Origin of the sequence: Sulfitobacter sp. 1A15106 (assembly GCF_043556995.1) — a bacterium.
Lineage (GTDB): Bacteria > Pseudomonadota > Alphaproteobacteria > Rhodobacterales > Rhodobacteraceae > Sulfitobacter > Sulfitobacter faviae.
In genome coordinates, this window is the sequence record NZ_JBIFFM010000002.1 from 336543 (window position 1) to 392038 (window position 55496).

Consider the following 55496-nt stretch of genomic DNA (forward strand, 5'->3'; position numbering starts at 1 on the left):
CGGTTCTTGGACAGGCCGCCGTAGCTGACGTTGATGGTGAATTCGCCGTCGGTCTTCTCAGAAACCAGTTCGGCAATCTTTTCCACATGTTCGGTGAAGGCGCGGCGCTTGCCCCAGACCGAGGCGTTCCATTCGGTCGCGGCAGCTTCGCTTACAAACGCGACAGTCAGCGCACAGGCGGCGGCACCGCTGAGCAGATTTTTCATGATGGCTCTCTCCCATAGTTGCCGCCCTTGGGTGGGCGGATTGGCGCACAGGCTACCCCGCGGGGGCTGGCCTGCCAACCCCGTCATGCCGCGCAAATACGACAGCCGCAAGACAGTAGCGCCAAGTTTGACTGGCAAGGCTTTGAAAAACCGCGCCAATCACCGGGCAAGAGCGAAAAATTTACAGGAATCGCCCCGATCGGGAAAAACCTTTACAGGCAAGCCCTTGTAATCCAGTTGCTTATTCCCTTCTTTTCACGGGCCGCTATGATCCGGCTGAGGAGGATGCCACGGCCACCGGGTTTGACCCGCGCCCCGTGGCGATGCGAACATCAAGGGAGGAACCACCATGTCCGACGCCACCGCCAAGACCTATCCGCCATCCACCGACATGGTCGCCCGGGCCCATGTGGACGCGCAGACCTATGACAAGATGTACCAAGCCTCGGTCACCGACACCGACGGGTTCTGGCGCGAACAGGCGCAGCGGATCGACTGGATCAAACCCTTCACCCAAGTGCGCGATGTGAACTTCGACCTCGGGTCGGTCAGCATCAATTGGTTCGCGGATGGCGAATTGAACGTCAGCGCCAATTGCATCGACCGCCATCTTGAGACGCGCGGCGATCAGACCGCGATCATCTGGGAGCCGGACAGCCCTGAGGATGAGGCCAAGCACATCAGCTACCGCGAACTTCACAGCGCCACCTGCCGCATGGCCAATGTGCTGCGTGATCTCGGCGTGGGCAAAGGCGACCGCGTGATCATCTATATGCCGATGATCCCCGAAGCCGCCTATGCCATGCTGGCCTGCGCGCGGATCGGGGCGATTCACTCAATTGTTTTCGCAGGCTTCTCGCCCGATGCTTTGGCCGCGCGGGTGAACGGCTGCGAGGCAAAGGTCGTGATCACCGCAGATGAAGCGCCGCGCGGCGGCAAGGCCACACCGCTTAAGGCCAATGCCGACAAGGCGCTGGCGCAATGCGATGCGTCCGTGCAATGCCTCGTGGTGCGCCGCACGGGCGGTGACGTGGCATGGGATGATGCCCGCGACCGCGATTATAACGCGCTGATCAAGGATGCCGCCGACACCTGCGAGCCCACTGCCGTAGGCGCCGAAGACCCGCTTTTCATCCTCTACACCTCAGGTTCCACCGGTCAGCCCAAGGGCGTGGTCCATACCACCGGCGGCTATATCACCTATGCGGCGCTGACACATGAGGTGACGTTCGATTACCACGACGGCGACATTTACTGGTGCACGGCGGATGTGGGCTGGGTCACCGGGCACAGCTATATCGTCTACGGCCCGCTGGCCAATGGCGCCACAACGCTGATGTTCGAAGGCGTGCCCACCTACCCGGATGCCAGCCGTTTCTGGCAGGTCTGCGAAAAGCACAAAGTCACGCAGTTCTACACCGCCCCCACCGCAATCCGCGCGCTGATGGGGCAAGGCAATGACTATGTGAGCAAAAGCGATCTGTCCTCACTGCGCATTCTTGGCACCGTGGGCGAGCCGATCAACCCCGAGGCGTGGAACTGGTATCACGAGGTCGTCGGCCAAAACCGCTGCCCCATTGTCGACACGTGGTGGCAGACCGAGACCGGCGGCCATCTGATGACCCCCCTGCCCGGCGCGCATGACATGAAACCGGGGGCCGCGATGAAACCCTTCTTCGGCGTCAAACCGGTGGTGCTGGACCCGACATCGGGTCAAGAGATCGACGGCAACCCTGCCGAGGGCGTGCTGTGCATCGCCGACAGCTGGCCGGGGCAGATGCGCACCGTCTGGGGCGATCACGAAAGGTTCGAAAAGACCTATTTCGCCGATTACCCGGGCTATTACTTCACCGGCGACGGCTGCAAACGCGATGCCGATGGCGACTATTGGATCACGGGCCGCGTTGACGATGTGATCAACGTCTCGGGCCACCGCATGGGCACCGCCGAAGTGGAAAGCGCCCTTGTCGCGCATGACAAAGTGGCCGAAGCCGCCGTGGTCGGCTACCCGCATGACGTCAAAGGCCAAGGCATCTATTGCTATGTCACCTTGATGAGCGGTGAGGAACCTTCCGAAGAGTTGCGGGCCGAGTTGCGCAATTGGGTCCGGCAAGAGATCGGCCCCATCGCCTCGCCCGATCTGATCCAATGGGCGCCGGGCCTGCCGAAAACACGTTCGGGCAAGATCATGCGCCGCATCCTGCGCAAGATCGCCGAGGATGATTACGGCGCGTTGGGCGACACCTCGACGCTGGCGGACCCCGGCGTGGTGGACGATCTGATCGGCAACCGCATGAACCGCTGACACGCTGCGCGGCGCGGGCGGCTACCTGCCCCCACGCCGCGTTGCATGAGAAAGAGAGACATGGACCAAACCGCCCCCCAAGTGCCACCCCCCGCCTCCGCTGCGGAATGCGACGCCGCCCTGCCGGATATCCTCGCCGCGCCCAAGGATGGCGCCGTGATCGAAGAACTTTGCTTTCGCCCCGATTACGGGGAGCGGGATTTCCGTGATGAACTGGACCTGACCGTGGCCCAAGGCATCCTTGGCGAATGTTGGACCGAGAAACCCTGGCTAACCCTGCCTGACGGCAGCCCCGATCCGCGGATACAGGTCTCCATCCTGCCCAAACGCGTGATGGACCTCTGCTGGCGCGACCGGGCAAACACGCCGCACCCCGGCGATACGATGATCGTGGACATGGACCTTGGCCATGAGAACCTGCCCGTCGGCACGCGCCTTCAAGCCGGGTCTGCGGTGCTGGAGGTGAGCGATAAGTTCAACACCGGCTGCATCAAATGGCGCGATCGCTATGGCCAAGACAGCCTGCGGTGGATCAACCGAAAGGAAAACCGCCCGCATCGATTGCGCGGCGTTCTGTGCAAAATCGTGCAGGACGGCACCGTTCGCCGTGGGGACCGGCTGACCAAGCTCTGACGCCTCTCACATAGAAATGGGCCGCCCCCAGGGGACGGCCCAGATCATCATTTCAAACGTTTTCGCGCGGGTTTAGCCTTCGACGCGCTGAAGGTTGATCTCACCCACGCCCACAGCAAAGTTCACGCCGGTCTGGGTATTCACGCTCAGCGGTTGAAGCGCCAATGTGTTCTCGGAACCGCCCGTCATCAGGTTGGCCCCCGCACCGACACCGACGGTCGCCTCGGCGGAAACGCCTTTGTAGCTGCCGTTCAACCCGCCTTCGGAATATTCCTGCTCGGTCGGGGCCAGCACTAGCCATGACATCTGGCCATTCTCGGTCTTGCCGATGTCGACGCCCCAGCGGTTGATCTCGCCCACATAGGTCTCATCTTCGAGACCTTCTTGAATGGGATTAAAGGTGCAGGTCAGTTCACGGGTGGAGCCGAAAACGAAGCCAGTGCCCTCGCCCACATCGCAAGACAGGGAGCCGATCTCGACGTGGTCGACGGTCTCATTGTCATCGGCCATCGCGGTGGAGCCGAAGGCGGTGGCACTCAGAAGGGCCGCGCCGAGGGTGAGTTTGCTTGCATACATCATCTTTGTCACTTTCCGGCGCGACGAGACGCGCCTTTTCTGCTGTGAACGGCATTCGGGTGCCTTGGACAGACGGCGCAGACCTCCTGCGCCGCCCCTTTCAGACAGCCAGCATCGACACCAATTGGGGCCGATGATGCCTCTCATCGCTGGCCCAACGCCGGGCCTTGGCGGCGGTTCCTCGGCCCAACCGCGGGGGCAAAAATCCGCGCAAGAGGGCCGATGCGCAACGCCCCGGCACCGCTGGACAAATCAGCCGCCACATGGCACCGCTTGTCGCTATGAGTGATGATCTGATCCCCTTCGCGCCCGACAGCGGCGATGCCCCGGCGCTGCGCCGTGCCTTCGGGCGTTTCGGCACCGGCGTGACCGTGGTGACCGTAAAAACCGCCCAAGGCCCCTTGGGGATGACTGCGAATTCCTTCGCCTCGGTCTCGCTCGACCCGCCTTTGGTGCTGTGGTCGCCTGCTATCTCATCCAAACGGCACGATAGTTTCACCTCGGCTGCATCCTTTTGCATTCACGTTTTGGGCGCGGATCAAGAGGGTTTGGCCCAGCGTTTCGCAAGCCAAGGCCATGACTTCTCTGGTTTCGATTGGACGGAGGACGCCGCCGGTGTGCCCACTTTCGCAGGCTGCCTCGCCCGGTTTCACTGCGCGACCTATGCCGTGCATCCGGCGGGCGATCATTCGCTGATCTTGGGCCATGTGCAACAGGTCGCTTTGCGCGAGGATGGGGCGGCGGGCTTGATGTTCGACCAAGGCCGTTACGGCCACTTCACCCCCCGCGACGACAGATAAGAAAAAGGGCGCCCCGTAAGGCGCCCCTATCAATCAATAGTCCCGCTCGAAGAAGATGCCGATGCTGCTGTCGCCGTCCGAGCCAAGTGTGCCCTTGGCCGTCAGGCTTTCGGTGATATCGAGGTTGAGCGACACCTCGCCCGTGCCATCCGAGGCCGCCGTCACATCGGTATAGATGTTGTCGGTCAGGTATTTCCCCAGCCGCAGCGCAGTCTCGCCATCCTCGGTGGTGGTCACATCCAGATCGTCGAGGCCGAAGCCCTCACGCAGGTTGCCGATCACCCCGTCGCCGCCGCGCCCTGCGAGGGTCGCTACCGCACTGGCCAATTGCAGCGCCTGAAAGGCCGAGATTTCCGAGATGTTGCGCCCAAAGAGCAGCTGCGACAGCACCTCGTCCTGCGGCGCGGCGGGGGTGGATTCGAAAGTGACCTCCGGCTCATTCGCCGGGCCGCTCACGATGACACGCACCTCCCCCGCTTCGGTATCGGTCGAAGTGACGAAGCGGATATAGGGGATGAAATCGCCCTGAAACTGGATCGACCCTTCGTCGAGCAAGAAGCGTTTGCCCAAGATATCGAGCCGCCCGCGGATCAACTCGAACCGCCCGGCCGAGATGATGCGATTGGTGGTGCCGCTGAGGTTCAGCGCGCCGCCCAGTTCCGCATCCAGCCCGCGGCCCCGGACGTAAATCCGGTTTGGCGCGTTGAGTTGCAGGTCCAGCCCGAACCCGGGGCCGGACGCCTCCGCCGCAGGGTCGTCCCCGGCCTCGCCCCCCTCCAACCCCGCCTTGCGGCGGGTGGCCAGCACATCGGCGGGGGCGTTGACATGGGTGATCTGCGGAATGTCCCCGATCGAGGTCAGACCCGTCGCGGGCACCTGAATATTCGTCTCGCCCGCGTTGATCACGCCTGTGATCTGCGCCCCCCCGCTCAACGGCCCGGCAAGCCGCAAATCACCGTTCAGCGTAGTGCTGTAAAGGCTCGGGTCCGCATAGACGAGGTTGCGCAGGGTCACGTTGATATCCGCAGGCAAGGCCGGTGTCAGGGTGATCGCCCCCGCCACGCGCAGCTCTCCGCCGTCGACGGCCTGACCGGTCACATTGAGCTGCGCCCGGTTACCCCCAAGCTGAACATCCGCGTCGATCCCCCGCAGCGCCACCCGCAGATTCGGCGCGGTGAAGGTCGCGCCGCTGGTGGTGATCTGACCGCTGACCGAGGACAGTGCCGCCGGGCCGTTGATCTGCAAATCAAAGCGCGCCTGCCCCTGCAAATTGCGCGGGGCAAGGAAGGGGCGCGACAGACCAAGCGGCGCATTGCCCGCGATATCGAGGTTCAGCGTCCCATCGGGGTTCACCAGCCCTGCCACAGTCGCCTGCGTGCCTGCGGGGCCATTGGCACTGGTGTCGATGCGCCAAGCCTCCCCCTCGCGCCGGGCCGAGCCTGCAACGCTGAGCGGGCCGTTCACCTGTTCCACCAAGGCGCCGATGTCGGGCATGTTCAACTGGAAATCAACCGCCGCATTGGGGCCGGTGACCAAGCCTTCGACCGTCGCCCGTGCGCCATAGGGGCCGCTGGCGCTGGCATCGAGGACCACGCCGTTTTCGGTCTGACGCGCCACGCCGTTGGCCGCGAAAGAGCCCGAGACACTGGGCACCAGCGGGTTCACGTTGGGCACCGAGACGTCGAACCGAAGAGAGACCTCTCCGGTCACCAGCCCTTCGACCATGGCGCTGCTGCCATAGGGGCCATCGGCGCTGACATCCACGGCGATTCCGTCATCGGTCTGACGGATGTCGCCCGTGGCCGAAAGCGGGCCGTTCACACCGGGTGCGAGGAGGCTGACGTCGGGCACTGAGAGGTCAAAGCTGAGCGCCATATTCGGACCGGTGGCCAGCCCTTCAACCACGGCGCTGCTGCCATAGGGGCCACGCGCGGCGACATCCACGGCAATGCCGCTCTCCTGCTGCCGCACCGTGCCTTGGGCCGCCAGCGGCCCGTTCACCCCGGGGGCGAGCGGGCTGACATCCGGCAAGGTCAGGTCAAAGCGCAGCGCCATGTCAGGCCCCGTCGCCAAGCCTTCGACCGCGAGGCGGCTGTCGTAGGGGCCATTGGCAATAGTATCGACGACAAACCCCTGTTCGGTCTGCTCTACCGTGCCGCTGGCCGCAACCCCGCCGTTGATCTGCGGGACGAGGGGTTGGATATCGGGCAGAGACAGGTCAAAGGCCACATCGACGCGCGGCGTGACCAGCCCTTCGACCGAGGCCTGCGCCTCCAGCGGGCCGCTGGCTTCGGTGTCGATTTCCCACCCTTGCGGCGTCTGGCGCAATGCGCCTTTGGCGGTGACCGGGCCGGTGATATCCGCCTCGGGCAGGAAATCCTCGATCCGGGGGATATCGGCGGTGAAGTCGATTTGCGCGTCCTCGCCCGTGGCCAAGCCCGAGACGGTCAACGCTGCGTCATAGGGGCCGTCGGTGACCGCGTCGACGACCCAGCCGCGGGTCTCTTGCACCGCTGTCGCTTTGACCGCGATGGGGCCTTCGTATTGCGGCAGCACCAGCCCGACATCGGCGAGTGTGAAGTCCAAGGCCGCGCGGCTGTCTTCGCTGCGCAATTCGACATCGCCGGTCAGGTCCAGCGCATCGTTCTTTAACTCAAGATCGCGCAGGAAAGTCCCCGTCTCGTTGCGTTTCGCCACCATGCTGAGGCTGGTCCGCCCCGCGAGAACCGCATCGGCCTGTTCGATCCCGATCTCAAGGTCATCGGTGCCCCCAGCAATCGCCAGATCGAACATGCCGCCCAAAGGCGTGACCGTGCCGTTCAGTGCCAGCGCCGTGGCGCCCGCGATATCGCGGCCCGCCAGCGCGGAAAAGCGACTGATATCTTGGGCTTCGAGCGTCATCTTCAACTGGGTGAGCAGCCCGGTGTCGACCCCGTCGATCGCGGCTTCGCCGGTCAGGCCATAGTCTTCGCCCGAGAGGGTCAGACCGTTGATCTCAATCGGTTCGCCTTCGACAAAGCGGATTTCGGCGCTGCCGGTGATCGCATCGCCAATCGCCTCGGCGCTGGCCGGATCGGTCAGCGTCAGCCCCTCGGTGGCAAAGGTCACGTCGCCGAGGAATTGCCCCAGACTGCCAAGGTTGCCTTCGAGAATACCGTCGAGCGCCAGTTGGGTCTGCGCGATTTGCAGCGCGCCCGTGTCCAGCCCGGTGATGTCGAAGGCACTGTCGAAACGGTCGCCATCGGCGGCATCGTAATCCACGCGCAGGGTCACGGCCTCGACCCGCGTGCCCTCACCCGAGACCGGCAGAAGGGTCGAGGTGCCATCGGGGTTTGCGATCCGACCTGAGATGTCGATCAGCGTCGGCCATTTCTCTTGGTTCAACGTGACCTGCCCCTGCAGATCGACGGAGTTCGCGGCAAGGGCAAAGCTGCTGACCTCAACCGCACCGTTGCTTTCCAGCAGCGCATCCAGCGCTAGCCGCACATCCTCGCCGAAAAAGTCACGGTAGCGCGGGGCGAGCAGCGCAGTGATGTCACCGCCGATATCGGCTTGAATGCGGCGGTCCGGTGTATCGCTGGCGCGACGCGGGGCCTGCGTGCCAAGGGTCACCTGCCCGGCCAAACGCTCTTGCCCATCGGTGGCGATGGTCACATCGGTCGCGAAATCATCCAGCGGCCCTGCGCCTTCGACGGTCATCTGCACCGAAGGCTGCCCCGGCAGGTTCAGCAGTTTCGACGCGATGCCTTCGGGGTCTTCGGTCAGGTTCAATAACAGGTCCAGCACATTTTCGGTGCGGTCAAAATCGGCTTGAATGTCGAACTCGCCCCGTTTGCCATCGGTGCGGCGGGCCTGAAAATCGACGATGCCGACCGTATCGGTCAGCCGTGCATTGGCGCTTACCGAAAGCTGCGCCGCCTCGCCCAAGATCGGCTCGCCCAAGTTGATCTCATCCACCGAGAAATCCGCGATTTCGATGGAAACGGGCAGATCGGGCAAGGCAAAGGGTTTGGCCTCGGCATCGGGCAGATCGACTTCATTGCTGACCGGCAGACGCTCGACATCGAGCCGCCCGGCGGTGAGTTGCTCGACCTCCAGCCGTCCGCGCAGCAGGGCCGAACGGTTCCAATCCAGGACCACGTCATCAAGCGTCAGCCAGATGCCATCGTCATCCGCAATCGTCATCCGGTCAAAGGAGGCCTCCGAACTCAGCGCACCTGCGAATCCGTCGATGCTGACGGTGCGGCCCGCGCCGCTCAGCGCGTCTTGAATGGTCCGGGTGAGAAAGCCCTTGTCGTCATCCTGTGCGGCAGCCGGTGTGAAGCAGGCCAGATAGACAAGGCTGGCGGTGAGGATCTGCAAAAACTGTCGCATTAAAACGCCTGTCCAATCCCGATATAGACTTGGAAATCTTCATCCACTTCCGGCCCCGATGTGGGCACGGCCACGTCCAGCCGGATCGGCCCGATGCCCGTGGCATAGCGCAGACCCAGACCCGCGCCCGAGTGCCAAGTGCCTGATCCATCGTAGAATTCTTCCGACCCGATATAGCCTGCATCGGCAAAGCCCACGACGCCGATCTTCTCGGTCAGGGCCACGCGCGCCTCTGCTGATAGCCCGACAAAGCTGCGCCCGCCCACGGTGTCGCCGCTCGGCAGTTCAACCCCAAGCGTTTGATAGGGTTGTCCGCGCACGCTGCCGCCCCCGCCGGAGTAAAAGAGGTAATCCGCCGGCGCTTCCGACAGGTCCGGCCCTGCAACCGATCCAAGCTGCCCCCGGAAGGCCAGCGTCACCGGGCGCTCCGTCCCGAAGCTGCGATAGTAGCGCGCATCAAGATAGCTGCGCAGCCCGCTTTCAGACCCCGACAGGGCGACAAAGGGCGTGAGGCTGGCGTCGATGTAATAGCCATCGGTCGCGTCCAACTCCTTGTCGCGGTAGTCGAACTCGGCCCCCAGCGGCAGGGTCAGCAGGGTATATTGGTTGGTGCCGAAGGCATCCTCGGTCTCAGCCACACGCAGGCCGAGACCCGCGGAATAGGTGCGATTCTGGTTGGCAATCCGCTCGATCCCCGCCTCCAGATCCAACTGGCGGGAAAAGTAATTCACCTCGTCCAACTGTTCCAACGTGGCCAGCGCGTAGAAATCGGTGTCTTCGTTAAAGGTCGCCGGACGTTCGAACCGGGCGGAGAGCGTATAGTCCTCGCCCCCCGAATTGCCGCCGATCCCTTCGATCTCAGCCGAGAGGCGCAGACGTTCGGCCCCGCCCAGCAGATTGCGGTGCAGCCAGAAAGTGCTCAGCGTCAGCCCTTCGAGCGAAGACAGTTCCGCACCAAAGCCAAAGCGCCGCTTGGGCGCTTCGGTCACCTGCGCGGTGATGGGCAGCGTGTCGTTGGGGCCAATCCGATCCGCTTCGATGAGCGCCACGGCGTCGAACGCGCCGGTGCGGCGCAGCCGTTCGGTGGCCAGTTCCAACTCTTCGGGCGAGAAGACCTCCCCCAGTGGCAGCCCTGCGATTTCGATCAGCCGCGCGGTGCGCACGTCTTCGTTGCCGGTCACAGTCAGCGCGCCAAAACGCAGCTTTGGCCCCGGAGCCAGCCGCAGGGCAGCGTCGATCTGGCGTTCGCGGTGTTTGGCCACAAGATCTTGATCTGCCAATGCCGCTTTCGCGTGGCCCACATCGCGCCAACCGCTGACGCCAGCCGAGACGGTTTCCTTCAGCACGCCAAGGCTCGCGGTCTCCCCCGCGGCAAATCCGTCCGGCAACTCGGTGCCCGGGGCTATGGGCGCGATGCGGGTCGCGCCAAAGCGGAACTTCGGCCCCGGGTCTACCGTGATCACGGCCCGGTCGATGCGGCGCGGCGGTTGCACGGGGGGAATCGCGGCGGCATCGACGCCATCCAAGGTGATCTTGAGCGTCGGCCCGAAATACCCGTTGTCGTAGAGCAGCGCCAAAAGCCGCCCATAATCGGCCTGCGCCGCTGCGACCAACTCCTGCGGCGTGGCAGGCTCGGCATCCTCATCGGTCTGCTCGGCCAGCAAGGACCCATCACGCAGGGTGGCATAGAGGTCCGAATCCGCCGCGATGCCGGTGATGGCCAGTTCCGCGGCCTGTGCCGCAGCCCCCCCGCCAAGAAGTAGTCCAAGAGCGAGACAAAGCGCCGCCCCTTGAGTCTGCCCTTGTTGCGCCACGCGCTACCCTCCTTGCGTTCGTCAGCCCGGTTTTCGCGCCGGTTCTCCTTTGCCCGCCCAAACGGGCCTTATTCTTAGCAACCGTTAAACGGCATTGCCGCCTTGGCTGCAAACACTCTGCCGGGGGAATCGCGCGATGAGAACGCTCTGCCCCGCCCCGCGCAGGTGTCACGCGCGGAATCGGCAAGATACCGCGCAGCAAGAGTGTAGGCTGACCACGGCCCGAGACGAGGACCAAAACGTTTTTTCTTTCAGGGGAGTCCGACCATCGCTTTGCATTGCAAAGCATGGTGGTGCGGTCGGAGAGACTCGAACTCTCACGGGTGTTACCCCACAGCGACCTCAACGCTGCGCGTCTACCATTCCGCCACGACCGCACGCCATGGTTGGTGGGCGGGGTTTAGCCAAAGACCAAGGGCTTGTGAAGAGGCAATCGGCAAAATTTTTCAATGCGTTTCAGAAAGCGGGTTCAGCCCCCGATTTTCCGCAGCCGCACCCCCGATCACAATTCCCTTACCGCCCTGCAATCTGACGGCTCAGCCGTTGAAAGCGCGCGTTCGGCGGGCCATCTGTGACGCAAGCAAGAAGGAACACGCCATGCCCGCAGATACCGCCACCCCCACAAATACCCCCACCGTGCAGATCGACATCGTATCGGATGTGATGTGCCCTTGGTGTATCGTGGGCTACAAGCAACTTGAGCAAGCGCTCGGCGCGGTTGGCGTCGGCGCCTACGTGCGTTGGCACCCCTTTGAGTTGAACCCGCAGATGCCAGCCGAAGGCCAGAACATGGCCGAACATCTGGCCGAAAAATACGGCTCCACCCCTGCTCAGTCGGTCGAGAATCGCAAACGGCTGACCCAGATGGGGCAAGACCTCGGCTTTACCTTTAACTTTTCCGACGACACGCGGATGCAAAACACCTTTGCCGCGCATCAACTGCTGACATGGGCGCAGGTCCAAGGGCTGCAACACCCGCTGAAGATGGCCCTTTTTGACGCGCATTTCACCCAAGGGCGCAATGTGAACGACACTGATGTGCTCGCCGATGTTGCCGCTTCCGTCGGATTGGACCGGGATGAGGCGCTTGAGGTGCTCCGCAGCGGCAGCTTTGCCGAACAGACCCGCGAAGCGCAGCAATTCTGGACCTCGCGCGGCATCTCCGGCGTGCCGTCGATGATCTTCGAGGGCAAATACCTCATCACCGGGGCGCAGGGGGCAGAAAACTATGCCCAAATCCTGCGCAAGGTCTTGGAGGAACGCGACGCCGCCGCCTGACACTGTGCCTCTGGCGGTGTGGCGCGGGTCTTGCTAAGGCATCCCCATGGTTGAATGGATCATCACTGACGGCTTGACCGACTACCGCAGCGCCGAGGCGTGGATGGAGGCGCGTGCCACCGCCATCGCCGCCGGCGAGGCCGAGGAATGCATCTGGCTGGTCGAACATCCCCCGCTCTATACCGCCGGAACCTCGGCGCGGGCCGAAGACCTGACAGAGCCCGACCGCTTTCCCGTCCACCCCACCCGGCGCGGCGGGCAGTATACCTATCACGGGCCGGGCCAGCGTGTGGCCTATGTGATGCTCAACGTCGCCGCCCGGGGGCGCGATGTGCGCTGTTTCGTGCGCCAGCTCGAAAACTGGGTCATCGCCACGTTGGATCAATTCAACCTGCGCGGTGAAATCCGCCCCGGTCGCGTCGGCGTTTGGGTGCAACGGCCCGAGAAACCCGCCCAGCCCGATGGCAGCCCCGCCGAAGACAAGATCGCCGCCATTGGAATCAGGCTGCGCAAATGGGTCAGCTTCCACGGCATCAGCATCAATGTGGAGCCGGACCTCAGCCATTTTGGCGGCATCGTCCCCTGCGGCATCACGAACCACGGCGTGACCTCGCTGGTCGATCTGGGCCTGCCCGTCACGATGGACGATGTCGATCTCGCCCTGCGCGCCACCTTTGATGAGGTCTTTGCCAGCGACCCCACAGGCAGTTGCGACATCACCCCCTAACAGCAGCAAAGCACGCGCCAAGCGCCCCAAAGGCCGGATTTTACGGCGACAGCCACAGCGCAAAAAATACCCACCCTGCGACCATCGCGCCCATTGCCCCCGCGAGACGGTCGCTCTAAAACGGGCGCGACACCGCATGTTCCGCCTATGGCGCCATGTGTCCAATTCATTTGCAGGAGGCACCGCATGGCAGACGCAGCCATTCACGGCCAAGATCATCACGACGACCGGGGGTTCTTTACCCGGTGGTTCATGTCCACCAACCACAAAGATATCGGTATTCTGTACCTTATCGTCTCGGCCTTGGTCGGTCTTATTTCGGTGGCATTCACCGTCTACATGCGCCTTGAGCTCATGGATCCGGGCGTTCAATACATGTGTATGGAAGGCGCGCGTTTCATCGCGGATAGCTCTGCCGCCTGTACGCCAAACGGCCATTTGTGGAACGTGCTGATCACCGGCCACGGCATCCTGATGATGTTCTTCGTCGTGATTCCCGCGCTCTTCGGCGGTTTCGGCAACTACTTCATGCCGCTGCAAATCGGCGCGCCGGACATGGCTTTCCCGCGGATGAACAACCTCAGCTTCTGGCTCTATGTCGCAGGCACCACCCTCGCAGTCTGCTCGCTGCTGACACCCGGCGGCAACGGTCAGCTTGGCTCCGGCGTGGGCTGGGTGCTCTACCCGCCGCTTTCGGTACGCGAAGCGGGCATGTCGATGGACTTCGCGATCTTCGCGGTGCACGTCTCCGGTGCCTCCTCGATCCTCGGCGCGATCAACATGATCACCACCTTCCTGAACATGCGCGCCCCCGGCATGACCTTGTTCAAAGTGCCGCTCTTCGCCTGGTCGATCTTCGTCACAAGCTGGCTGATCCTCCTGTCCCTGCCGGTTCTGGCGGGCGCGATCACCATGCTCTTGATGGACCGCAACTTCGGCTTCGCCTTCTTCGACCCCGCAGGCGGCGGTGACCCGATCCTCTACCAGCACATTCTGTGGTTCTTCGGCCACCCCGAAGTCTACATCATCATCCTGCCGGGCTTCGGCATCATCTCCCACGTCATCGCGACCTTCTCGCGCAAACCGGTCTTCGGCTACCTGCCGATGGTCTGGGCGATCATCGCGATCGGTGCTCTGGGCTTCGTCGTCTGGGCGCACCACATGTACACCGTGGGCATGACCCTGAACCAGCAGGCCTACTTCATGCTGGCCACCATGGTCATCGCGGTGCCAACGGGGGTAAAGGTCTTCAGCTGGATCGCCACCATGTGGGGCGGCTCGATCGAGTTCAAAACACCGATGCTCTGGGCCTTTGGCTTCCTGTTCCTCTTCACCGTCGGTGGCGTCACCGGCATCGTACTGAGCCAGGCCGCCGTGGACCGTGCCTACCATGACACCTACTACGTCGTGGCGCACTTCCACTACGTGATGTCGCTCGGCGCCGTCTTCGCCATCTTCGCGGGCATCTACTTCTACCTGCCCAAGATGACGGGCCGCATGTACCCCGAATGGGCCGGCAAACTGCACTTCTGGGCGATGTTCATCGGTGCAAACCTGACCTTCTTCCCGCAGCACTTCCTGGGCCGTCAGGGCATGCCGCGCCGCTACATCGACTATCCTGAGGCATTCGCCTACTGGAACCAGTGGTCCTCGATCGGCGCCTTCCTCAGCTTTGCCTCCTTCCTCTTCTTCTTCGGGGTGATGGCCTACACGCTGACCCGCGGCGCACGCTCCACAGCAAACAACCCGTGGAACGAATTCGCGGATACGCTGGAATGGACCCTGCCCAGCCCGCCGCCCGAACACACCTTCGAGCAGCTTCCGAAACAGGAAGACTGGGACAAGCAGCACAGCCACTAAGCTGACCCAAACCACAAAGGCCCCGCTCCCCGCGGGGCCTTTTCTTTTGCCCCCACTCCTCTGACAGCCGCCCCTCCCCTCCAACTTCATCCTTTCTCAAATACCCTCGGGGGTCCGGGGGCAGAGCCCCCGCCTTACGCAAATTTTTCCACCAAAAACCACATTTCCCTCTTGAAGCCCCCCGCCCCAATAGGTATCTCGCCCTCACCAGACGGTAAGCGGGCGTAGCTCAGGGGTAGAGCATAACCTTGCCAAGGTTAGGGTCGGGCGTTCGAATCGCCTCGCCCGCTCCATCTGGACTTCACAGGGTCGCATCTTCGGATGCGGCCCTTTGTGCTTTTCTACCCCCAAAACCTTCCCGAAAAAAATTGCCGCGCGACGCTTAGATCGCTTCATTTCCCCCTTGCAGCCCCCTGCGGGAATGGGTATTCCCCCCTCACCAACCGGATGCGGGCGTAGCTCAGGGGTAGAGCATAACCTTGCCAAGGTTAGGGTCGGGCGTTCGAATCGCCTCGCCCGCTCCAGGTTGATCCTACCACCCCGTAGGAAACGCAAAGCCGCCCTTCGGGGCGGCTTTTGTGTATCTAGCCCTACATAAAAAAACGCCCCATGACGAACACGGGGCGTAAGGTACGGAACGAGGGACAGTAGATGGCCGGCAGGCGTTCCGGGCCTGCGGTCACCTTTAAATTTAGGAAGCCTTAGCCGTTTTCAAAGGGGCCGGGCCCAGCCGCCCTGCCCCCTGTTCGAATTTGAGCCAGTTCTTGCCGATTCTCAGCCGCCAACTCGGCTGGCATAAAGCGCGATAGCCGCCGCGTTAGAGACGTTGAGCGAGCCGAATCCGCCCGCCGCATCGATCCGCACCAGCGCGTCTACGGTCTCGCGGGTCTTCTCTCGCAGCCCCGGCCCCTCGGCCCCCAGAACAAGCGCCACGGGGCGGTCACGGCGACCCTCGACGGCCTCCTCGATGGTCTGCGTGGCCTCGCCATCAAGCCCCAGCACGACATAGCCCATCTCCTGCAAGGCCCGGATGGCATCGGCAAGGTTGCGGACCCTCAGATAGGGCTGCCGCTCCAGCGCGCCGCTGGCGGTTTTGGCCAGCGCCCCGGTCTCGGGCGCGGAATGGTGTTTGGTGCCGATGACCGCCGAGGCGCCAAGCACTTCGGCAGAGCGTAGAATCGCGCCGACGTTATGCGGATCGGTCACCCGGTCGAGCAGCAAAAGCCGCGGCGCGGAATCACCGATGGCCACATCTTCCAATCGGCCCCAGTTCAGCGGCTTCACCTCCAAAACGGCACCTTGGTGGACCGAGTTTGGATCGAGCGGCGGGCGGAACTTGCGTGGGTCCACGACCTGCGGCGTGATTCCCGCCTCGGCGATGGCCTCTTCCAGCTTCGCCTGCGCGTTCGGCGTGACCATCAACTGCAATTTTTCACGCCGCGGGTTCATCAGCGCATCGCGCACCGCATGCAGGCCGAACAGCCAGACCGTTTGCGCCGCTTCGGCCTTCTTGTCCTGCTCTTTTTGCACGACCCATTTGGGTTTCTTCATCTCTTTATCCTTTCGTGCGATTTCCCCAAGATTTCTCAGGAATTCGCCTTGACGCTTCTTTGGCTCGCTTGTAATCACGCCCCCACGTCAGGTGCAATGCACCGGGACAAAGTGGGCGACAGGCCGCAAGGTGTGGCAGGGGACTGTAACTCCCTCGCGGAGACGCACGCCTGGTTCGATTCCAGGGTCGCCCACCACTTTCTCCCCCCTCGCGATAGTTCGTATGCGCAGTTAAGGCGCGCTCGTGGCGACCAATCAATGTCGGGCCCGATGGCCATCACGGGATCAACACATCGCTCCGCAAAAACCCCTCAAGCGCCATTCCCAAATCGTCGTAAACCAGTTGAACCCGAATCCTCTCAACTGACCCGAGATCGAACGTCAGGTAAGGCTGCGGATCCCCCTCCAGAATCGCATTCGGCGTCGGCGATGAATCGTGACAGGGCGGCATCGGCAGATTCTGCATCGGCGCGTCGTACACCGCGATTGCCATGGCGGCCAGCCCGCAGCGCCAGCTCCACAGGTGGGTCACATAGAGGAAGTCTCGCCCATCATACTCCCGCACGGCGATCCAATTGCCGCGGGTGGCGTTCAGGATCGGACGCACCTCTGCGGCGGTGGTGAAACGGCCCGTGGGTGTCTGGTCTTCGGCGATCAATCCGGGGGGCACGGCATCCATGTAGAATGCAGGCGGCGGGGCCGCGGGCGCCGGGGGCGCCGCCGGGCTGGCGGGGGCTGCGGGGCGTGCCGGAGCCTGCACCGTCATCGGCGCATCCGGTCGGCCTACCCCGTCCGAAGGCGCAGAGGGGCCGCCAAGGCTGATCGCGATCACGGCAAAGACAAAATCGAACATTCGAACCCCTTTCGCAGGCCGCTCAAATTGCTGGCTTTTGCCGACAGAGCCCTGCCCCTATACTGGCCGAAAACCAAAGGCCGCAGTTAAGTATGACACGCAATTCGCGTACCCCGCAAATTTTCAACGTTGTCATCGTGGGCCAAGAGGGGCGGCTGGCCTATGAGGCGCTGCTTTTCGCCGCCTCCCTGCGCCATTCCTGCCCGGAGTTCCAAGGCCGCCTGCTGATCGCCGAGCCGCAGCCCGGCCCGCTTTGGGATCGTGATCCGCGCATCACCGACAGCGCGCTGCGCGAGGCGCTGAGCGCGTTTGGGGCGGAGTTCGTCCCCTTCGAAAACCAACATTTTGGCAGCACCTATCCCAATGGCAATAAGATCGAGATGCTCAGCGCCCTGCCTGCGGGCGAACCCTTTGTTTTCTTTGACACCGATACGCTGATCACCGGCGACTTGTCGGCGGTGCCGTTTGATTTCGACCGCCCCTCGGCCTCTCTCAAACGCGAAGGCACATGGCCCGAGCCGCAGCTATACGGGCCGGGCTATAGCGCATTGTGGAAGTCGCTTTACGACAAGTTCGGCCTCGACTTCGCCAGCAGCCTCGACCTGAGCCAACCGGATGAATATTGGCGGCGTTATCTCTATTTTAACGCAGGGTTCTTTTACTACCGCTGCCCGAAGGAATTCGGCGATCTCTTTCTGCGCTACGCGCTGGCGGTACGCGACGACCCTCCGGTCGAGCTTTGCGCGCAGAGCTTTGACCCTTGGCTCGACCAAATCGTGCTGCCGCTGGTGATCCACGCCCTTGGCGGCGGGCAGGACACCCTGCCCGCTGGCCTGTTGGATGGTACGGTCTCCTGCCACTATCGCTTTCTGCCCCTGCTCTACGCGCGAGAGAGCGATCATGCGATCGAGGTGCTAGAGGCCATCACCGCCCCCAACCGAATGAAAAAGCTGCTCAAGCAGCGCGATGCGATCAAGCGGATGGTCTATCAGGGCCGTGGGGCCAAGGTGCGCGCGCTTTTCGATCAAGACAACCTGCCGCGCCGGGAACAGGCGATCCGCAACCGGATCAAATCAAACGGTTTCTGGATGCGCTGAGCCTCGCCTGCCCCGTTGTCTGGAAGGATCTTTGCGCCTAGGCTGCGCGAGAACCATTTTCTGAGAGGACAGACCAATGGCCGACAGCCCCACCCCACATTTCGACACGCTGCAAATCCACGCAGGCGCCACCCCCGACCCGGCCACCGGCGCGCGGCAGACGCCGATCTATCAGACCACGGCCTATGTCTTTCGCGATGCCGATCACGCGGCGGCTTTGTTCAACCTTGAGGAAGTCGGCTATATCTATTCGCGCCTGACCAACCCCACCAACGCGGTCCTGCAAGAGCGTATCGCCACGCTCGAAGGCGGTGTCGGCGCGGTCTGCTGCTCATCGGGCCACGCGGCGCAGATCATGGCGCTGTTCCCGCTGATGGGGCCGGGCAAGAATATCGTTGCCTCCACCCGTCTTTATGGTGGCACGGTCACGCAGTTCAGCCATACGATCAAGCGGTTCGGCTGGTCCTGCAAATTCGTCGACTTCGACGATCCGCAGGCCGTGGCCGATGCGATCGACGACGACACCCGCGCGGTCTTTGGTGAGGCTATTGCAAACCCCGGCGGCTATATCATGGATGTGCGCGCCATTGCGGATGTGGCCGATGCGGCGGGCATTCCGCTGATCATCGACAATACCAGCGCCACGCCCTACCTCTGCCGCCCGATTGAGCATGGCGCGACGCTGGTGGTGCATTCCACCACCAAATACCTCACCGGCAATGGCACTGTCATGGGCGGCTGCGTGGTGGATTCAGGCAAGTTCGACTGGTCCGCGAATGACAAATTCCCCTCGCTCAGCCAGCCCGAGGAAGCCTATCACGGCATGAAGTTCCACGAGACCTTCGGCGCTATGGCCTTCACCTTCCACGGCATCGCCATCGGGCTGCGCGATCTGGGGATGACGATGAACCCACAGGCGGCGCATTACACGCTTATGGGGATCGAGACCTTGTCGCTGCGCATGGAGCGGCATGTGCAGAACGCGGTGAAGGTGGCCGAATGGCTGGAGCAGGACGACCGGGTCGAATACGTGACCTATGCCGGGCTGAAATCCTCACCCTATCACGAGCGGATGCAAAAGGTCTGCCCCAAGGGCGCGGGCGGGCTTTTCACCTTTGCGGTCAAGGGCGGCTATGACGCCTGTGTGAAACTGGTCAACAGCCTTGAGATCTTTAGCCACGTGGCGAACTTGGGCGATACGCGCTCGCTGATCATTCACTCGGCCTCCACCACGCACCGACAGCTGACGGCAGAGCAGCAAGAAGCGGCGGGGGCCGGTCCGGGCGTCGTGCGCATCTCCATCGGGACCGAGGACGCCGACGATCTGATCGCCGATCTCGATCAGGCGCTGACCAAGGCGACCAGCTAAACCACCTTCCCCCGCCGATCACCTCGGCGGGGGTTTTCCATCTGCGGCAACTTACTGCCCCGGGGCAATGGCAAAGGTCATCGAGACCTGCGCCCGCACCTCAACCTCACCTTCGGCCACGGCACTGTCCATCGCCATCCCCATACGGGCGGATTCGAACATTTTGGGCTGCGCGTTGGAGTTTTCGGTCATGCGGATCAGCGTGCCGAGCTTTACCCCTGCCGCCTCGGCCAACTGCCGCGCGCGTTCGGTGGCATCCGCAACGGCGGCTTTGCGCGCCTCGGCCAGCGCATCTTTCGGGTCTTGAAGACCGAAGTCCAACCCGTTGAAATCATTCGCACCCTCGTCGATCACCGCATCCATCATCGCGCCCAAGCGCTCCAGATCGCGCACTTTGACCGTTACGGAGTTGCCCGCCTGATAGCCGGTGATGCGCGGCGGCTGGCCGTTTTCGTTCGCGCGGCGGTCATGCACCGGACGCAGGTAGAAACGGCTGGTCTGACGGTCCTTCGCCGCGACGCCCTGCGCGTCGAGCTGGGTCAGGATCGCGCTCACGGCGGCATTCACCCCGTCCATCGCGGCCTTGGCGGTTTCGGCCTCTTCGGTCACGCCCAGAGTGATCGTTGCCATGTCGGGCGCGGCGGCGATGCTGCCTTGGCCGGTGACGATAATCCCCTCTTCCGGTCCCTGCTGGGCCGAGACCAATCCGGCCCCCGCCATCCACGCCAGCGCCACCCAATTCATCAGTCGCATGTTCGTTCCTTTCCGTGCATCAATGCGCCGCCATTTGCCCATCGCGGGCCGGTTCTGACAAGCACCTGCGCGGTGCGCACCCTTCCCTTGGGCGAACTCCTGCTCTATCCTTCGCGATGACTGCGGCGCGTCTGTAAGTGCGCCCGACCCCATGCTAAAGTCGACCGCGATGAAGCCGAATTTTACCCTCTCCCTGTCGTTCGACGGCATTCGTTTGCTCCACCGCACATCGGGTGGATGGCAGCTTGTTGGTGAAGTGGCGCTCGACAGCGCCGATCTGGCGGCGGAACTGGCGGTCTTGCGCAAAACCGCCACGGCGTTGGAGCCCGGCGGGCTGCGCAGCCTGCTGCTGATCCCCGACGCGCAGATCAAATACCTCACCCTCGACACGCCGGATATGGACCCCGCCGCCCGCCGTGCGGCAGCGGCAGAAGCGCTGGAGGGGGCCACGCCCTATCCGGTTTCCGATCTGGTGTTTGACGTGCATGCCGATGGCGGGCAGAGCCATGTGGCCGCCGTGGCCCGCGAGACTTTGGACGAAGCCGAGGCCTTCGCGGTGGAGCATCGTTTCCACCCGGTCAGCTTCGCCGCCGCCCCGGCCAATGAAAATTTCGAAGGCGCGCCGCATTTCGGCATGACGAAAGCCGCGTCAGACCTGCTGGAACCCGGCGAAACCGTGGAGCCTGAGACGGCCCCCATCGTGATTTCCGGCGTGATGAACGCGCCCGAAGGGCCGGTCGTGGACACGGATGAGACGACCCCCGTGGCCGAGCCTGAGCTTGCCCCGACGCCGGAAGAGACCCCGCCGCCGGTAGTGGAAGACCTGCCGGATTTGGGCTCGACCGAGGACCCTTCGGAAGCCGCCCCCGCGTTGGAGCCCACCCCCAAAGACACGCCACCACCCTTGGACGAAGACCTGCCCGCCTTGGACGCTGCGACGGAAACGGAGGCGACGGAAGCCCCGGCAGAGGCCGAACTGACCCCCACTCCAGAGGAAACCCCACCGCCGTTGGAGGAAGACCTGCCCGCGCTGGAGACCGCCGCGCCAAGCGAGGAATCGGCAGAGACGGACGCGCCGCCCGTCCCCACGGGCAGCGTTGCGGCATCCGCAGCCCCCCTTGCGGCGGCGGCAAGCACGCAGGCCGCGCCGCAGCCCGAACCGTCGCGCAAGGTTGATTTCTCCGCACCGCCCTCGCGCAGTGCCCCTGCCGCCGGTTTTGCAAGCCGCCGTGGCGGGTCAGACAACGCGCCCAGCCTTGGCGGCGCGAGCCGGGAAACACCCCCGCCCCCGCCTGCCGCCAAAACGGAACCGACGCCCGCGCCCGCCCCCAGCACAGCCTCCCTGCCCGTCGGCGCACCTTCGCCCGCCGCGACCCCGCTTGCGCCGCAGATGCCCGTCGAACCGGCCACCGCCGCCGCCGCGACAGAGGCTGCAGCCCCCCAGCCTGACAGCAGCTCGCTGACGCCCGAGACGACCACCTCGACCGGCACCTTCCTCAGCCGCCGCAAACCGAAAGCGTCGAAAGACCGCCGGACCGCCCCTGCCAGCCCCGCCACGGCCACCCCGGCATCAGAGGCCGAGCGGATGACCGTTTTCGGCGCGCGCCGCCGGAACGAAGTCGGCGGCAAGCCGCGCTTCCTAGGCCTGATCCTGACGGCGGCGCTTTTGGTCTTCTTGGCCGGTGTCGCGGCTTGGGCCTCTATCTTCCTCGACGAGGGCAGCGCGCTTTCGCGGCTCTTTGGCGACCGTAGCCCGCGCAGCACAGCCGAAGCCTTGGCCCCTGCGGAAACCCCTGAGATCGAAAATGACATCGCCGTTTTGCCCCCCGAACCGGCTGAGCCTGACGCGATCGAAACCGCCGCCTTGGACGCGGGTCTGACCGACGAAGACGGTGCCGTGCTCGACGCGCTGCGCGACCCTGAGCCGCGCCCCCTGTCAGAGATGACCGAGGCCGAGATCGACGCCAAATATGCCACCACCGGCATCTGGGCCCGCGCCCCGGACGTGCCCCCGGCCCCGGCGGCGGCGATTGATATCGACGATCTCTACCTCACCAGCATCGACCCGATCAGCAGCACGACAGATGCCGTGGCCCTGCCGCCCGCCGATGAGTTCAGCACCGACATTGCCCCCGGCGCGGTCAGCTCTCCGGCGGCGGCGGGCACACGCTTTGCGCTGGACGCGCGCGGCTTGGTCAAACCCACGGCGCAGGGGGCGCTTAGCCCCGATGGCCATCTGGTCTACCTCGGACGCCCCGCCGTGCAGCCCCCCGCCACTCTCACACGGCCCGAAGCCGAACCGGCTGAGCCCGAGGTCGACAGCGCCTTGGCCGAGGCCCGGCCCCGTCTGCGCCCCAACGATTTGGCAGAGACGACCGAACGCGCCCAGCTTGGCGGGCTGACACGGTCCGAATTGGCCGATCTGCGCCCGCAACTGCGGCCCAAATCCGTTCAAGAAATCGCTCAAGAAGCGCTCGCCGCTGCCACGCCTGAGCCCGAGGTCGCCCCCATCGACACCAGTGGCGCGGTCGCCGCCGCCCTCGCCACGCCGCCGGCAATCCAAAACGCGACGAAACAGGCCACAACCCAGTCGCGCCGCCCCGATACCCGGCCCCGCAATTTCGACCGGATCGTGAAACGCGCCGCCCGCAGCGCTGCGCCTGCGCAGGTCGCGAGCGTCGCGCCCAAAGCGGTCCAACCGCGCTTTCCCTCGAAGACCTCCGTGGCGAAACAGGCAACGGTGAAGAATGCGATCAACCTGCGCGACGTCAATCTGATCGGCGTCTATGGCAAGCCCTCGAACCGCCGCGCTCTGGTTCGGCTCAGCAACGGGCGTTATCAAAAGGTTGAGGTCGGCGACCGGATCGACGGCGGCCGCGTCTCGGCCATCGGCGACAGCGAGCTGCGCTATGTGCGCCGGGGTCGGAATGTCGTGCTGAAGATGCCGAACTAGGTCTCCGCTAACAAAAAGGGACGCCGCAGCGCCCCTTTTCTCCCTCCCCCGGGTGATCTTTGATCAGGTGGCCTCAAGCTCGCCATTGTCGATCTGCTCTTGCTCGATCGATTCGAAGAGCGCCTTGAAGTTGCCTTCGCCAAAGCCGTCGTCACCCTTGCGTTCGATGAACTCAAAAAAGATCGGCCCGATCACGGTTTTCGAGAAAATCTGCAACAGGATGCGCGTCTCGCCCCCGTCGACCACGCCTTCGCCGTCGATCAGGATGCCGTGTTTCTGCATGCGGTCCAGCGGCTCTTCGTGGCCGGTCACCCGCTCTTTCGACATCTTGTAATAGGTCTCGGGCGGCCCGGGCATGAACTTCAGTCCATTGTCGGCAATAGCATCAGTGGCATCATAGATGTTGCGCGCGCCGACGGCGATATGTTGGATGCCCTCGCCGTTGTACTTCTTGAGGTAAGCCACGATCTGCCCGGTTTCGCCCCGGTCTTCGTTGATCGGGATGCGAATGCGCCCGCAGGGCGAGGTCAGCGCGCGGCTGGTGAGGCCCGTATATTTGCCCTCAATGTCGAAGAATCGGATTTCGCGGAAGTTGAACAGGTCGCCGTAAAACTTGAACCAGACGTCCATATTGCCCTTGTGCACGTTGTGCGTCAGGTGGTCGAGGTAGTAGAACCCCACGCCCTCGGGCTTGGAGGTGGCGATCCAGTCGTATTCCCAGTTGTAGGGCGAGGTGTCGTAATACTGGTCGACGAAATAGATCAGCGAGCCGCCGATGCCCATGATCGCGGGCACGTCGAGCACCTTGCCATCGCCCTTGTATTCCTCGGCACCATTGGCCACCGCGTGCGCCAGCGCCTTTTGCGCATCCACGACGCGCCAGCCCATGGAGGGGGCACAGGGGCCGTGTTTTTCGACAAAGCGCGCGGCAAAGCTCGCGGGGTCGTGGTTCAGAACATAGGTGATGTCGCCCTGCTGCCAAAGCTCGATCTTCTTGGTCTTGTGATTGGCCACATGGACATAGCCCATTTTGGTGAAGACATCGCGCAGCGCCTGTGGGTCGGGGCTGGCAAATTCGACAAACTCGAAACCATCGGTGCCGGCGGGGTTCTCTGCCGTGATCTGCGATTTCGGGGCGTCATGCGGGAAAGGGCCCATGTCAGTCTCCTCTGCTTTGGGATTTGCCCTAGTCTACGCCGCAACCGCCGCGCGAATTGCGCGTATCGCAGCATTCAACTGGTCAATTTCGCGGAAGTGACGCATAGTACCTCCAAACCATGCGGAGATCGCGCATCATGCTCGATGAGATCGACAGGCGGCTGCTAACGGCGCTGCAAAAGAACGCCCACCTCACGGCGCAGGAGTTGGGGCAAGAGCTGAACCTATCCCCCAGCCAGGCCGGGCGCAGGCGTCAGCGGTTGGAGGCCGAAGGCTACATTCGCGGCTATCACGCGCGGCTTGATCCGGTGCGGATGGGGCTGAACGTCCAGGGCTTCGTGCAGGTCCATCTGGGCACCCACGGGCCGGAACATTCGGCGAGCTTTGCCCGGCTCATGGCCACCCGTCCCGAGATTGTGAGCGCTTGGACGATGACGGGGGATGCGGACTACCTCCTGAGGGTCTATTGTGACGATCTGCCGAGCCTGAACAGGCTCATTCACGACGTTCTTCTGCCCCATCAGGCCGTGAGCCGGGTGCATAGCCAGATTGTCATGGATCAACTGAAACAGGACGGGCCATTGCCCACCTGACGCTGAAAGAGGACCGCAATGGAAGGTTTCCTGTTCCAAGCCTCCGTCTATCTGGCCGCCGCGGTGATTGCCGTGCCCATCGCCGCGCGATTGGGGCTGGGGTCGGTGCTGGGCTATCTGGCGGCGGGTATTCTGATCGGGCCGGTGCTGGGCCTCGTCGGGTCCGAGACGAAAGACGTGCAGCATTTCGCGGAATTCGGCGTTGTGATGATGCTCTTCCTGATCGGTCTGGAGTTGGAACCGCGCGCGCTCTGGGACATGCGCCACCGTCTGCTGGGCTTGGGCGGCTTGCAGGTGCTGCTGTCGACCGCGGCGCTCATGGCCATCGCCATGGCTTACGACCAGCCGTGGCGCGTGGCGCTGGCAATCGGGTTGACGCTGGCGCTGTCTTCGACGGCCATCGTGTTGCAAACCCTATCGGAAAAAGGGCTGATGCGGACCCAAGGGGGGCGCTCCGTTTTCTCTGTCCTGCTGACGCAGGATATCGCGGTGATCCCCATTCTCGCCTTCCTGCCGCTGCTGGCCACGGGCATTCCGGGCGGGCTTTTGCCCGATGGGTCCATCTCGCTCGACCCGCAGGCGGTGGAGAATGCCCATCACGGGGCCGAGGGCAGCCACGCCGGAGAGGTCGCCCATGCCGCGCAGACCTTCGTGCAAAGCCTGCCGGGCTGGGGCGTTACGCTGGTCACCATCGGGGCCGTGGCCGCGATCATCCTCGTGGGCATCTATCTGACCCGCCCGGTGTTCCGCTACATCCACCTCGCCAAGCTGCGCGAGATGTATACCGCGCTGGCGCTGCTGATCGTGGTGGGGATTTCCTCGCTGATGACCGTGGTCGGCCTGTCGCCCGCACTCGGCGCCTTTCTGGCGGGCGTGGTGCTGGCCAGCAGCGAGTTCCGCCATGAGTTGGAGACCGACCTCGAACCCTTCAAGGGGCTGCTTTTGGGGCTGTTTTTCATCACCGTGGGGGCGGGTATCAACTTTGTCCTGCTGTTCGAAAAACCGCTCATCCTGATCTGCATGGCGCTGTTGGTCATCATCGTCAAAGCGCTGATCCTGATGGTACTGGGCCGCCTCTTCCGCCTCAAAGGCCGCGACGGTTGGCTTTTCACGCTGGCGCTGGCGCAGGCGGGCGAATTTGGCTTTGTGCTGGTCAGCTTTTCCCTCGCCACCGGCGTCATGCCCGACCCGATTGGCGAGACGCTTTTGCTGGTCGTGGCCCTAACCATGCTGATCACGCCGCTGCTTTTCATCCTGCACGACCTGATCAGCCGACGCCTTGACGACGGCGGCCCCGTCATCGCCGATGAGATCGACAGCAGCGGCCCGGTGATCATCGCGGGCGTCGGGCGCTTTGGTCAGATGGTGAACCGGATGGTCCAAGCCAGCGGTTTTCAAACCGTCGTGCTGGACCACAACCCCGAGACCATTGCTGTCATGCGGCGCTTTGGCTTCAAAGGGTTTCTAGGCGATCCCACGCGGCCCGACATCCTGCGCAAGGCGGGGCTGCAAGAGGCCAGCGTCTTGGTGGTGGCCCTCGATGATCCGAAATCCGCGGTCTCTCTCATCTCCTACGCGCGCAAAGAGAACCCGAACCTGCATATCGTCAGCCGCGCGCGCGACCGCGAGGAGGTCTACCGCCACTATCAGGCCGGGTCGAATGACATCGTGCGCGAGATGTTCGACAGCTCGCTTCGGGCCGGGCGCTATGTGTTGGAAAACATGGGGCTTTCGGATTTCGAGGCGAATGAGGCGCAAAAGCTTTTCTACGCCCATGACCGGGTCTCGGTCCGGGAATTGGCGGCGCTTTGGCGGCCTGATGTGCCGCCTTCGCAGAACGCCGCCTATGTCGCCCGCGCGAAGGAATTGCAGAAAGATCTGGAAACGGCTTTCCTCAACCTTGGCGATGACAAGGGCAAGGAAAGCGCCTGAGCCGGGCAGCCCCTTTCGGGGGGCCACCCGCACCGTCCTATGCGTCGCTGACGCCCGCTTCGGCAAAGGTGGCCATGCCCGCGTGACAGGCGAGCGCGGTCTTGAGGATGCCAATCGCCAAGCCCGCGCCAGAACCCTCCCCCAGACGCAGGCTCAACTCCAGCAGCGGCTCCTTGTCCAACGCGCCCAAGAGCCGCCGGTGACCGCTTTCCGCGCTGAGATGCCCCGCGACGCAGTGATCCAGCGCGCCGGGTGCCGTCCGCGCGAGGCTGAGCGCGGCGGCACAGCAGATGAAACCGTCGAGGATCACCGGGATGCGCAAGGCCCGCGCCCGCGCCAAAGCTCCGGCCATCGCGGCTAATTCCCGCCCCCCGAGGCGGCGCAGCTGCTCTAGCCCATCGCCCTTGTCCGCATGCAGGGCGACACCCTCGGCCACGACCTCGGTCTTCAGCGACAGGCCCGCGTCATCCACCCCGGTGCCGCGTCCGGTCCAGAACTCCGCCCCGCCGCCCAGAAGCGCCGTGGCAAGTGCCGCCGCCGAGGTGGTGTTGGCGATGCCCATCTCACCCACGACAAGCAGATCGGCCTCGGGATTCACCGCCTCCCAGCCCGCCCGCAGCGCCTCGACGAATTCGTCTTCCGCCATCGCGGGCGCGACCGTGAAATCTTGGGTGGGCCTGTCCAAGGACAGCGGCACCACGTCGAGGCTCGCGCCATTGACCCGTGCGATCTGATTGATCGCCGCCCCGCCCTGTTCGAAGTTCGACACCATCTGCGCCGTCACCTCTGCCGGGAAGGCCGAGACGCCCCGCGCGGCGACCCCGTGATTGCCTGCAAACACGATGATCTGGGGCGCGGCGATCTCGGCCCGCGCCCCGCCGCGCCAGCCCCGATACCAGACCGCGAGATCCTCCAACCGGCCAAGCGCGCCGGGGGGTTTGGTCAGCATGGCGTCATGGGCCCGCGCCTCTGCCATCGCCGCGTCGTCGCAGGCGGGCATCGCACGCAGCAGGCTGCGAAATTCGGTAAGACTGGCGAAAGACGTGTTCATATGCGGCCCTTTGCGGATTGATATTTAACCGTTTCTAGCCTTAGCCTGTCGGGGCTGAAAGTGCCGAAGGGGCGAAATAATGGCCATTCCCGACATCACCGCCCTGAGGCAGGTCTTCCGGCCCCGCGACATCGCCGTGGCCTTTGCCCTGCTGACCCGCCTGCCCCTGCCGCATTTCCATTTCCCGACCGAGGCGCACCGCCCCCCGGCCCGCAGCGCTTGGGCCTATCCGCTGGTGGGGATCGTGTTGGCGTTGATTGCCGGGACCGTCGGTGTGGCGCTGACGCGCCTGGGCGCGACGCCGCCGCTGGTGGCCGCCTTCGTGCTGCTGACGCTGGTGATGCTAAGCGGGGCGATGCATGAGGATGGCCTTGCCGATTGCGCCGATGGATTCTGGGGCGGCTGGACCCGCGAAAAGCGCCTGAAAATCATGAAAGACAGCGTGATCGGCACCTATGGCGTCGTGGCGCTGGTGCTGTCGCTTTTGCTGCGTTGGTATCTCATCAGCGAATTGATCACGGATGAGGCGCTGATCTGGGCGCTGGTCGTCGCCTCCTGCGGATCGCGGGCGGCAATGGTCTGGGTGATGGACAGCCTGCCCACCGCCCGCCGCGATGGGCTGTCTGACCGCACGGGCCGCCCCGGGGAATTGGCGACGGCGGTGGCGGTGCTGATCGGCGTGGTCGTGATCGTTCTGGCGCCGGATTATTCCGCATGGCGCTTGGCGCTTTTGGCGCTGCTTGCGGCGCTGGTGGTCCGCCAGATCGCCAAACACAAGATCGGAGGGCAGACCGGCGATGTCTTGGGCGCGACCCAACAGGTAACCGAAATCGCCCTGCTGACCGGTTGCCAGATGATGGCCTACGGCTGGCAGGCCATTCCATAAAAAACCGCGCCCCCGGAAGGGACGCGGCCTTATCTTAAATTGTGCACCGCTTAAGCGGCCACACGGCTTTCCAGCACGTCGCCGACCTGTTTTGCGGCGGCGAGTTCATCGCCGCCCGACACAGCGGCCACTTCACGGGTCAGTCGCTCAAGCGCTGCTTCATAAAGCTGACGCTCGGAATAGCTCTGCTCGCGCTGGTCGTCGGTGCGGTGCAGATCGCGCACGACCTCGGCAATGGCGATAAGATCGCCGGAGTTGATCTTTTGCTCATACTCCTGCGCGCGGCGGGACCACATGGCGCGCTTGACCTTGGCCTTGCCCTTGAGCGTTTTCATCGCATGGTTGATCACATCGGGTGTCGACAGGGCGCGCATGCCGATTTCGGTCGCCTTATGGGTCGGCACCCGCAGGGTCATCTTGTCTTTTTCAAAGGAAATTACGAAGAGCTCCAGCGCGATGCCGGCAACTTCCTGCTCCTCAATCGAGACGATCTGCCCGACGCCATGCGCAGGGTAGACGACGAATTCATTAGGGCGGAAATCAAGCTTTTTCGATTTGGTCATATAGATCGCTCCTTGGCGCGCGGGGGAAGCCCCGCCATTAACTCAGACACCTGAACAGCACGTAAAACGCATGCGAAGCGCAGCCTGAGTGGTCTGCGTTCGGGTGCGTTTGAGTTAGAAATGTGAGGTCAACCTTGGCAGCAGGGTCGAAACATTATCAGGCTCGTGTGTTACAGCTTGAAGACACTATAGCACAGAATCACGCCTTTCGGAAGCGCCCCCAAGCCAGCCTCGGCGGTTTCCCGGTCAATTCAGCGGGTTAACACGCAAAGTTGAGGTCACAGAGACGTCACAGGACGCGAATCGCCGTGCCTTAGCCGCCCTCGCCCGGTTTTTCCGAGAAGAGCTCCATCTTGCCCTCTTTGCCATCCATCTCTTCCGCTTCAGGCAGCGGGTCTTTCTTGGTGATAATGACGGGCCAAAGTTCGGAATACTTGCGGTTGAACTCCACCCATTTTTCCATATCCGGCTCGGTGTCCGGGCGGATCGCATCGGCGGGGCACTCGGGCTCGCAAACGCCGCAATCGATGCATTCATCGGGGTGGATCACCAGCATGTTCTCGCCTTCATAGAAGCAGTCCACCGGGCAGACTTCGACACAGTCGGTGTATTTGCAAGCGATGCAGGCGTCATTCACGATATAGGTCATGCGGAAACTCTGGCTGGATATGTGAGGGACTAGCTAAACCGGGGCGCGGGATCATTCAAGGTGGCGCGCCTTAGAAAGATCAAGCTGCCTGCGGTCGCGCTTGGTCGGGCGGCCCTTTCCCTCAAAACCGGGATTTTCGGGCTGTCTGTCCTTTGATTTGGGCTGTGGCGGGGACAGATCGGTGTAGAGCGTCTGCGCTTCGGGGGCCGGGCCCCGGCGATGGCCGATCGCCTCGATGCGGATCACCCGCACATGGTCACCTTGCGAAAAGGTCAGCACATCGCCGGGGCCGACACTGCTGGCGCGTTTCTGCGTCGGCGTGCCGTTGATCCGAACCGCGCCGCCCGCCACCTGCGCGGCAGCGAGCGAACGGGTTTTGAAAAAGCGGGCGTGCCACAGCCATTTGTCCAGCCGCAGTTTCGCGCCCGCCTCCACTTACTTGTCGTCCTTCAGCCCCATCAGCGCGGCGGCAAAGGGGTTATCAGGGTCGATCTGCTTTTCCTTGCGCGGGGGACGGGCAGAGAAGTTCTGCGACTTGCCGCCTTTGTCCCCGTCGGGCTTGCGCCCCTTGCCCTTGGCAGGTTTGCCACGCGGCTTGCCCTGCCCTTGGTTGCGATCCCCGCCGCGACGGTTGCCACCGCCATTGCCACGCGGGCTGCGGGCCCATGTGAAGATATAATAGGTCTCCATCTCCGGCCCGGCGACATCGGCATCGGGCGCAGTGCCCTGCGGAATTTCTTCCGCTGGCACTTCGGGGATGTTGGTGTCGACCTCAGGCTCTTCGGCGGCCACATCGGCCATGGGGGCGATGCCATCGTCGGGTATCTGCGCCACATCCGCAGGGCGGTCATCGGGGTTTGTCTCATCCGAAGGGGTTTCGATGATACCGCCTGCAGGTTCCTCGGCGGCGACATCCATGATCGGGTTGTCGGCTGCGTCGTCACCGGGCAGATCGCTGTCGAGTTTCTCGGGCACCACGGTATCGGCGGAAGGGTCCATCGCGTCATGGCTGCCGTCTTTGGGCATCACTACATCGACGGGTTTCACCGTAGTCCGCTCATCCTTCTCGGCCTTATAGCCCAGACCTTCCATCAGGTCGGCGAATTGCTCAAGCGTCATGCCGGTGATCGACAGCATGTCCGGCTTTGCCTCAAACCCGCCGCGCGAATCTTCGGCCCGCAGCATATCGGCGAGACGTTCCAGCATGTCGATGCGGATCGCGCGTTTGCCGGCGTTGCGGTAGCCCGACATGGTATCGGCCCCGGCGGGCGCTTCGGCTTCGACCGGAATGGTCACCAGACCGGGAGGGGGGGATTCAGGGAATTCGTTCAGCCCTCTGGCCAGCGACCAAAGCACCAAGCGCAACCGCGTCGGCGCGGGTTTGAGCATCAGCGGCATGAAGATGGTGAACTGGCCGAACCGGATGCCATGTTTGCGCAGCGCACCGCGAGCGTCTTGATCCAGCGCCTTCACATCCTCGGCCACTTGGGCGCGGGGCAGAATGCCGAAATTCTCAACCAGTTGGAAAGCAAAGCCGCGGGCCAGACCGGTCAGCGTGTCATCCTTGCTCAGCCCCAGCAGCGGCTCGAACAGGGCCGCGACCTTGCGGTCGATGAAGTGCTGGAGGCGGCGTTTCACCTTCTCGGCTACTTCAGGCCCGGCGATATCGTCGACAAAGACTTCGACTTGCGGCTTCAGCGCGTCGCTGCCAGCGGTCAGTTTGCCCACCGCAGCGCTGCCCCACATGAGGCCGCCCTGTTCGGTGAAATCAATCTCGGTGTCTGGGGCGTTGTAGAACCGGTCAGCGCGCAGATGGAACTGCGGAGCCAAGGCCTGCAATGCGGCGGTTTTCACCGTTTTGTCTTCAGCCGCACCCGCGCCCTTGTCCACCCGAAAGCGGAACCCGTCCAGCTTGCCTACAAATTCACCTTCAACGGTGACTTCACCGGTCTCGTTTACATCGGCCACCATGGCTTCCTTCTGTCCAAGCCGGCGCAGCAATACACTTGTGCGCCGATCTACAAATCTTTGCGTCAAACGCTCGTGCAGAGCGTCCGACAAGCGGTCTTCTACGACACGCGTCGTGTCGCGCCAATGGCTTTCGTCCTTTGTCCAGCCCTTGCGCTGCGCAACGTAGGTCCATGTGCGAATAAACGCGAGTCGTTTGGACAACGCATCAATGTCGCCATCGGTTCGATCAATTCGTTTGATTTGTCGTGCGAGCCAATCATCGGGGATATATCCGCGCTGGTGCAGATCGTTGAAAATGGTCTCCAAGAGCCCCGCATGTTCCGCATGGCTGATGCCGCGGAAATCGGGAATCCGGCACACATCCCAAAGCAGCCGCACCGAAGCGCCATCCGTGGCCCGGGCAAAAACCTCATCCACCTGCGCCAGCGCCTTGAGCGCGCGCAGATCGTCGGATTCCCGCGCCCTGACCAGCCGCTCATCTTCGGGCGGCATTTCCAAGGTCTTGATCAGGCGGTCAATGCTGCCGAATTGCAAAGCGTGGTTGCGCCAGTTGATCTTGTTCTGCGGGGTAAAGTTGTGATCCATAATCGCGCGGGCAACGTGTTCGTCCAGCGCAGGCGCGTCCCCGGTGGTGCCAAAAGTCCCGGATTTGAACCCGCGCCCTGCCCGGCCAGCGATCTGTGCCAGTTCATTCGGGGCCAAGGGCCGCATCCGCCGCCCGTCAAACTTACTGAGCGCCGAGAAGGCCACATGATCGACGTCAAGGTTCAACCCCATGCCGATGGCATCGGTGGCGACGAGGTAATCGACCTCTCCGTTCTGATACATCGCCACCTGCGCATTGCGCGTGCGCGGAGAGAGTGCGCCCATAACCACCGCCGCACCGCCCTTTTGGCGGCGGATCAGCTCGGCGATGGCATATACATTCTCAACCGAAAACCCGACGATTGCGCTGCGCGGCTTCATTCTGCTTATCTTTTTCTGACCTACATAGATCAATTCGCTCATCCGGTCGCGGCGCATGAAATCGACCCCCGGAACCAGCGCCGCGATAGTGCCGCGCATGGTGTCGGCCCCCATGAACAGCGTCTCACGCAGGCCCCGCGCGCGCAGCAGACGGTCGGTAAAGACATGGCCGCGCTCGGGATCGGCGCAAAGCTGGATCTCGTCGATGGCCACGAAATCCGCGCCCATCTCCTGCGGCATCGCCTCGACAGTGCACACCCAATACTGCGTGCGCGGCGGCACGATCCGCTCTTCGCCCGTGACCAGCGCCACCACCGAGGGGCCGCGCGCCTTGACGATCCGGTCATAGACCTCACGCGCCAAGAGCCGCAGCGGCAGGCCGATCACCCCGGTCCGATGGGCCAGCATCCGTTCGATTGCATAGGTCGTCTTGCCGGTATTTGTCGGGCCGAGAACGGCCACGACGCGCTTGTTGCCTGCCACCTGTCTATCCTTGAATTAAAGCTCGCGCCCGATGCCGTCCCGGCGCAGCCCCTCAAGGGCCACGCGGGCGTCTTCGTGATGCGGGTTGAGGGCGAGCGTCTTGCGGTAAAGTGCGGCCGCGCGGCCCAGATCTCCGAACTCCTGTATCATCACGGCAAGGCCGAAGATCGCGTTGTAGTTGTCGGGGTTCAGCGCCAGCGTCCGCTCCAGATCATCCAACGCGGGGCCATAGAGATCGGCCCCGTAATAGGCCTGCGCCCGGGCATGAAACCCTTCGGCGAAACCGGGGGCGTGATCGGTCAGCGCGGTCAAATGCTCGATCGCCAAACGTGCATCGCCATCCGCCATTGCCTCCCGCCCCCGCGACAGCAGCAAATCCATCGCAGCCGAACCGGAGCGCTGCCAATGCGCCTCGATCTCATGGGCGATTCTGGGGGCCTCCGCCGCTGGGGCCTCGCGCAGCTTTTGCATCAGCTCGGGCGGGGCCTTCTCGGCCACAGCCATGCCCGCAAGCAACACAAAGCTACCAACTGCCGCAACGGTATGTTTGAGGTTGACGGGTATGATGCGCATAACAAAACTGAATGTAACAGGCTGCCGCCGCAATTCCAGACGTAGCGGGGCCAAATGCCAAAAAAGGGCGAGCGATGAGCGATATTGTGAACGAAGCGGTAGTGGTGCTGAACGAAAAGCTGGCCGGCAGCGATTTTGACGGCACGGCCAAGTTCGACATCGAAGGTGAAGGCACCGTGATGATGGACGAAAACGGCGCCCGCGCGGCGGACGAAGAAGCCGACGTGACGCTGAGCGCGGATGCCGAAACCTTCCAGTCCATCCTCCAAGGCGACACCAACCCCACATCCGCATTCATGACCGGCAAGCTCAAGATCGACGGCGACATGGGCATGGCGATGAAGCTCGCCGCTGTTCTCGGCTGATGCATCTGGACCCGGCCCCGCTTTACACCGATATCGCCCCCGGCCCCGATGGGGGCCAAGCCCATTGGGCCGAGACATCGGATGGCAAGCGGATCAGGCTGGGTCATTGGCCCTGCGCAGGCGCGCGGGGCACGGTGCTGCTCTTCCCGGGGCGGACCGAATATATCGAAAAATACGGGCTTTGCGCCGCCGATTTCGCGCGGCGCGGTCTTGCCACCCTGGCGATCGACTGGCGCGGTCAGGGACTGTCGGACCGGCTTTTGCCCGACGCGCGCGTCGGCCATGTGGATGTTTTCAGCGACTATCAGAAAGACGTCGCCGCCATGCTGCGCGCCGCGCGCAGCCTGAACCTGCCGCGCCCCTATTTCCTGCTGGCCCATTCCATGGGCGGCTGCATCGGCCTGCGTGCCGTGATGGAAGGGCTGCCGGTGCAGGCCGTCGCTTTCACCGGCCCGATGTGGGGCATCTATGTCGTCCCGCATCTGCGCGCGCTGGCATGGTCCTTGGCCCAGTTCATGCCCCGGGTCGGACAGGGCCACCGCCTGCCCCCGGGCACCAAGATCGAAGCCTATCCCGCCATCGCCCCTTTCGAGGACAACCTGCTGACCACCGATCCGCAGATGTACGACATGATGCGCGATCAACTGGCCGCCCACCCGGAGCTGAGCCTCGGCGGCCCCAGCTTCGTCTGGCTGCGCGAGGCACTGGCCGAGACGAAACACCTCGCCGGACGCTCGGCGCCCAACATTCCCTGCGTCACCTACCTTGGCAGCAACGAACGCATCGTCGCCACCGACCGCGTCCACAAGCGCATGGCGCAGTGGAAAGGCGGGCGGCTTGAGATCGTACCGGGCGGCGAGCATGAGGTGTTGTTGGAGAGGCCCGAGTTGCGCAAGCCGATCTTCGACGGGCTGGAAAAGCTCTATCTGGGCAATATCACCGGTTAACCCCTCGCCTTACCCCCGCGCCCGCGTCATTTTCCTGTGCAATCGGCCTGCGCCGCCTAGATTGCTTGGGATGACACGCGAACCCGTCCTCAGCTTCACCGAAAACGGCATCTACTGCGCCGCCGGTGACTTCTACATCGACCCCTGGCGCCCCGTCGGCCGGGCGCTGATCACCCACGGCCACGCCGACCATGCCCGCGACGGGATGGGCAGCTATCTGGCCACCTATGCCGCGCTCCCGGTGATGCGCCACCGGTTGGGCGAGATCGCCATCGAGGGCATCGCTTACGGCGAGACGCGCCAGATCGGCGGGGCCACGGTCTCTTTCCACCCCGCGGGCCATGTGCCCGGCAGCGCGCAGATCAGGGTCGAGGTCGGTGGGGAGGTCTGGGTCGCTTCGGGCGATTACAAGGTGATCGACGATGGCATGTCCGAGGCTTTCGAGCCGGTCCGCTGCCACCATTTCATTACTGAGAGCACCTTTGGCCTGCCGGTCTTCCGATGGGCCCCACAGGCCGAGGTGGCCGCACAGATCAACGACTGGTGGGCGGGCTGCAAGGCGGCGGGCAAGACCGCCTTCCTCGGGGCCTATTCACTGGGCAAAGCACAGCGGCTTCTGTCGATGCTCGACCCCGAGATCGGGCCGATCCTGACCCATACGGCGGTGGAGAACACCAACGAGGTGCTGCGCGGCCAAGGCATCGCGCTACCCGAGACCACGCTGGTCACGCCCGAGCTTAACCCCAAGGAACATCCCGGCGCGCTGGTGCTGGCCCCGCCTTCCGCGCTTGGCAGCCAATGGGCGCGGCGCTTCGGCGCGCAGGAGAGCGCCTTCGCCTCGGGCTGGATGGCGCTGCGCGGGGTGCGCAGGCGGCGGGCGGGGGACCGGGGCTTTGTCATCTCGGACCATGCGGATTGGCATGGGCTGCTCTGGGCGATCCGCGAGACCGGGGCGGAAAACATATATGTCACACATGGTTACACGGATATCTTCACGCGATACCTGAACGATCAGGGCTGGAACGCCGAAGTCGTGCCCACCCAGTTCGAAGGCGACGGGGGCGACAGCGAATGAAGGATTTTGCCGCGCTTTTCAACGCTGTCGACCAGACCACCAAGACCACGGTGAAGGTCGCCGCACTGGCCGAATATTTCACTACGGCCGCCGAGGACGACCGGCTCTGGACCGTGGCGCTCTTCTCAGGCCGCCGCCCGAAACGTGCCGTCACCACGACCCGCCTGCGCGAATGGGCTTCCGAGGCATCCGGCGTGCCGCTCTGGCTTTTCGAGGACAGCTACGCCATCGTTGGCGATCTGGCCGAGACCATCGCGCTGGTCCTGCCACCGGTCGAGAGCGACGACACCGGCACGCTCACCTCTTGGATCAACGCTCTGCGCGGGCTGAAGGATCTCGACGACGCGGCGCGCAAGGAATTTGTCCTCTCGGCGTGGCAACAGCTTGGCGGCACCGAAAGGTTTCTTTTCAACAAGCTCATCACCGGCGGCTTTCGCATCGGCATCAGCCAGAAGCTGATGACCCGGGCGCTCTCGCGCGCCACCGGGCGGCCCGAGGCGGAGATGGCGCACCGGCTGATGGGCAATTGGCACCCCGACGATGTCACATGGCACAGTCTGATCGAGGCCGAGGACGCCAGCGCCGACGCCTCACGCCCCTACCCCTTCTACCTCGCCTATGCGCTGGAGGACGGGCCGGAGGGTTTGGGCGATCCAGCCGATTGGCGCGCGGAATGGAAATGGGACGGCATCCGCGGCCAGCTCATCCTGCGCGACGGCGATTATTTCGTCTGGTCGCGCGGCGAGGAGCTGATGACCGACCGCTTCCCCGAACTGGCCCGCGCCGCCGATCACCTGCCGCCGGGCACCGTGCTGGATGGCGAGTTGCTGGTCTGGCAGCCGGGGGCCGAATTCCCTTCTTCCTTCAATGCTTTACAAGCCCGCATCGGGCGCAAGACCGTGCCGAAAAAGCTGCTCAAGGAGGCGCCGGTCGTGCTGCACGCCTACGATCTGCTGGAATGGCAGGACGTGGACATCCGCGACCGCCCCTTCGCCGAACGCCGCGCCCTACTGGAAGAAGCCGCCGCCGGCCTGCCCGAGGACGCGCCCGTCCGCCTCTCGCCGCAGCACCGGTTCACCGACTGGGACCAGCTCGCGACCTTGCGCGAAACCGCGCGTGAGGCGCAGGCCGAAGGGCTGATGCTGAAACGCGCCGACAGCCCGTACCTTTCGGGCCGCAAGAAGGGCGATTGGTGGAAATGGAAGCTCGACCCGCTGACCATCGACGCGGTGATGATCTACGCGCAATCGGGCTCGGGCCGCCGTGCGAACCTCTTTACCGATTTCACCTTCGCGGTCTGGAACGGGAACGATCTGGTGCCCTTCACCAAGGCCTATTCCGGCCTTACCGACGCCGAGTTCCGCCAGATCACCGCTTGGGTGCGCCGCAACACGCAGCAGCGCTTCGGCCCCGTGCGGCAGGTCACCCCGCACCATGTCTTCGAGATCGCCTTCGAGGGCATCCAGCCCAGCCCGCGCCACAAGTCCGGCGTCGCCCTGCGGTTTCCGCGCATGCTGCGGTGGCGCAAGGACAAGCCGCTGCAAGAGGCCAACACCCTCGACGATCTGAAAGAAATGCTGCGCATCTACGGATAGGTTGTTCCGGCCCGCCCGGAGGCATAGATGTGACGAAACGCAAATGAGGTACACCGATGTTTCAGCTTCCCTTCCCGCTTCACGATGCCAACGCCAGCGCCGGGGGCAAAGACCTTGGCGATCTGCCGGAATGGGATTTGAGCGATCTCTACACCAGTGAGGACGCACCCGAATTGAAACGCGATCTCGACTGGCTAGAGGAATCCTGCGCGCGTTTCGCCGCCGACTACGAAGGCAATCTAGCCGCATTGGACGCCGAAGGGCTGCTCGACTGTGTGCTGCGCAATGAAAAGATCAATCAGGTCGCCGGGCGCATCATGTCCTACGCGGGGCTGCGCTATTACCAGCAGACGACGGACTCGGGCCGGGCCAAATTCATGTCCGATTGCCAAGAGAAAATCACCGATTACACCACGCCGCTGGTCTTCTTCACGCTCGAATTGAACAAGCTGCCGGACGATCACCTCGCCAAACTGCTGGACGAGAACCCCGACCTTGCCCGCTACAAGCCGGTCTTCGACCGCATCCGCGCCATGAAGCCCTACCAGCTTTCGGACGAGATGGAGAAGTTCCTGCACGACCTCGGCGTCGTCGGCGACGCATGGGAGCGGATGTTCGACGAGACCATCGCTGGGCTGGAGTTCGAGGTCGATGGCGAGACGCTGAACATCGAAGGCACGCTGAACCTGCTGACCGACCCCGACCGCGCCAAGCGCGAGGCCGGTGCGCGCGACTTGGCCAATGTGCTGGGCCGCAACATCCGCACCTTCGCCCGCGTCCACAACACGCAAGTCAAAGAGAAAGAGGTCATCGACCGCTGGCGCGGCATGGAGACACCGCAGACCGGGCGCCACCTCAGCAACCACGTGGAGCCCGAGGTTGTCGAGGCGCTGCGCAACGCGGTGGTCGAAGCCTATCCGAAGCTGAGCCACCGCTATTATGAGCTCAAGCGCAAATGGCTGGGCCTTGATGTGATGCAGGTCTGGGACCGCAACGCGCCGCTGCCAATGGAAGACCCCAAGGTGGTCGACTGGGCGCAGGCCGAAGCGACCGTGATGGAGGCCTACAACGCCTTCGATCCGCGCATGGGCGAACTGGCCAAGCCCTTCTTCACCAAGGGCTGGATCGACGCGGGCGTGAAACCCGGCAAGGCGCCGGGCGCCTTCGCGCATCCCACCGTGACGGACGTGCATCCTTACGTGATGCTGAACTACCTCGGCAAACCGCGCGACGTGATGACGCTGGCGCATGAGTTGGGCCACGGCGTGCATCAGGTGCTGGCCGCCGATCAGGGCGAGATGCTCTCCTCGACCCCGCTGACATTGGCCGAGACCGCCTCGGTCTTCGGCGAGATGCTCACCTTCCGCAAGATGCTCGATAAGGCGCAGACCCAGACCGAGCGCAAGGTGCTGCTGGCGGGCAAGGTCGAGGACATGATCAACACGGTCGTGCGCCAGATCGCCTTTTACGATTTCGAATGCAAGCTGCACGAAGCGCGCCGCGGCGGGGAGTTGACGCCCGACGACATCAACGCGCTGTGGATGAGCGTTCAGGCCGAGAGCCTCGGGCCGGCCTTCGAGTACATGGAGGGCTACGAGACCTTCTGGGCCTATATCCCGCATTTCGTGCATTCGCCCTTCTACGTCTATGCCTATGCCTTCGGTGACGGTCTGGTGAACGCGCTCTATGCGGTCTACGCCGAGGGCGAAGAGGGCTTCGAGGACAAGTATTTCGAGATGCTGAAAGCCGGCGGATCGAAGCACCACAAGGAGCTTCTCGCCCCCTTCGGACTTGATGCCAGCGATCCAGCGTTCTGGGACAAGGGCCTGTCGATGATCTCGGCCATGATCGACGAATTGGAAGCGATGGAAGACTGATGTTCCGCGCCGAGCGCATGAAAGAAAGGTTCGCACCCTTCTTTGTCTGGATTCGGCGGCGGGTGCCGCCCGGATTTAGATTTGCGCTCGGCCTGCCGCTCATCTGTGGCGGCATCCTCGGGTTCTTGCCGATCCTCGGATTCTGGATGCTGCCGCTTGGCCTCATGGTGGCGGCGATGGATGTGCGGCTATTTCGGCGCTGGCGCTCCCTTCGCCGCAGACGGCGGGCAGAACGGCCTTGAGGTCACTTCAACTGGCTGTCTTTCGAGCCTCGCCGATTAATTCCGCCGCGCATCTGCGCCTGCCCGTCTCGTTCTCGCACGCAGTCGATACAAAGCTTTACCCCCGGCAGCGCCATGCGCCGCGCCTCTGGAATCGGCTCTTCGCATTCCGCGCAATGGGTGCGGCTCTCGCCCACTGGCGCGCGGCGCGCTTTTAGCCGCGCCAATTCGTCGGAAATGGAGGCTTCGATCTGCTCGTTCACCGCGCCATCGCGTGTCCATCCACCTGCCATGTTGCGCCCTCCTCATGCGGTTCACTTCATAGATATGGGCCGCAGCGGCAGCATGTCACGGCCTCACCCGGGATATGTCCCCCGCCCCAAGGCTCACTAGATGGGGTCGCGCAAATAAAAAAACACCCCCAAAAGGGGGTGCAGTTGCTAGGCATTGGGCTGTGAGTCAAGCAGCACGCAGGGTCGTATCTCCTCCATTCAAGCGGTTTAGTAGGGTGGACAGGGTGACGGCGCTTTGAATGAGCCGTCGGCGAAGCTCTTGTCGCTGGCCGGCAGGGCGCAGCGGAACGTTGGTGCGCAGGTGGACCCTTTGCGGCATGGCGGCGGGATGGCAGGTATAGGTCACTTCAACCATCGCCTCGACCCGGCCAAAGTCGCGGGCATACTGTACACTGTGAAATCGGGCGTCGCAGATGGTAAGTGTGACGGGGCATTCATCGGACGGGTGACCAACGGTGACGGGATCATAGCTGCGTTTGCGGCGGAGAATGTCACCTGCATTGAGGGACGTGATGGGGCCGAGTGTTTCTGGCGCGGTGGAGCGGCTTGGCATATCTGATCCTCTTCCTAATCGTCTGGTCGCTTATCTTCCCTTTCTATGGGCCTTTGCGTTCCCTGAGGTGACGCTCCTGCCCAACCTGTATACATGTTGTCGGGCCCAATTGTGGCGTAAATGTGGCAACAACTTTCCGGCAATGGGGCAATCGTATAATTCGCCAAACTTTTTTCACATTTCCTATGCGAAAGGGAGGTCTACCTCTCCTTTTCGACCTCTAGCAGCCAGTTTTCTTGAAGCCGGTTTTCGATCGCTTCGGGGAAATGGCTGCGCACCAAGGCGATGGCTTCCGCGCCGGGCATTCCGGCCCCAATCAGCAACCACGCCGCGATCAGCCCACTGCGCCCCGCGCCGTATTGGCAGGAAAGGGCAACCGTCTCTCCCGCCTCTAGCGCCGCCTCGAAACGCACCCGGTGTGGAGGCCATTCGGTTAGGAATCTGTCGCAAGGGACGTTGAAATCTTCGATTGGCGCGAAGGAGATCCTTAGGCCAAGCGACTGTGAAGTCTTTGAAATCAGGTAAAAAGCTCCGTCAGGAAGCTCGACCTCCTCGGTAAGAACCAGCAACTCACGCGCCCCAGCCGCGCGCAGGCCTCCCAAGGTTTCCCGCATCTGTTGAGGATCGAGGTAAGCGCTGCCATCCACATGGGTCAACAGCCCCGGAAAACCCGTCATCGCCAGATGCCCGCCGCGGGGGGTGGGGATAACGGCGCGTATGGAGGTCGCTTCAGGATCGAAAAAAGGCACATCATGAGACATAAAAACATCCATAGAATTTGAGTAACGGCAGGAGCACCTGTATACATGTTAAATAGGTAAAATCGAACAGACGAAGGATGCCGGGCAATGTCTACCCAAGTCAAATCCAGCGCCGCGATTGCAGAAGCGCTTCGGACGGACATCTGCCTGAACCGCAATATCGCCGACGGCATGCTGCATGAGGTGGCCCTCGCCCAGCGTTTCGGCGTGTCCCGCACACCCATCCGGCAAGCGTTGCAACGTTTAGCCTATGAACGCATGATCGCCGTGAAATCCGGCGTGGGGTCTATCGTGACCCCTTTGGACGCGCCCATGCGCGCGAATGACATTCGCGCGGCTGTGGCGATTATCGAAGCCGCCGGCAAATGTGCACCGCCCTCCCCCGCCCCACCGGCGCACTTCATGCCACTCGCCGGGATGCTGGGCATGATGGACCTCGCCCCGCTGGACAATGCCGAGGCGTTTTTCGACATCCGCGCCCGGCTTTTGAACGCCCTATCGGAGATGATCGAGAACCCGATCCTCAGCGACGCCTTTCGCGCGGCCTATTGGCGGCTGATCAGATGGTCCTTGCGGGATTTCGACACCGCGCCGGAACCTCAGATCGTGCATCTGCGGGCGGTGCTGCAAGCCGCTGCCCGGGCGATGCAGTCGGGCACGATCGCCGCCTGTTTCGAAGAAGTCGCAAGGCTCGAAAGCCAGCTCATCGAATCCCGAAGCGAATAAAGAAAGCCCCGCTCCAAAGAAGCGGGGCCTTCTGCATCATCTGGTTCAGCCGTTAGCTGGCCGCCAACATGCCCTTTTCCTTCGCCAAGTCGCGCATCCGCTTTTGCAGCTTCTCGAAGGCGCGCACTTCGATCTGGCGGATCCGCTCGCGGCTGACATCGTATTGCGCCGAGAGGTCTTCGAGCGTGACAGTCTCATCCGACAGGCGACGCTGGGTCAGAATGTCCTTCTCGCGCTCGTTCAGCACGTCCAAAGCCTCGGCCAGCATCTCACGCCGGGTCTCCAATTCGTCACGCTCCGCGTAGTCGCCCGCTTGGTCGGCGTCTTCATCCTCCAACCAATCTTGCCACTGCATCGTGCCTTCGCCTTCGGACCCAACAGTGGCGTTGAGCGAGGCATCCCCGCCCGACATCCGCCGGTTCATGGAGACGACCTCATCCTCGGTCACGCCAAGCTGGGTCGCGATCTCTTTCACGTTTTCAGGGCGCAGATCGCCCTCTTCCAACGCGCCGATCTTGTTTTTGGCCTTACGCAGGTTGAAGAACAGCTTTTTCTGACCTGAGGTCGTGCCGAGCTTAACCAGCGACCACGACCGCAGGATATATTCCTGAATCGAGGCGCGAATCCACCACATCGCATAGGTGGCAAGGCGGAAGCCCTTCTCAGGATCGAAACGTTTCACCGCCTGCATCAGGCCGACGTTCGCTTCCGAGATCACCTCGGACTGTGGCAATCCATAGCCGCGGTAGCCCATCGCGATCTTCGCCGCGAGGCGCAGGTGAGAGGTGACCATCTTATGCGCGGCTTCGGTGTCTTGCTCTTCGACCCAGCGTTTGGCCAGCATGTATTCTTCCTCAGGCTCCAGCAGCGGGAACTTGCGGATCTCTTGCATATAGCGGTTCAGCCCGCCTTCGGGCGTTGGTGCGGGCAGATTTGCATAATTTGCCATGTCTTGTCCCTTTCCCCAGTTTAATCGGGGCCTATGTTATTTCGCTTAACATGCAATATGGGCGGCCCCCTTCGTGCTTTCAAGACAGAAGCATTCACGCTTTTGTTCATGACTGCACAGTTTCTGTGAACAAAACGTAACCGCTCCTTAGGCGGTTCCGCGGGGTGGCGGGGTCACGCCGATGGGGCGGTGGGGCCGTCGCGCAACAGGTCCAGCAGGGCCGCCATATCGGGCGGCAGGGGTGCTTCGAAACGCAGGTTTTCACCGGTTACTGGATGTTCGAACCCCAGAACGGCGGCGTGCAGCGCTTGGCGGGGGAAGGCGCGGATTGCTTCGGCGGTGGCCTCAGGCAAGGCCGTCTTGGCCAGCTTGCGCCGCCCGCCATAGGTCGCATCCCCCACGAGACCATGGCCCGCGTGAGACATGTGCACGCGGATTTGGTGCGTGCGCCCCGTCTCAAGCCAGCATTCCAGCAGCGCCAGTACGGGCGGGATGCCGAAACGCTCAACCGTGCGGGCGCGGGTCACCGCGTGCCGCCCGCCTTGAAACAGCACCGCCTGCCGCTGGCGGTCGGTCTTGTGCCGCGCCAGTCGGGTGGTCATCCGCAGGATATTCCCCGCCTCGAAGGACGCGCCTTTGACGCCCCGCAGGCGCGGGTCATTGGCATCCGGCACCCCATAGACGAGGGTCTGGTAATAACGCTCTACGGTATGTTTCTCGAACTGCGCCGCCAGCCCGTGATGCGCCGCATCAGATTTGGCGACGACGAGCAGGCCGGTGGTATCCTTGTCGATCCGGTGCACGATGCCGGGCCGTTTCATTCCGCCCACGCCAGAGAGATCATCGCCGCAATGCGCCAGCAATGCGTTGACCAGAGTGCCGGAGGGCGAGCCCGGCGCAGGATGCACCACCATGCCTGCGGGTTTGTCGATCACGATCAGATCGTCGTCCTCGAACACCACCGACAGCGGGATGTCTTCGGGCAAGATGTGGCTTTCCGCCGCCTCTTCGACCGTGATCTGCACCGCCTGCCCTTCGGCCACTTTGGCGCGGGGGTCTTGGACCACGACACCGTCCAGCGTGACAGCGCCTTCGGTGATCAAACGGCCCAACCGCGTGCGCGACAGGTTCGCTTCCTCTGGCACATCGCGGGCCAGCGCCTTATCAAGACGGGCGGGCGGGCTATCGCCCAGAATGAAATCAATGCGGCGGTGAGACATGGACACGGACAACCCTGATGAACCGGCGAACCTGCGGTTTCTGCGGCGGATGGTGACGGTCTTGACCGTCGTGATGATTGGCGGGGTTCTAGTGCTGATCTTCGTGCTTGTCACCCGCCTGAGCGATCAGGGCCCGACCATGCCGCGCAGCATCACCCTGCCCGATGGCAGCAGCGCCCAAGCGTTTACGCAAGGGCGCGGCTGGTATGCGGTGGTGACGGATGCGGATGAGATCCTGATCTTTGACCAGCTGACCGGCGCATTGCGCCAGACGGTCGTGATCGAGTAATCAGCCGCGGATCGTTTTGGCGAAGGTCGAATAGATCGGCTCGTTCGCGCAGATGATCTCACCATGTTGCAGGATGTTGCGCTCAGGGCGGATCGGCTCGACAAGGCCACCAGCCTCTTTGACGATCAACATGCCCGCGGCCACATCCCATGGCTTCAGACGACGCTCCCAGAAGCCATCGTAACGGCCCGAGGCGACATAGGCGAGATCGAGCGATGCCGCGCCCCAGCGGCGCACACCGGCGCAGACGGGCAGCAGGCGGCCCAAATCCTTGAGCGTTTCAGGCAGATCGGCACGGCCCCCGAAAGGCAGACCTGTGGCAAAGATCGACTCAATCATGCGGTGACGGCCAGAGACCCGCAGACGGCCTTCGTTCATCCAAGCGCCGGTGCCCTTCTCGGCAAAGAACATCTCGTCCTTGGCGGGGTCAAAGATCACACCGGCGACAATCTCGCCCTTATGCTCCAACGCGATGGAGATGGCCCAATGCGGCAGACCGTGCAGAAAGTTGGTCGTGCCATCCAGCGGGTCGACGATCCAGCGACGGGTCGGGTCTTGGCCCTCTTCCTCGCCCCCCTCTTCGGCCAGCCAGCCATAGGTTGGACGGGCGCCCATGAGGTCGTCTTTGATGATCTTCTCGGCGCCGATGTCGGCCTTGGTCACGAAATCGCCCGCGCCCTTGACCGAGACCTGAAGGTTCTCGACCTCGCGGAAATCCTTGACCAATGCACGCCCCGCTTTGCGTGCCGCCTTGATCATGATGTTGAGATTCGCACTGCCGATCATTGTTCGCGCCCTTTGATGGATAAGGCGGGACGTATAGGGCGCAAGAGCGCAATTGCCAAGGGGGCAGAAACCTGCACCGCTTATTGATTCTTGCGCACCTCACGGGTTGCATTCAGAGCGCGAGGGAACACCTTGGACGCTGTAGCAACCAGCACGAAGGAAACCCCATGTCCGACCAGATGCAGAGAATCGTCCTCGCCTCCCGCCCCGATGGCGCACCCACGCCCGAGAACTTCCGCCTTGAAAGCGCGGATATCCCCCAGCCGGGCGATGGCGAAATTCTGGTCGAAGTGCATTACATGTCGCTCGACCCATACATGCGGGGCCGGATGGACGATGCGAAATCCTATGCCGAACCTGTGCCCATCGGCGGGTTGATGGAAGGCGGCAGTGTGGGCAAGGTGATCGCCTCCAATGACCCCAGCTTTGCCGAGGGCGATTTTGCCTTTGGCGCCTTCGGCTGGGCCACCCATGGCGTCGCCCCGGCGAAACAATGTCAGAAGGTCGATGCCGAAGGCGTGCCGATCACCGCCTCCCTCGGCGTGCTGGGCATGCCCGGCCTGACCGGCTGGTACGGTTTGAACGACATCGGCCAACCGAAAGAGGGCGAGACCCTCGTCGTGGCCGCAGCCACCGGCCCCGTCGGCTCGATCGTTGGGCAATTGGCCAAGGCCAAAGGGCTGCGCACTGTGGGCATCGCAGGCGGCGCCGAGAAATGCGAGATCGCCACCCGCGATTTCGGCTTTGACGTCTGCCTTGATCACCGCGCCTATGACGATGCCAAATCCCTGCGCACCGCCCTGAAAGAGGCCGCACCGGATGGCATTGATATCTATTACGAAAACGTCGGCGGCAAGGTGCTGGACGCGGTACTGCCGCTGATGAACCCCCATGGCCGCATCCCGCTTTGCGGCATGATCGCGTGGTATAACGCGGGCGGGCTGGGTGCCGATGCCGAAGGCGCTGGCCTCACCGCGCCGCGGCTGTGGCGCACGATTTTGGTGAACTTCCTCACCGTGCGCGGCTTCATCATCTCGAACCACTGGGACCAGATGCCGAAGTTCCAGCGCGAAGTGGCGCCGATGGTCGCCGATGGCCGCGTGAAGGTGAAAGAGGACATCACCGAAGGGCTGGAGAATGCGCCACAGGCCTTCATCGACATGCTGAATGGCGGGAACACCGGCAAGGCTATCGTTAAGGTGAAGTAAGCTTTGGAATGCGTCGTTCCGCCTTGTGGAACGGCGCGTTCACCCACCCGCTCGGAGCCAAGCCGCAGGCACCGGGCCATCGCCTGCCCGTCCCCCGGGTAGGCGATTTAGAAAGACTTGGCGCGACTTCGCGACCGTGCGTCATGGCTGAACCATAAAGCGGCATGAACCACGGTCAGATCGCCCACCCCGGGCAGGCGCTGGCCCTCGGCACCCCGCTCAGGCCCGCTGCAACTTCCGCGCCTCCTGCCCGGCCAGCTTTAGCAACTCATCCATAAACGGTTTGCCCAAATCATCCCGCCGCACCGCCGCGTAAAGCCGCCGTGTGATCCCCTCGGCCGTCAAAGGCCGCGTGACGTAATCGGAGGAATATTTCACCTCCCGCACCACCCAATCCGGCAGGACCGAGACCCCGCGGTTGGACGCCACCAGCAACAGGATCACCGCCGTCAGCTCTACCTGCCGGATCGTCGCAGGCTCGACCTTGGCGGGGATCAACAACTGGCTGAACACGTCCAGCCGGGTCCGTTCCACCGGATAGGTAATCAATGTCTCCCCGCGAAAATCAGCCGCCTCGACAAAGGACTTTTCCGCCAAAGGATGGCTTTGCGAAGCTACGAAAACCGGATTGTAGTCAAACAGTTCGACAAATTCGACACCCGGCAGTTCCTCAGGGTCCGAGGAGACCACCAAATCAACCTCCTCCCGCAACAGCGCAGGCAGCGCGTCGAAGGCGAGACCGGCGCGGATATCGACATCCACATCCGGCCAATGGCGGCGGAACTGCTCCAACACCGGGAAGAGCCACTCAAAACAGGCGTGACATTCGATCGCAATGTGCATCCGCCCGGTGCTGCCCGCCCGCAGGCCCGAAAACTCGTCCTGCAAGGCTTCGACCTGCGGCAAGACCTGCTGCGCAAGCTTCAACAGCCGCTGCCCGGCGGGCGACAGCTTCAACGGTTTCGAGCGCCGCACAAAGAGTTCGACCCCCGCCTGATCCTCCAACCCCTTCACCTGATGACTTAACGCCGATTGCGTGATATTCATCTGATCCGCCGCGCGGGCCAAGCCGCCCGCCTCGTGGATGGCCTTGATTGTGCGCAGGTGACGGAACTCAATGTGCATTTGAGGCATTACTCATGTTCAAGATGAATGTTATGAGTTTGTCTCACAAGGCTAGATGTGAGACAAGACGTGAAACCGCCAAAAGGATCTCTCAATGACCACGCCTGCCGTTTCCTTCGAAGTCTTCCCGCCCCGCACCGTCGGCGCGGCGTTCAAACTGTGGGATGCGGCGCAGGCATTGGCCCCGCTGGCGCCGCGTTTCTTCTCTGTCACCTACGGCGCGGGTGGCACGACGCGCGATCTCACCCATGATTCGGCGCATGTGCTGCACCGCACCTCGGGCTTGCCTGTCGCAGGCCACCTGACCTGCGTCGGCGCCAGCCGGGCGGAGACGCTCGACGTGGCCGATAAATTCGCCGAAGCAGGCATCAAAGACATCGTCGCCCTGCGCGGTGACCCACAAGCGGGCACCGACAGGTTCGTACCCCACCCTGAAGGCTTCGCCGACAGCTGCGAGCTGATCGAGGCGCTGGCGAAAACCGGCAAATTCACAATCCGCGTGGGCGCCTACCCCGACCCCCACCCCGAAGCGGCGGACCAGCAGGCGAATATCGACTGGCTCAAGCGCAAGTTCGACGCAGGCGCGGATGAGGCGCTGACCCAGTTCTTCTTCGAGGCGGAGACCTTCCTGCGTTTCCGCGATGCCTGTGTGAAAGCGGGCATCGACAAGCCGATCACGCCGGGCATCCTGCCGGTGGTGAACTGGACCTCGGCCCGTAAATTTGCCGTCAAATGCGGCACGCCGGTCCCGGAATGGGTCGACCAAGCCTATGAGGCCGCGATCCGCGATGATCGGCACGATCTGCTGGCCCAAGCCATGTGCACCGAACTGTGCAGCGAGTTGATCGACGAAGGCGTGGATGCGCTGCATTTCTACACGCTCAACCGCGCGGAACTCACCCGCGACGTCTGCCGCGCCATCGGTGTGACCCCGCAGGTCGATCTCTCGGACGTCGCGTAAGCGCTGTCCCTCCGGCTGGGGGGCTTGCCCCTGCCCCGCGCAGGCGTATCCTCCGGCGAAATTCACTTGCCGGAGAAGACCATGCCCCGCATCGCCCAAAGCCCCGCTGACCTTTTGTCCCAATCCGAAGCGCTCAAGCTTTCGGGGCTGGAGTTCATGCAGGCCATTCTCGACGGCACCAACCCCGGCCCGCCCATCGGCCAGACCATGGGCTATGCGCTGCATTCGGTCGAAGAGGGCCGCATCGTCTTTCGTGGCGCGCCGAGCTTTGCCATGACGAACCCGATGGGGACGGTGCACGGCGGTTGGTACGGCACGCTGCTCGATTCAGCGATGGCCTGCGCGGTGATGACGAAAATCCCCCGCGGCTCGGTCTATACCACTTTGGAATACAAGATTAATATCCTGCGCGGCCTGCCCTTGGGGATGGAGATCGACTGTATCGGGGTGACCGATCATGTGGGCCGTTCGACCGGTGTCGCGCATGGAGAGATTCGCGGCGTCGAGGATGGCAAGCTTTATGCCACAGGCTCCACCACCTGCATCGTGATGAAGCTGGGCTAAGTCCATTCACGAAGAACCCCGGCGCGGAAAGCTCCACGCCGGGGTCCAAGAATTTAACTTAAGCATTAACCGCTCAAATTAATCCCAGAAGCCTTCGTCAACGCCGGGCAGCGCTTCGAGCTCTTCTTCGCTCAGACGCGTGACATAGGCGTAGGTCTGGTCATCGACGGCGACGAGGTTCACATCGGGTGTCGAGATCATGACGTGTTTGTCACCGATATCGAGGAAACCACCGACCTCGGCTACGATGCCGACCATCTGGCCGTTTTTCGACAGAACGATGTCTTCGATTTCACCGATCTCGTTCCAGTCGGCGCCGATTTCGTTATAGGCCGTATTGGGGCTCCATTCGTCGCCGGCTTCGTTGAGGGTGTAGATCTCACCGCCGGTGATGTCGCGTGAGCGGATCAGATCGCCGCGCATTTCGTTCATCTGCATGCTGTCGACGTTGGAATAGTCGGTCATATGCGTTTCAGCGAAAGCGGCGGTGCCTGCGAGTGTCAGGGCAAGGGTGCTGGCTGTAAGCGTTTTCATGTCTCTCTCCTTTTCGTTATTTGCTATGGTCACAACGAAAGCTCAGACAGAACGTTCCAGAAAATCTAAAATTTACGATGGGTTAGGGTGCCAGCGCGCTGGCAGCATCATGCGGCGCGCCGTGAAAAGGCAATTCACCCCAAGGCGGAGGTAGAATGAAATGGGGGGGGTGGTACCACCTCCTGGTCTCGAACCAGGGACCTCTTGATCCACAATCAAGCGCTCTAACCAACTGAGCTAAGGCGGCACTGGGGCGGATTTAGCGCCCGTGGCGGAGGAATGCAAGACCTCAAAGTCAGAAGAAATGCCGGTTTCCGTCAGATTTTTCGCGCGCCCTGTGTCATCGGCACTCATGCGGGAAACGCGGGTGGATGACGCGGCGATTTCACCCTCGATCTCCAAGCTGCGCGTCGCGGCAATCTCCCGATCCGCCAGACCGGCACCCCACCCTCTTCCAGAACGGTGATGATGCATCCGTCACCTAAGGCCAACGCACCCCTGCCCTGCGTCGCAACCCGCCAAGATATCTTGCCTTTCCGCCCATGCCGCGCTAGCGATAAGCCCCACCAAACCGGAGGCTCCCATGGGCATCGACACCGAACGCGACATCGAAGCAAACCTGCAAATCGGCCCGACAGACAAGGGCATGGTCCGCCTTTTCGTCGAAGGCGGCGGCGTTGAAATTCCGATGGATTTCACCCCGGAAGAAGCCCGCGAAATCGCGGAAGAGATCATGGCCGCCGCAAACCGCGCGGGCAAAAAAGGGCGCTAAGCCGCCTACGCGCGGGTTCGGCCACGAAATAGACGGGCGCCCTCAGATCACGCCCCCCTTTCAAGACCAGTTCGGCGCCATGTCGGGATCGCGTAGACGATGCAGGCGCCGGGCGGCATGGGTCGCCAATTTCTGCACCATCACCTTGCGCCGAGCGGGCGCAAGCTTGGTCTCATCGCACATCCTTACAATCTCGGCCCCATAGGCGTCACCGATGATGAGGCCGCTTTCCTCGGGCAGCAGTTCCACCGGGAAATCACTGTCCACGGCCCAAAAGAACCGGTCGGCCCATTCCAAATAGCCCTCCCATTTTGCGTCGCCCATGAAATCGGCGCGACTGGATTTGCATTCGACGATCCAAATCTCCCCCTTCGGGCCAAGCGCCATCACGTCGACCCGCAAACCGCGCGTCGGCACAAGTTCCTCCACCGAGGCGAACCCAAGATCGGCCAGATGCCGCATCACCCCCCGCGCCAGTAACTGGCCGGGTTGGAACTGTCGTATGTCATTCTCCATCATGGCGACAAATATGAACATTTGATGAACATCCACAAGGGGCAGCACCGGAAAGTTTGGTAATTCCCCCGTGACCCCCTATCTTCACCCCAGCAAAGCGAGGGAGGCCCATGGCACAACGCGAACCGATGAGTGAGACGCAGGCGCGCGGGGTGCGTTATGCCCGTGAATTGGAGGGCCATCTGACATGGCTCGATACATTTTCCGGCACGGCGCTTGGCGTTTTGGCCGTGGCCTCGGGCATTTACACCTACCTTGGCGTCTCGTCGCTGCTGGATGACAACGGCGCCATGTCGGCCTTTGCCGCGATCGCCTATTCGGTGGCGGTCTCGGTGGGGATTTTCGTCTTCTGGTCCTATCTGCTGAGGCTCTTCCCCGCAGTGCGCACCACGCGTGCGCGGATGGGGCTTTTGGGGGCCATGGGGCTCGGCTCCGTCGCGATCATCGCGATGTCGAGCTGGCTGAACGCCGCCGCGCTTGCCGGATCGGCGGCGGTAGAGCAGCATCTGGCCGAGACGGTGCAAGACTACCAAGGCGCGTTGGAGCGCACCCATGAGATTGCCTTGTCCGCTCAAGGGCTTGAGCGGGACGTGGCTCGGGTCAGGCAAAGCTTTGAAGACCTGAGCGAGCAAGAGGCGGCAGGCAGCCTGTCGGGCCTTGCCGGGCGCGGCGCGGTGTTCCGGGTGCTGCGGCAGAAGTCGGCAGAACTGGGCGCGCTGGAGGCGCAGATCGCCACCCAGACCCCGCTGGTGAATGACGCCTTTGCAGAAGGGAACCAGATCCTCAGCCGCATGCGCGCCCTTACGGTAGAGCCCGGCCCAGTTCAGGCGCGCTCGGTCGAGTTTTCCGAACAGGCCGTGCGGCTTGCAGGTCTGATCACCCGGCTGCGGCAGCTTTCCGTGGCCCCGCTGGTGGAGCGCGCGGCGCAGGATTTGGCGGCCTCCGTCGTTCTGCCTGAGCTTGATGGCAGCAACGAAGAACAACGCGGCGCACAAGGGGCGACGATCACCTCGGTTCTGGAGGTGCTGGCCCAGCGTGCAGCGACATTGGAGCGCGCGGCGCAGGATGTGCAGGCCATGCCGCCCGCTGCTGACACGACCTATACGCCGATCTCCAGCGCCGATGCGGTGATCCTCTATGCGCGCAATTTCGTGCCCTCTTGGGCCGGGGCCATCGCGATTGACCTGTTGCCCGCCGTGCTGGTGCTGATCCTCTCCATCACCCAAGGGGCGATCCGCTCGGGCCGTGAGGGGGCTGCCGTCGAAGACACGCTGACCCTTGCAGAACTGCGTGCCGCGCTTGCTGCCGTGCATGATGTCGATGTGGCGATGCAGGAAAGCCCCGCCCACAAACGCCCCGCCGCCGAAACGCCGCCCGCCGCGGATGCGCCCGAAGAACCGGCCCCCGGCCCCGTCACATCGATCAAAAGCACATGAGCGAGGAGACCCCACCAGAAGCCGAAGCCCCCCACCGGAAGCCAATTGTCGGGCGGGTGCTGATCGGCGTGCTGATCTTTCAACTTGGCCTTGCGGTGCTGCTGTTCTGGGGGGACCTAGGGGAAGGGCTGCGCCTGCCGGGCTTCGGCCCGCGCGCCCCGGAACTGACCGAGCCGATCCGCCCCGGCGACCAGACCCGGCGCTTCCGCCCCGAACGCGCGCCGACCCCCGGCGAGCCGATGCCCGAGACCGCCCTGCCCGACCGGCTGGTGCTCACCCCCGTCTCGGGCGGGCGGGCGGCGCTGCTGGAAGGGGCCATCGACGCTGGCGATGCAGAGCGGATCGTCAAACAGTTGAGCGAACTGACGCCCGCGCCCGAGGAAATCTATCTCAATTCCCCCGGCGGATCGGTCCGCGACGCTTTGGAACTGGGCCACTACCTGCGGCGCGAAGGGCTAAACACCGCACTGCGGGAGGGCGACATCTGCTATTCCGCCTGCCCCTATCTACTGGCCGCCGGCGCGGCACGGACGGTGCCCGAGAGCGCCTCGGTCGGGGTGCATCAACATTACTTTGGCGAAAGTACGATTCTGCCCGCCTTTGTCGCTGTGGAAGACATCCAGCGCGGCCAAGGTGAGGTGATGCGATACCTGGATGATATGGGCATTGATCCGATGGTGATGCAGCACGCGCTGGTCACGCCACCCGATGAAATCTATGTGCTGCTGCCCGAAGAATTGCGCCGCTACGGCTTTATCCCCGCCGAAGATTGAGCGCGGCAGAGAAGTTTTGCAAATCCACTTCCGCCCCCTTGCCGCAGCCCCACTTGGCCTCTACATCGGGGGTCGACGGGTTCTGCCCTGTTCGTGAACGTTACATTCCAGTGGCCTTAAGCAAATCCGAGGGAGCTGGCTCTGTCCGAGCCCTGGTTCGGTTACCTGGCGCCCACCTGTACATACAGGTCCTCGGGAATATAAAACAGCAGCGGCAGGCGCGGTTCCCGTCACTTTCCCAAGACATTGATGTGGTAGATGGCCCCTCGGGGCCACTTTCCCGCGCGTTTAGAACGCTTCGGGGCGCGCCTCGCGGGCCATATGGTCAAGCACGGCGTTGACAAAGCTCGGCTCGCGCCCATCGGGGAAGAAGGCATGGGCCACGTCGACATATTCCTTGATCACCACGCGCGGCGGCGTGTCGTCATGGCGGAACTCGGCCCCGGCGGCGCGGAACAGTGCGCGCAGGGTCGGGTCGATCCGCGCAATGGCCCATTTGGCGACGATGGCGCGGTTGGCCATCTGGTCGATCGGCGCTTGATAGTTCACCGCATCTTCGAGCACGCGAGAGAAGTGATCGACATCCCCCTCCTGCATCTCGTCGCCTTCATAGACGGCACCGAAACGGTGGTCGATAAACTCGTGACGCACGACATCGACCGTCTGCGCGGAATGCTCCATCTGGAACAGCGCCTGCACGGCATAGAGCCGCGAGGCCGACTTCATCTTACGTTTCTGGTTGCCCGAAGGCCCGTTGCTGGTCATGCGATGTTTGATCCATCCGTATCGCCGGCCATCAAAGTGTCCTGCCCGAATGGCTTGAACCCGATGCCCTTGCTCTGGCGGCCCCATTTACGAGCGAGCGCGACAAGATGCAAGGCCGCAGCGGCCGCGCCGCCGCCTTTGTTTTGCCCCTTGGGGTCGGCGCGCACCTCGGCCTGTTGTTTGCTCTCGACCGTTAGAATGCCATTGCCGATGCAAAGCCCTTGCAGGCCAAGCAGTTGCAAGGCGCGGCTGCTGTCATTGCAGACGGTCTCGTAATGGGTGGTCTCGCCCCGGATGACGCAGCCAAGCGCGACATAGCCGTCGAAATTGCTGCCCCGGTCGGAAATGCCGATGGCGGTGGGAATCTCCAGCGCGCCGGGCATTTCGATCACCTCGTAACTGGCGCCCGCAGCCTCCAACTCGGCCTTGGCGCCGGTCAACAGGCCATTCGCGATGTCCGAGTAATAGGGCGAGACGACGATCAGCAGCTTCACCGGTTCGTCGAAGCTGGGACGCGGCAGGATGGTATGCTCTTCGGCGGATGCCATGGCGATTACTCCGTAGTGATGGGCCGGGTGCCCACGATTTCCAGCGCATAGGCGTCGAGGCCCAGATAGCGCGTATCGGGATTGTCGGTCAGCAGGACCAGTTCATGCAGCCCCATTGTCGAGAGGATCTGCGCGCCAAGCCCAGTGCGTTTGATCGTGCGCGGGCGGTCGTCATCCTCGGGGTCGAGCTTGAGGCGCGGGTAAGGATCGCGGAAGAGCACCACGGCCCCCCGCCCCTCTTCGGCGATGATCTGCATGGCGCGGGGCAACTCATCCGCAGGGCTGGGGCCGAGGCCGAGAATATCTTCCAACGCGTTGATCGCATGGGTGCGGATCAGCACCGGCTCGGGGGTCGAGATGTCGCCCTTGGTCAGCACCACATGGTCGGTGCCCGTGATCTGGTCGGAGAACACCCGCATCTGCCAGTCGCCGCCATAGGCGGAGGTCACGGTGCGGCTGTCGCGCTCCACCAACAGATTGTCGTGCTTGTGGCGGTAGGTGATGAGATCGCTGATCGTCCCGATCTTGAGCCCATGCGCGGCGGCGAATTCCACCAGATCGGGCAGACGGGCCATTTCGCCATCGTCTTTCATGATCTCGCAGATCACGCCCGAAGGGTGCAGCCCCGCGAGGCGCGAAATATCGACCGCGGCTTCGGTATGG

General features: G+C 63.2%; 52 protein-coding genes, 5 tRNA genes and 1 other RNA gene (2 of these 58 cut by a window edge). 30 read left to right on the forward strand and 28 right to left on the reverse strand.

The annotated features are described in order from the left end of the window. On the reverse strand, positions 1–206 hold the start of the coding sequence (locus tag ACGYKA_RS04250) for a C4-dicarboxylate TRAP transporter substrate-binding protein (protein WP_394413443.1). Its footprint begins 811 nt before the window's first position; 206 of the gene's 1017 nt are visible here — the first part of the coding sequence; its start codon is at positions 204–206; its stop codon lies beyond the left edge, outside the window. Between the two features lie 349 nt (positions 207–555). Here ACGYKA_RS04250 and acs point away from each other — a divergent pair, with 349 nt between their 5' ends. Together acs and ACGYKA_RS04260 are read left to right on the forward strand one after the other, a co-directional pair. Beyond that, positions 556–2511, forward strand: coding sequence for an acetate--CoA ligase (gene acs, locus ACGYKA_RS04255; protein WP_394413446.1), 1956 nt, complete (start codon positions 556–558; stop codon positions 2509–2511). A gap of 60 nt (positions 2512–2571) precedes the next feature. After that, on the forward strand, positions 2572–3144 hold the full coding sequence (locus tag ACGYKA_RS04260) for an MOSC domain-containing protein (RefSeq protein ID WP_394413449.1): 573 nt from the start codon (positions 2572–2574) through the stop codon (positions 3142–3144). Between the two features lie 72 nt (positions 3145–3216). On the opposite strand, the gene ACGYKA_RS04265 is transcribed toward ACGYKA_RS04260, so the two are convergent. Next, positions 3217–3723, reverse strand: coding sequence for a DUF992 domain-containing protein (locus ACGYKA_RS04265; RefSeq protein ID WP_209218611.1), 507 nt, complete (start codon positions 3721–3723; stop codon positions 3217–3219). A gap of 260 nt (positions 3724–3983) precedes the next feature. On the opposite strand from ACGYKA_RS04265, the gene ACGYKA_RS04270 reads away from it, so the two are divergent. Beyond that, positions 3984–4520, forward strand: a complete 537-nt coding sequence (locus ACGYKA_RS04270; protein WP_394417642.1) for a flavin reductase family protein — start codon at positions 3984–3986, stop codon at positions 4518–4520. Positions 4521–4553: 33 nt separating this feature from the next. On the opposite strand, the gene ACGYKA_RS04275 is transcribed toward ACGYKA_RS04270, so the two are convergent. The 3 genes from ACGYKA_RS04275 to ACGYKA_RS04285 all read right to left on the reverse strand — a co-directional run bounded on the left by ACGYKA_RS04275 (position 4554) and on the right by ACGYKA_RS04285 (position 11085). After that, positions 4554–8894, reverse strand: a complete 4341-nt coding sequence (locus ACGYKA_RS04275; RefSeq protein ID WP_394413455.1) for a translocation/assembly module TamB domain-containing protein — start codon at positions 8892–8894, stop codon at positions 4554–4556. Continuing rightward, on the reverse strand, positions 8894–10708 hold the full coding sequence (locus ACGYKA_RS04280) for an autotransporter assembly complex family protein (RefSeq protein ID WP_394413458.1): 1815 nt from the start codon (positions 10706–10708) through the stop codon (positions 8894–8896). The genes ACGYKA_RS04275 and ACGYKA_RS04280 overlap by 1 nt, the downstream gene beginning before the upstream one ends. Before the next feature lie 291 nt (positions 10709–10999). Then, positions 11000–11085 (reverse strand) — tRNA-Leu (locus ACGYKA_RS04285). Positions 11086–11305: 220 nt separating this feature from the next. Here ACGYKA_RS04285 and ACGYKA_RS04290 point away from each other — a divergent pair. From ACGYKA_RS04290 to ACGYKA_RS04310, 5 genes are all read left to right on the forward strand, one after another. After that, positions 11306–11986, forward strand: a complete 681-nt coding sequence (locus ACGYKA_RS04290; protein WP_394413938.1) for a DsbA family oxidoreductase — start codon at positions 11306–11308, stop codon at positions 11984–11986. Between the two features lie 46 nt (positions 11987–12032). Further along, positions 12033–12713, forward strand: a complete 681-nt coding sequence (gene lipB / locus ACGYKA_RS04295; protein WP_394413941.1) for a lipoyl(octanoyl) transferase LipB — start codon at positions 12033–12035, stop codon at positions 12711–12713. A gap of 186 nt (positions 12714–12899) precedes the next feature. Beyond that, on the forward strand, positions 12900–14573 hold the full coding sequence (gene ctaD, locus ACGYKA_RS04300; protein ID WP_067261244.1) for a cytochrome c oxidase subunit I: 1674 nt from the start codon (positions 12900–12902) through the stop codon (positions 14571–14573). Between the two features lie 218 nt (positions 14574–14791). After that, a tRNA-Gly gene (locus ACGYKA_RS04305) sits at positions 14792–14866 on the forward strand. A gap of 156 nt (positions 14867–15022) precedes the next feature. After that, positions 15023–15097: transfer RNA gene (locus ACGYKA_RS04310), tRNA-Gly, on the forward strand. 250 nt (positions 15098–15347) lie between these two features. On the opposite strand, the gene rlmB is transcribed toward ACGYKA_RS04310, so the two are convergent. Beyond that, on the reverse strand, positions 15348–16124 hold the full coding sequence (gene rlmB, locus ACGYKA_RS04315) for a 23S rRNA (guanosine(2251)-2'-O)-methyltransferase RlmB (RefSeq protein WP_394413944.1): 777 nt from the start codon (positions 16122–16124) through the stop codon (positions 15348–15350). 113 nt (positions 16125–16237) lie between these two features. Here rlmB and ACGYKA_RS04320 point away from each other — a divergent pair. Next, a tRNA-Tyr gene (locus ACGYKA_RS04320) sits at positions 16238–16321 on the forward strand. Between the two features lie 80 nt (positions 16322–16401). On the opposite strand, the gene ACGYKA_RS04325 is transcribed toward ACGYKA_RS04320, so the two are convergent. Continuing rightward, positions 16402–16977, reverse strand: coding sequence for a hypothetical protein (locus tag ACGYKA_RS04325; RefSeq protein ID WP_394413947.1), 576 nt, complete (start codon positions 16975–16977; stop codon positions 16402–16404). A gap of 92 nt (positions 16978–17069) precedes the next feature. Between ACGYKA_RS04325 and ACGYKA_RS04330 the strand changes: the two genes are divergently transcribed. Both ACGYKA_RS04330 and ACGYKA_RS04335 read left to right on the forward strand, forming a co-directional pair. Further along, complete coding sequence (locus ACGYKA_RS04330) at positions 17070–18074, forward strand: hypothetical protein (RefSeq protein WP_394413950.1); 1005 nt, start codon at positions 17070–17072, stop codon at positions 18072–18074. Positions 18075–18150: 76 nt separating this feature from the next. Beyond that, positions 18151–19443 carry an O-acetylhomoserine aminocarboxypropyltransferase/cysteine synthase family protein gene (locus ACGYKA_RS04335; protein ID WP_394413953.1) on the forward strand — a complete coding sequence of 431 codons (1293 nt, stop codon included), beginning with the start codon at positions 18151–18153 and terminating at the stop codon, positions 19441–19443. Between the two features lie 51 nt (positions 19444–19494). On the opposite strand, the gene ACGYKA_RS04340 is transcribed toward ACGYKA_RS04335, so the two are convergent. Continuing rightward, a complete protein-coding gene (locus ACGYKA_RS04340; protein WP_394413956.1) occupies positions 19495–20196 on the reverse strand; it encodes an SIMPL domain-containing protein in 702 nt (233 codons plus the stop codon). A 151-nt stretch (positions 20197–20347) separates the two neighbouring features. Between ACGYKA_RS04340 and ACGYKA_RS04345 the strand changes: the two genes are divergently transcribed. Beyond that, complete coding sequence (locus ACGYKA_RS04345; protein ID WP_394438028.1) at positions 20348–23149, forward strand: hypothetical protein; 2802 nt, start codon at positions 20348–20350, stop codon at positions 23147–23149. A gap of 63 nt (positions 23150–23212) precedes the next feature. Here the strand turns inward: ACGYKA_RS04345 and hppD are convergent, their stop codons facing one another. Continuing rightward, positions 23213–24307 carry a 4-hydroxyphenylpyruvate dioxygenase gene (hppD, locus tag ACGYKA_RS04350; RefSeq protein WP_394413962.1) on the reverse strand — a complete coding sequence of 365 codons (1095 nt, stop codon included), beginning with the start codon at positions 24305–24307 and terminating at the stop codon, positions 23213–23215. Between the two features lie 137 nt (positions 24308–24444). Here hppD and ACGYKA_RS04355 point away from each other — a divergent pair, with 137 nt between their 5' ends. Beyond that, positions 24445–24900 (forward strand): Lrp/AsnC family transcriptional regulator, encoded by a 456-nt coding sequence (locus ACGYKA_RS04355; protein ID WP_271689612.1) that lies wholly within the window; start codon positions 24445–24447, stop codon positions 24898–24900. 18 nt (positions 24901–24918) lie between these two features. Further along, positions 24919–26832, forward strand: a complete 1914-nt coding sequence (locus ACGYKA_RS04360) for a monovalent cation:proton antiporter-2 (CPA2) family protein (protein ID WP_394413965.1) — start codon at positions 24919–24921, stop codon at positions 26830–26832. Positions 26833–26869: 37 nt separating this feature from the next. Here the strand turns inward: ACGYKA_RS04360 and cobT are convergent, their stop codons facing one another. Continuing rightward, on the reverse strand, positions 26870–27883 hold the full coding sequence (gene cobT, locus ACGYKA_RS04365; protein ID WP_394413968.1) for a nicotinate-nucleotide--dimethylbenzimidazole phosphoribosyltransferase: 1014 nt from the start codon (positions 27881–27883) through the stop codon (positions 26870–26872). Positions 27884–27962: 79 nt separating this feature from the next. Here cobT and cobS point away from each other — a divergent pair, with 79 nt between their 5' ends. Then, on the forward strand, positions 27963–28769 hold the full coding sequence (gene cobS / locus ACGYKA_RS04370; protein WP_394413971.1) for an adenosylcobinamide-GDP ribazoletransferase: 807 nt from the start codon (positions 27963–27965) through the stop codon (positions 28767–28769). 50 nt (positions 28770–28819) lie between these two features. On the opposite strand, the gene ACGYKA_RS04375 is transcribed toward cobS, so the two are convergent. The 5 genes from ACGYKA_RS04375 to ACGYKA_RS04395 form a co-directional block, all read right to left on the reverse strand. Further along, a complete protein-coding gene (locus tag ACGYKA_RS04375; protein WP_007120274.1) occupies positions 28820–29332 on the reverse strand; it encodes a CarD family transcriptional regulator in 513 nt (170 codons plus the stop codon). Positions 29333–29645: 313 nt separating this feature from the next. Then, the gene (gene fdxA, locus ACGYKA_RS04380) at positions 29646–29981 is read right to left on the reverse strand and encodes a ferredoxin FdxA (RefSeq protein ID WP_067262482.1); all 336 of its coding nucleotides are present in this window, start codon (positions 29979–29981) and stop codon (positions 29646–29648) included. A 51-nt stretch (positions 29982–30032) separates the two neighbouring features. After that, entirely contained in the window at positions 30033–30416 is a 384-nt protein-coding gene (locus tag ACGYKA_RS04385) for an RNA-binding S4 domain-containing protein (RefSeq protein WP_271689608.1), read from the reverse strand. Continuing rightward, complete coding sequence (locus tag ACGYKA_RS04390) at positions 30417–33401, reverse strand: helicase-related protein (RefSeq protein WP_394438033.1); 2985 nt, start codon at positions 33399–33401, stop codon at positions 30417–30419. It abuts the gene before it with no gap. A gap of 15 nt (positions 33402–33416) precedes the next feature. Further along, the gene (locus ACGYKA_RS04395; protein ID WP_394413977.1) at positions 33417–33974 is read right to left on the reverse strand and encodes a hypothetical protein; all 558 of its coding nucleotides are present in this window, start codon (positions 33972–33974) and stop codon (positions 33417–33419) included. Positions 33975–34048: 74 nt separating this feature from the next. Here ACGYKA_RS04395 and ACGYKA_RS04400 point away from each other — a divergent pair, with 74 nt between their 5' ends. From ACGYKA_RS04400 to ACGYKA_RS04425, 6 genes are all read left to right on the forward strand, one after another. After that, positions 34049–34339 carry an SCP2 sterol-binding domain-containing protein gene (locus ACGYKA_RS04400; protein WP_394413980.1) on the forward strand — a complete coding sequence of 97 codons (291 nt, stop codon included), beginning with the start codon at positions 34049–34051 and terminating at the stop codon, positions 34337–34339. Further along, on the forward strand, positions 34339–35286 hold the full coding sequence (locus ACGYKA_RS04405; RefSeq protein ID WP_394413983.1) for an alpha/beta fold hydrolase: 948 nt from the start codon (positions 34339–34341) through the stop codon (positions 35284–35286). The genes ACGYKA_RS04400 and ACGYKA_RS04405 overlap by 1 nt, the downstream gene beginning before the upstream one ends. A 70-nt stretch (positions 35287–35356) precedes the next feature. After that, positions 35357–36361 carry a ligase-associated DNA damage response exonuclease gene (locus tag ACGYKA_RS04410; protein ID WP_394413986.1) on the forward strand — a complete coding sequence of 335 codons (1005 nt, stop codon included), beginning with the start codon at positions 35357–35359 and terminating at the stop codon, positions 36359–36361. Next, complete coding sequence (locus ACGYKA_RS04415) at positions 36358–37956, forward strand: ATP-dependent DNA ligase (protein WP_394413988.1); 1599 nt, start codon at positions 36358–36360, stop codon at positions 37954–37956. The genes ACGYKA_RS04410 and ACGYKA_RS04415 overlap by 4 nt, the downstream gene beginning before the upstream one ends. Before the next feature lie 56 nt (positions 37957–38012). Further along, entirely contained in the window at positions 38013–39833 is a 1821-nt protein-coding gene (locus ACGYKA_RS04420) for a M3 family oligoendopeptidase (RefSeq protein ID WP_394413991.1), read from the forward strand. Next, on the forward strand, positions 39833–40075 hold the full coding sequence (locus ACGYKA_RS04425; RefSeq protein ID WP_394417648.1) for a hypothetical protein: 243 nt from the start codon (positions 39833–39835) through the stop codon (positions 40073–40075). Before ACGYKA_RS04420 ends, ACGYKA_RS04425 begins: the two co-directional genes overlap by 1 nt. Positions 40076–40077: 2 nt before the next feature. On the opposite strand, the gene ACGYKA_RS04430 is transcribed toward ACGYKA_RS04425, so the two are convergent. The 3 genes from ACGYKA_RS04430 to ACGYKA_RS04440 form a co-directional block, all read right to left on the reverse strand. Beyond that, the gene (locus ACGYKA_RS04430; RefSeq protein WP_394413997.1) at positions 40078–40347 is read right to left on the reverse strand and encodes a DksA/TraR family C4-type zinc finger protein; all 270 of its coding nucleotides are present in this window, start codon (positions 40345–40347) and stop codon (positions 40078–40080) included. 166 nt (positions 40348–40513) lie between these two features. After that, the gene (locus ACGYKA_RS04435) at positions 40514–40900 is read right to left on the reverse strand and encodes a hypothetical protein (RefSeq protein WP_271689601.1); all 387 of its coding nucleotides are present in this window, start codon (positions 40898–40900) and stop codon (positions 40514–40516) included. A gap of 200 nt (positions 40901–41100) precedes the next feature. Next, the gene (locus ACGYKA_RS04440; RefSeq protein WP_394414000.1) at positions 41101–41673 is read right to left on the reverse strand and encodes a hypothetical protein; all 573 of its coding nucleotides are present in this window, start codon (positions 41671–41673) and stop codon (positions 41101–41103) included. A 75-nt stretch (positions 41674–41748) separates the two neighbouring features. Here ACGYKA_RS04440 and ACGYKA_RS04445 point away from each other — a divergent pair, with 75 nt between their 5' ends. Continuing rightward, positions 41749–42387, forward strand: a complete 639-nt coding sequence (locus ACGYKA_RS04445; protein WP_394414002.1) for a GntR family transcriptional regulator — start codon at positions 41749–41751, stop codon at positions 42385–42387. A gap of 52 nt (positions 42388–42439) precedes the next feature. Here the strand turns inward: ACGYKA_RS04445 and rpoH are convergent, their stop codons facing one another. Together rpoH and ACGYKA_RS04455 are read right to left on the reverse strand one after the other, a co-directional pair. Next, positions 42440–43336 (reverse strand): RNA polymerase sigma factor RpoH, encoded by an 897-nt coding sequence (gene rpoH / locus ACGYKA_RS04450; RefSeq protein ID WP_067262445.1) that lies wholly within the window; start codon positions 43334–43336, stop codon positions 42440–42442. Between the two features lie 173 nt (positions 43337–43509). Continuing rightward, positions 43510–44556, reverse strand: coding sequence for an RluA family pseudouridine synthase (locus ACGYKA_RS04455; protein WP_394414187.1), 1047 nt, complete (start codon positions 44554–44556; stop codon positions 43510–43512). On the opposite strand from ACGYKA_RS04455, the gene ACGYKA_RS04460 reads away from it, so the two are divergent. After that, the gene (locus ACGYKA_RS04460) at positions 44555–44845 is read left to right on the forward strand and encodes a DUF6476 family protein (RefSeq protein ID WP_271691728.1); all 291 of its coding nucleotides are present in this window, start codon (positions 44555–44557) and stop codon (positions 44843–44845) included. The two genes, ACGYKA_RS04455 and ACGYKA_RS04460, sit on opposite strands and share 2 nt — an antisense overlap. Here the strand turns inward: ACGYKA_RS04460 and ACGYKA_RS04465 are convergent, their stop codons facing one another. Next, the gene (locus ACGYKA_RS04465) at positions 44846–45631 is read right to left on the reverse strand and encodes an inositol monophosphatase family protein (protein WP_394414005.1); all 786 of its coding nucleotides are present in this window, start codon (positions 45629–45631) and stop codon (positions 44846–44848) included. 167 nt (positions 45632–45798) lie between these two features. Here ACGYKA_RS04465 and ACGYKA_RS04470 point away from each other — a divergent pair, with 167 nt between their 5' ends. Beyond that, positions 45799–46839 carry an NADP-dependent oxidoreductase gene (locus ACGYKA_RS04470; protein WP_394414008.1) on the forward strand — a complete coding sequence of 347 codons (1041 nt, stop codon included), beginning with the start codon at positions 45799–45801 and terminating at the stop codon, positions 46837–46839. Positions 46840–47058: 219 nt separating this feature from the next. On the opposite strand, the gene ACGYKA_RS04475 is transcribed toward ACGYKA_RS04470, so the two are convergent. Beyond that, a complete protein-coding gene (locus ACGYKA_RS04475; RefSeq protein ID WP_394414011.1) occupies positions 47059–47964 on the reverse strand; it encodes a LysR family transcriptional regulator in 906 nt (301 codons plus the stop codon). Positions 47965–48058: 94 nt separating this feature from the next. Between ACGYKA_RS04475 and ACGYKA_RS04480 the strand changes: the two genes are divergently transcribed. Together ACGYKA_RS04480 and ACGYKA_RS04485 are read left to right on the forward strand one after the other, a co-directional pair. Further along, positions 48059–48925, forward strand: a complete 867-nt coding sequence (locus ACGYKA_RS04480) for a methylenetetrahydrofolate reductase (protein ID WP_394414014.1) — start codon at positions 48059–48061, stop codon at positions 48923–48925. A gap of 81 nt (positions 48926–49006) precedes the next feature. Next, a complete protein-coding gene (locus tag ACGYKA_RS04485; protein WP_394414017.1) occupies positions 49007–49489 on the forward strand; it encodes a PaaI family thioesterase in 483 nt (160 codons plus the stop codon). A 78-nt stretch (positions 49490–49567) separates the two neighbouring features. Here the strand turns inward: ACGYKA_RS04485 and ACGYKA_RS04490 are convergent, their stop codons facing one another. Continuing rightward, on the reverse strand, positions 49568–50023 hold the full coding sequence (locus ACGYKA_RS04490) for a PRC-barrel domain-containing protein (RefSeq protein WP_271689592.1): 456 nt from the start codon (positions 50021–50023) through the stop codon (positions 49568–49570). A 170-nt stretch (positions 50024–50193) separates the two neighbouring features. Beyond that, positions 50194–50270 (reverse strand) — tRNA-His (locus tag ACGYKA_RS04495). Between the two features lie 336 nt (positions 50271–50606). Between ACGYKA_RS04495 and ACGYKA_RS04500 the strand changes: the two genes are divergently transcribed. Then, positions 50607–50795 carry a DUF6324 family protein gene (locus ACGYKA_RS04500; protein ID WP_209219317.1) on the forward strand — a complete coding sequence of 63 codons (189 nt, stop codon included), beginning with the start codon at positions 50607–50609 and terminating at the stop codon, positions 50793–50795. 60 nt (positions 50796–50855) lie between these two features. On the opposite strand, the gene ACGYKA_RS04505 is transcribed toward ACGYKA_RS04500, so the two are convergent. Beyond that, positions 50856–51332 carry an MmcB family DNA repair protein gene (locus ACGYKA_RS04505; RefSeq protein ID WP_394414020.1) on the reverse strand — a complete coding sequence of 159 codons (477 nt, stop codon included), beginning with the start codon at positions 51330–51332 and terminating at the stop codon, positions 50856–50858. 89 nt (positions 51333–51421) lie between these two features. Here ACGYKA_RS04505 and ACGYKA_RS04510 point away from each other — a divergent pair, with 89 nt between their 5' ends. From ACGYKA_RS04510 to ssrS, 3 genes are all read left to right on the forward strand, one after another. Then, positions 51422–52747: a hypothetical protein gene (locus ACGYKA_RS04510; RefSeq protein ID WP_394414023.1), complete on the forward strand. Its 1326-nt coding sequence runs from the start codon at positions 51422–51424 to the stop codon at positions 52745–52747. After that, positions 52744–53520 (forward strand): hypothetical protein, encoded by a 777-nt coding sequence (locus tag ACGYKA_RS04515; protein WP_394414026.1) that lies wholly within the window; start codon positions 52744–52746, stop codon positions 53518–53520. The genes ACGYKA_RS04510 and ACGYKA_RS04515 overlap by 4 nt, the downstream gene beginning before the upstream one ends. A gap of 76 nt (positions 53521–53596) precedes the next feature. Continuing rightward, positions 53597–53751: non-coding RNA, 6S RNA (gene ssrS / locus ACGYKA_RS04520), on the forward strand. A gap of 57 nt (positions 53752–53808) precedes the next feature. On the opposite strand, the gene nusB is transcribed toward ssrS, so the two are convergent. The 3 genes in view from nusB to ribB are tightly spaced (at most 5 nt apart) and all read right to left on the reverse strand, a layout consistent with a single transcriptional unit that may run on beyond the window. Further along, positions 53809–54285, reverse strand: a complete 477-nt coding sequence (nusB, locus tag ACGYKA_RS04525) for a transcription antitermination factor NusB (protein WP_067264814.1) — start codon at positions 54283–54285, stop codon at positions 53809–53811. Then, on the reverse strand, positions 54282–54833 hold the full coding sequence (locus ACGYKA_RS04530; RefSeq protein ID WP_394414029.1) for a 6,7-dimethyl-8-ribityllumazine synthase: 552 nt from the start codon (positions 54831–54833) through the stop codon (positions 54282–54284). The genes nusB and ACGYKA_RS04530 overlap by 4 nt, the downstream gene beginning before the upstream one ends. Positions 54834–54838: 5 nt before the next feature. Next, on the reverse strand, positions 54839–55496 hold the 3' portion of the coding sequence (gene ribB / locus ACGYKA_RS04535) for a 3,4-dihydroxy-2-butanone-4-phosphate synthase (RefSeq protein WP_067264809.1). The gene runs 467 nt beyond the window's last position; the window shows 658 of its 1125 coding nt (coding positions 468–1125); its start codon lies off the right edge, out of view — the gene reads right to left on this strand; its stop codon occupies positions 54839–54841.

What these genes read in the sequence shown, in the direction of transcription:
- acs (WP_394413446.1), top strand. Translation starts at nt 556, where the DNA reads ATGTCCGACGCCACCGCCAAGACCTATCCGCCATCCACCGACATGGTC.
- ACGYKA_RS04260 (WP_394413449.1), top strand. Translation starts at nt 2,572, where the DNA reads ATGGACCAAACCGCCCCCCAAGTGCCACCCCCCGCCTCCGCTGCGGAA.
- ACGYKA_RS04265 (WP_209218611.1), bottom strand. Translation starts at nt 3,723, where the DNA reads ATGATGTATGCAAGCAAACTCACCCTCGGCGCGGCCCTTCTGAGTGCC.
- ACGYKA_RS04270 (WP_394417642.1), top strand. Translation starts at nt 3,984, where the DNA reads ATGGCACCGCTTGTCGCTATGAGTGATGATCTGATCCCCTTCGCGCCC.
- ACGYKA_RS04275 (WP_394413455.1), bottom strand. Translation starts at nt 8,894, where the DNA reads ATGCGACAGTTTTTGCAGATCCTCACCGCCAGCCTTGTCTATCTGGCC.
- ACGYKA_RS04290 (WP_394413938.1), top strand. Translation starts at nt 11,306, where the DNA reads ATGCCCGCAGATACCGCCACCCCCACAAATACCCCCACCGTGCAGATC.
- lipB (WP_394413941.1), top strand. Translation starts at nt 12,033, where the DNA reads ATGGTTGAATGGATCATCACTGACGGCTTGACCGACTACCGCAGCGCC.
- ctaD (WP_067261244.1), top strand. Translation starts at nt 12,900, where the DNA reads ATGGCAGACGCAGCCATTCACGGCCAAGATCATCACGACGACCGGGGG.
- rlmB (WP_394413944.1), bottom strand. Translation starts at nt 16,124, where the DNA reads ATGAAGAAACCCAAATGGGTCGTGCAAAAAGAGCAGGACAAGAAGGCC.
- ACGYKA_RS04325 (WP_394413947.1), bottom strand. Translation starts at nt 16,977, where the DNA reads ATGTTCGATTTTGTCTTTGCCGTGATCGCGATCAGCCTTGGCGGCCCC.
- ACGYKA_RS04330 (WP_394413950.1), top strand. Translation starts at nt 17,070, where the DNA reads ATGACACGCAATTCGCGTACCCCGCAAATTTTCAACGTTGTCATCGTG.
- ACGYKA_RS04335 (WP_394413953.1), top strand. Translation starts at nt 18,151, where the DNA reads ATGGCCGACAGCCCCACCCCACATTTCGACACGCTGCAAATCCACGCA.
- ACGYKA_RS04340 (WP_394413956.1), bottom strand. Translation starts at nt 20,196, where the DNA reads ATGCGACTGATGAATTGGGTGGCGCTGGCGTGGATGGCGGGGGCCGGA.
- ACGYKA_RS04345 (WP_394438028.1), top strand. Translation starts at nt 20,348, where the DNA reads ATGCTAAAGTCGACCGCGATGAAGCCGAATTTTACCCTCTCCCTGTCG.
- hppD (WP_394413962.1), bottom strand. Translation starts at nt 24,307, where the DNA reads ATGGGCCCTTTCCCGCATGACGCCCCGAAATCGCAGATCACGGCAGAG.
- ACGYKA_RS04355 (WP_271689612.1), top strand. Translation starts at nt 24,445, where the DNA reads ATGCTCGATGAGATCGACAGGCGGCTGCTAACGGCGCTGCAAAAGAAC.
- ACGYKA_RS04360 (WP_394413965.1), top strand. Translation starts at nt 24,919, where the DNA reads ATGGAAGGTTTCCTGTTCCAAGCCTCCGTCTATCTGGCCGCCGCGGTG.
- cobT (WP_394413968.1), bottom strand. Translation starts at nt 27,883, where the DNA reads ATGAACACGTCTTTCGCCAGTCTTACCGAATTTCGCAGCCTGCTGCGT.
- cobS (WP_394413971.1), top strand. Translation starts at nt 27,963, where the DNA reads ATGGCCATTCCCGACATCACCGCCCTGAGGCAGGTCTTCCGGCCCCGC.
- ACGYKA_RS04375 (WP_007120274.1), bottom strand. Translation starts at nt 29,332, where the DNA reads ATGACCAAATCGAAAAAGCTTGATTTCCGCCCTAATGAATTCGTCGTC.
- fdxA (WP_067262482.1), bottom strand. Translation starts at nt 29,981, where the DNA reads ATGACCTATATCGTGAATGACGCCTGCATCGCTTGCAAATACACCGAC.
- ACGYKA_RS04395 (WP_394413977.1), bottom strand. Translation starts at nt 33,974, where the DNA reads ATGCGCATCATACCCGTCAACCTCAAACATACCGTTGCGGCAGTTGGT.
- ACGYKA_RS04400 (WP_394413980.1), top strand. Translation starts at nt 34,049, where the DNA reads ATGAGCGATATTGTGAACGAAGCGGTAGTGGTGCTGAACGAAAAGCTG.
- ACGYKA_RS04405 (WP_394413983.1), top strand. Translation starts at nt 34,339, where the DNA reads ATGCATCTGGACCCGGCCCCGCTTTACACCGATATCGCCCCCGGCCCC.
- ACGYKA_RS04410 (WP_394413986.1), top strand. Translation starts at nt 35,357, where the DNA reads ATGACACGCGAACCCGTCCTCAGCTTCACCGAAAACGGCATCTACTGC.
- ACGYKA_RS04415 (WP_394413988.1), top strand. Translation starts at nt 36,358, where the DNA reads ATGAAGGATTTTGCCGCGCTTTTCAACGCTGTCGACCAGACCACCAAG.
- ACGYKA_RS04420 (WP_394413991.1), top strand. Translation starts at nt 38,013, where the DNA reads ATGTTTCAGCTTCCCTTCCCGCTTCACGATGCCAACGCCAGCGCCGGG.
- ACGYKA_RS04425 (WP_394417648.1), top strand. Translation starts at nt 39,833, where the DNA reads ATGTTCCGCGCCGAGCGCATGAAAGAAAGGTTCGCACCCTTCTTTGTC.
- ACGYKA_RS04430 (WP_394413997.1), bottom strand. Translation starts at nt 40,347, where the DNA reads ATGGCAGGTGGATGGACACGCGATGGCGCGGTGAACGAGCAGATCGAA.
- ACGYKA_RS04435 (WP_271689601.1), bottom strand. Translation starts at nt 40,900, where the DNA reads ATGCCAAGCCGCTCCACCGCGCCAGAAACACTCGGCCCCATCACGTCC.
- ACGYKA_RS04440 (WP_394414000.1), bottom strand. Translation starts at nt 41,673, where the DNA reads ATGGATGTTTTTATGTCTCATGATGTGCCTTTTTTCGATCCTGAAGCG.
- ACGYKA_RS04445 (WP_394414002.1), top strand. Translation starts at nt 41,749, where the DNA reads ATGTCTACCCAAGTCAAATCCAGCGCCGCGATTGCAGAAGCGCTTCGG.
- rpoH (WP_067262445.1), bottom strand. Translation starts at nt 43,336, where the DNA reads ATGGCAAATTATGCAAATCTGCCCGCACCAACGCCCGAAGGCGGGCTG.
- ACGYKA_RS04460 (WP_271691728.1), top strand. Translation starts at nt 44,555, where the DNA reads ATGGACACGGACAACCCTGATGAACCGGCGAACCTGCGGTTTCTGCGG.
- ACGYKA_RS04455 (WP_394414187.1), bottom strand. Translation starts at nt 44,556, where the DNA reads ATGTCTCACCGCCGCATTGATTTCATTCTGGGCGATAGCCCGCCCGCC.
- ACGYKA_RS04465 (WP_394414005.1), bottom strand. Translation starts at nt 45,631, where the DNA reads ATGATCGGCAGTGCGAATCTCAACATCATGATCAAGGCGGCACGCAAA.
- ACGYKA_RS04470 (WP_394414008.1), top strand. Translation starts at nt 45,799, where the DNA reads ATGTCCGACCAGATGCAGAGAATCGTCCTCGCCTCCCGCCCCGATGGC.
- ACGYKA_RS04475 (WP_394414011.1), bottom strand. Translation starts at nt 47,964, where the DNA reads ATGCACATTGAGTTCCGTCACCTGCGCACAATCAAGGCCATCCACGAG.
- ACGYKA_RS04480 (WP_394414014.1), top strand. Translation starts at nt 48,059, where the DNA reads ATGACCACGCCTGCCGTTTCCTTCGAAGTCTTCCCGCCCCGCACCGTC.
- ACGYKA_RS04485 (WP_394414017.1), top strand. Translation starts at nt 49,007, where the DNA reads ATGCCCCGCATCGCCCAAAGCCCCGCTGACCTTTTGTCCCAATCCGAA.
- ACGYKA_RS04490 (WP_271689592.1), bottom strand. Translation starts at nt 50,023, where the DNA reads ATGAAAACGCTTACAGCCAGCACCCTTGCCCTGACACTCGCAGGCACC.
- ACGYKA_RS04500 (WP_209219317.1), top strand. Translation starts at nt 50,607, where the DNA reads ATGGGCATCGACACCGAACGCGACATCGAAGCAAACCTGCAAATCGGC.
- ACGYKA_RS04505 (WP_394414020.1), bottom strand. Translation starts at nt 51,332, where the DNA reads ATGTTCATATTTGTCGCCATGATGGAGAATGACATACGACAGTTCCAA.
- ACGYKA_RS04510 (WP_394414023.1), top strand. Translation starts at nt 51,422, where the DNA reads ATGGCACAACGCGAACCGATGAGTGAGACGCAGGCGCGCGGGGTGCGT.
- ACGYKA_RS04515 (WP_394414026.1), top strand. Translation starts at nt 52,744, where the DNA reads ATGAGCGAGGAGACCCCACCAGAAGCCGAAGCCCCCCACCGGAAGCCA.
- nusB (WP_067264814.1), bottom strand. Translation starts at nt 54,285, where the DNA reads ATGACCAGCAACGGGCCTTCGGGCAACCAGAAACGTAAGATGAAGTCG.
- ACGYKA_RS04530 (WP_394414029.1), bottom strand. Translation starts at nt 54,833, where the DNA reads ATGGCATCCGCCGAAGAGCATACCATCCTGCCGCGTCCCAGCTTCGAC.